This window comes from Gordonia iterans (assembly GCF_002993285.1).
Classification (GTDB): Bacteria; Actinomycetota; Actinomycetes; order Mycobacteriales; family Mycobacteriaceae; genus Gordonia; species Gordonia iterans.
The window spans coordinates 284,457-342,127 of sequence record NZ_CP027433.1 but is presented as its reverse complement, the minus strand read 5'-3'; the positions used below and the strand labels follow the sequence as shown (position 1 = coordinate 342,127).

Sequence of the window (57,671 nt, the reverse complement as noted above, 5' to 3'; positions counted from 1 at the left end):
GACGCTTCGGTCGGGTCCGGCTCGTCGGCGTTGCGGGCGATCGCCAGGAGGCTGTCGCCGTCGCCCAGATTCATCAGGCGCACGCCCTTGGTCTGGCGTCCGGCCTTGCGGACCTGCTTGGCCAGTGTGCGGATCACGCCGCCGCCGGAGGTGATGGCGTACACCTCGCTGTCGAGGTCGACGATGATCGCACCCACCAGCTCCCCGCGCTTGGGGTCGTACTGGATGGTGAGCACGCCCTTTCCGCCGCGGCCCTGCGCGGCGTACTCCTCGATGTCGGTGCGCTTGGCGTAACCGCCCGAGGTGGCCACCAGCAGGAACGTGTCGTCCTGCACGACGTTGAGCGAGAGCAGCTCGTCGTCGCTGTTGAACCGCATGCCTTGCACGCCGGAGGTCTGCCGGCCCATCGGGCGCAGCGTCTCGTCGTCGGCGTGGAAACGGATCGACTGCCCCTTCTTGGAGACCAGGAGCAGATCGTCGTCCGGTCCGCACAGCTGCGCGCCGACCAGTTCGTCGTCGCCGCGCAGGTTGATCGCGGCGATGCCACCGGACCGATTCGAGTCGAACGCGTCCAGGGCCGACTTCTTGACCAGGCCGTTCCGGGTGGCGAGCACCAGGTACGGCGCGTCGTCGTAGCCGCTGATCCGGATCACCTGGGCGATCTTCTCCTCGGGCTGGAAGGCCAGGAGGTTGGCGACGTGCTGTCCGCGCGCGGTGCGGTTGGCTTCGGGCAGCTCGTACGCCTTGGCCCGGTAGACCCGACCCTTGGTGGTGAAGAACAGCAGCCAGTCGTGCGTGCTGGTGACGAAGAAGTGGGCGACGATGTCGTCCTGCTTCAGACCGGCGCCCTGCACACCCTTGCCGCCGCGCTTCTGGCTGCGGTAGAGGTCGGTCTTGGTGCGCTTGGCGTAGCCGGTCTCGGTGATCGTGACGACCACGTCCTCGCGCGCGATGAGATCCTCGTCGTTCACGTCGCCCTCGGCCGCGATGATGCGGGTGCGGCGCTCGTCGCCGTACTTCTCGACGACCTCTTTGAGCTCGTCGCGCACGATCGCGCGCTGGCGCTCGGGCCGCTCGAGGATGTCCTTCAGGTCGGCGATCTCGCGCTCGATCTCGGCGAGCTCGTCGACGATCTTCTGGCGCTCCAGGGCGGCCAGACGACGCAGCTGCATCGCGAGGATGGCGTCGGCCTGGATCTCGTCGACGTCGAGCAGCTCCATCAAGCCGCTGCGGGCGATGTCGACGGTCGCCGACGCGCGGATCAGGGCGATGACCTCGTCGAGAGCATCGAGAGCCTTCACCAGGCCGCGCAAGATGTGGGCGCGTTCCTCCGCCTTGCGCAGGCGGTACCGGGTCCGTCGCACGATCACGTCGATCTGATGCGCGACATAGAAGCGGATCATCTGGTCCAGCCGCAGGGTGCGCGGTACGCCGTCGACGATGGACAGCATGTTGGCGCCGAAGTTGGTCTGCAGCTGCGTGTGCTTGTAGAGGTTGTTCAGAACCACCTTGGCGACCGCATCGCGGCGCAGGGTGATGGCGATCTTCAAGCCGACGCGGTCCGACGAGAGGTCGTCGATCTTGCTGATGCCCTTGAGCTTGCCGTCGTTGAGCTGGTCGCCGATCGACTGGATCAGGTTGTCGACGTTCACCTGGTACGGCAGTTCGGTGACGATCAGCTGTGTGGTGCCCTTGTTCTCCTCGATCTCGACGACCGAGCGCATCCGGATGCTGCCGCGCCCGGTCATGTACGCATCCTTGATCCCCTGACCGCCGACGATCAGGCCCGCCGTCGGGAAGTCCGGTCCCTTGACCGCTTCCATGCAGGCCGCGAGAGTGGTCTCGTCGTCGGCATCCGGATTCTCCAGCGCCCAGAAGACGGCGTCGGCCACCTCGTTCAGGTTGTGCGGCGGGATGTTGGTGGCCATGCCGACCGCGATACCGCCGGAGCCGTTGATCAGCAGATTCGGGATGCGCGACGGCAGCACCGTCGGCTCCTCGGTCTTGCCGTCGTAGTTCGGGACGAAGTCGACGGTCTCCTCGGTGATGTCCCGCAGCATCTCCATCGCCAGCGGGGTGAGCCGCGCCTCGGTGTAGCGCATGGCCGCGGCGCCGTCGTTGCCGCGCGAACCGAAGTTTCCCTGACCGTCGATCAGCGGGTAACGCATCGACCACGGCTGCGCCAGACGCACCAGGGCGTCGTAGATCGAGCTGTCGCCGTGCGGATGATAGTTGCCCATGGTCTCCGAGACCGGGCGCGCAGACTTCACGTAGCTGCGGTCCGGGCGGAAACCGGCGTCATAGGACGCGTACAGCAGCCGGCGATGCACCGGCTTGAGGCCGTCGCGGACCTCCGGCAGGGCGCGGCCCACGATCACGCTCATGGCGTAATCGATGTAGCTGTTCTGCATCTCCTGGCCGAGGTCCACGGGCTCGATGCGGTCACTCGTCGCACCGGAGGAATCGGGACCCTGGGCGGTGGTGTCGTCGGTCATCGGGTTCCTTCTGTCTTTGTTTCGGGTCGCTCTGTAGTGGTTTCGACTCGCTGCGCTCGCTCAACCATCGAGGAGGCCGCACGTTCGACCGCCGAGGAGGCCGGACGCTCGCGCGTCGAGGAGGCCGTACGCTCGCGCGTCGAGGAGGCCGCACGCTCGCGCGTCGATGTCTCGTGCGCTCGGCTCACCATCGATGGCACGGTGGCTTCGACTCGCTCCGCTCGCTCGACCATCGGGCGGGCGGCTCGCTCGACCGTCGAGCAGGTGTCTGCGGACGGACGCATCAGACGTCCAGGAAGCGGACGTCCTTGGCGTTGCGGGCGATGAAACCGCGACGGGCCGCGACGTCCTCCCCCATCAGGATGGAGAACAGCTCGTCCGCGGCGGCGGCGTCGTCCAGGGTCACCTTCTTGAGGATCCGGGTCTCCGGATTCATGGTGGTCTCCCACAGCTCGCTGGCGTTCATCTCGCCGAGACCCTTGTAGCGCTGGATGCCGTCGTCCTTGTTGATCTTCTTGCCGGCGGCCAGACCGGCCTCGAGCATCGCGTCCCGCTCGCGGTCGCTGTAGGCGTACTCCGGCTCGGCGCCCTTCTGCCACTTGAGCTTGTACAGCGGCGGCTGCGCCAGATACACGTGACCGTGCTCGATCAGCGGACGCATGAAGCGGAACAGGAGCGTCAGCAGAAGCGTCGCGATGTGCTGACCGTCGACGTCGGCGTCGGCCATCAGCACGATCTTGTGGTAGCGCAACTTGGCGAGGTCGAACTCGTCGTGGATGCCGGTACCGAACGCGGTGATGATCGACTGCACCTCCGCGTTCTTCAGCACGCGGTCGATCCGGGCCTTCTCGACGTTGATGATCTTGCCGCGGATCGGCAGGATCGCCTGGTACATCGAGTCGCGGCCGGACTTGGCCGAGCCGCCGGCCGAGTCGCCCTCCACGATGTAGACCTCGCACTTGGCCGGATCGTTGCTGCGGCAGTCGGCGAGCTTGCCGGGCAGACCGCCGATGTCGGTGGCGGTCTTGCGGCGGACCAGCTCGCGGGCGCGTCGAGCGGCCATCCGCGCCTGCGCCGAATCGGCGGCCTTGCGGACGATGATCTTGGCCTCGGCCGGGTTGGCCTCGAACCAGTGTCCGAGGTGTTCGTTGCAGGTGCGCTGGACGAAGCCCTTGACCTCGGTGTTGCCGAGCTTGGTCTTGGTCTGGCCCTCGAACTGCGGATCGGCGACCTTCACCGAAATGACGGCGGCGAGTCCCTCGCGGATGTCGTCGCCGGTCAGCTTGCCGTCCTTCTCCTTGATCAGCTTCTTGTCCAGCGCGTACTTGTTGACCGTGCTGGTCAGCGCGGCGCGGAAACCTTCCTCGTGGGTGCCGCCCTCGTGCGTGTTGATGGTGTTGGCGAAGGTGTGCACCGACTCGGAGTAGCCGTTGTTCCACTGCATCGCGATCTCCACCTCGTGTCCCTCGCCCTTGGCGGCGAAGTCGATCACGGTGTTGTGGATCGGATGCTTGGTGCGGTTGAGGTGCCGGACGAAGTCGACCAGGCCCTCCGGGTAGTGGTACACCCGCGAGCGCACCTTGGCCAGCTCGGAGGCCTTCTCCTCTTCCGACTTGAGGCTGGCGTCGCCGCCTTCTCCCTCGACCTCTGCCTCGGCCTCGTTCTCGGTGAGCCGCTCGTCCGTCAGAGTGATGGTCAGGCCCTTGTTGAGGAAGGCCATCTCTTGCAGGCGCCGGGCGATGGTCTCGGCGTTGAAGGTGGTGGTCTCGAAGATCTTGCCGTCCGGCCAGAAGCGCACGGTGGTGCCGGTCGTGGTGCTGTCGCCGATCGTGGTCAGCGTGTTCGGCTTGGCGTAGTCGTACGCTTGGGTCCAGACGTGGCCGTCGCGCTGGATCTCCAGTTCCACCTTGGTCGAGAGCGCGTTGACCACGGAGATGCCGACGCCGTGCAGGCCGCCGGACACCGCATACGAATCGGAGTCGAACTTCCCGCCGGCGTGCAGCTGCGTCATGATCACTTCGACGGCGGGGACGCCGGAGGCGTGCATGCCGACCGGCATGCCGCGCCCGTCGTCGACCACCTGGACACCGCCGTCGGCGAGGATCGTCACGTCGACGCGGGTGGCGTGACCCGCCATCGCCTCGTCGACCGAGTTGTCCACGACTTCCCAGATCAGGTGGTGCAGACCACGCTCACCGGTGGAGCCGATGTACATGCCCGGGCGCTTGCGGACCGCCTCCAGGCCTTCCAGGATGCTGATGGAGTCGGCGCCGTATTCACCCGACGTGGACTTCTTGGGCTTCTTCGACTCGGAACTACTGGTGTCGGCCACGGATGCGTCCGCTCCTTCTCTATAGAGAACAGTTACCCGTCAGTGTACTTCGAAGTCGTTCAGACGTGTGCAGCGCCATGCCCTGAAACGCCCACAGATGGGCGAATCGAGTCCCCCATGGGTCCGGTTGTATCCGACGGGAATTCAGCCGCCCCTCGTGGCTGTCAGACTTCAGCCGTAAGTGTCGCGCGGACCGCGGCCGGAAACATGGAGCGGGCCCTTGCGCCACGACGGCGCCGACGGCCCGGTGATGCGAAGGCTCTTGACCACGCCGTCGCCGACCGCCGCCGCGATCTTCGCGAGGATCTGCGGCTGCATGTAACGGAGCTGGGTGGCCCACGCGGTCGACTCGGCGCGGACGTGCAGCACGCCGTCGTTCAGCGCGGAGGGTTCGGCATGCGCGGCGATCTCCGGGCCGACGATGGCCGGCCACGAACCGAAGACCGCGCCTTCGCTGATCTTCGGCGACCACCCGCGGGTGCGCGCGAGAGAACCGACCAGCCGGCCGAACGGCTGCGGGTCACGGCCGTCCGGCCCGGCGCCGGACCAGGTACGACGCCGACGGTCACCGGTCCGGCGCGGACTGGCGACCGGTCCGGACCGCCCGCGGCCGACCTGCTTGCCGGCCGCCTGCGCCTGCGCGCGCGCCTCCTCGAGGGCGCGCCTGGCGACGTCGTATCCCGGACTGTGCCCGGCGTCGTCGTTCATCACTGCTCTCCCTTCACCGATTGTCGTCAGTCGGGCCGGATCCCTCGGACCCGATCGGTTCGTCGCCGATGATCTGCGATCTCCTGCGACCATCCTCCTGGTCCACTCCGACAGAAACGCGCCGCCCGGCCAGCACGCCCGGAATGTCCTCCCCCACCGCTGCGGTGATGAGGAGTTGTTCGGCGGAGCCGGTGTACGCCGCCAGCTTCTCGCGCCGCGCCGCGTCGAGTTCGGCGAAGACGTCGTCGAGCATGATGACCGGCTCCACCCCGTCCGCACGCAGCAGATCGACGCAGGCCAGGCGCAGCGACAGTGCCATCGACCACGATTCACCGTGGCTCGCGAAGCCCTTGGCCGGCTCGTCGCCCAGGCTGAGCAGCAGATCGTCGCGGTGCGGCCCGATCAGGCACAGACCCCGGTCGATCTCTTTGGAACGAACCTCGCGCAGCCGGGCAGCGAGCACCTCGCGGATCTCGTCGACCGCCGCCGGGCCTCCCCACGACGCGTCCACTTCGGGCCCGGCTGCCGCCCGATAGCTGATCCTCGCCGGACGCGAATGCGGAGCGATCGACGAATAGGCTTGTGTGACAAGCGGATTCAACTCACGAATGACGGCGAGGCGATCCGCGGTGACCTCGGCGCCGAACTGCGCGAGCTGCTCGTCCCACACGTCGAGCGTGCTCATCACGGAGTCGGCCTCCGACGACGAGCGACGCATCGCGGCGCCCGCGGTCTTGAGCAGCGCGGACCGCTGACGCAGCACCCGGTCGTAGTCGGCGCGCGAACCCGCCGCGATCGGACGCAGCTGCACGACGATCTCGTCCAGGAATCGTCGACGCTCGGCGGGGTCGCCGCGGACCAGCGCCAGGTCCTCCGGCGCGAACAGGACGGCCCGCAGAATGCCGAGGATCTCCCGCGGACGCCGCACCGGAGCGGTGTTGACCGTGGCCTTGTTCGACCCCTGCGCGGCGATGGTCAATTCCACAGTGAGCTCACGGCCGTCGTTCTCCACCGTCGACCGGACGGTCGCGGCCCCGGCCCCGGTGCGCACCAGCGGCGCGTCGGCGGACACCCGATGCGAACGGAGAGTCGCGAGGTAGAAAAGCGACTCGAGGAGGTTGGTCTTGCCGAATCCGTTGCGCCCCACAAAGATCGTCGGTTCGGGACGGAGGTCGATCTCCATCCGATCCCACGATCGGTAGTCGCTCAGTGCCAACGCGCGGACGAACACCGGGCAGCGATCATTCCCTGGGTGCGGCGGTCTCGCCGACCGTACGACCCTGCTGGTCGACCATCGCGTGACCGCCGAACTGATTCCGGAGTGCCGACACGGCTTTCAGCGCCGGCGAACTCTCCTGGCGCGACCCGAAGCGGGCGAACAGCGCCGCCGAGATCACATGCAACGGGACCGCATGGCGCACACCCTCTTCGACAGTCCACCGACCCTCACCGGAGTCGGTCGTGTAATCGGAGATCTCGGCCAGCTCGGGATCCTCCTCGAGGGCACGAACGAGCAGATCGAGCAGCCACGAACGCACGACGGTGCCCTGCGTCCACGCCTTGAGCGTGCCGGTCACGTCCTGGATCAACGGTTCCGCCTGCAGCAGTTCGTACCCTTCGGCATAGGCCTGCATGAGCCCGTACTCGATACCGTTGTGCACCATCTTCGCGTAGTGCCCCGCTCCGACCGGACCGACGTGGACGAAGCCGTTCTCCCGCGGCCCCGCCGGGCGCAGCGCATCGAAGACCGGCATCACCTTCGCCACATCGTCGTCGGCACCGCCGACCATCAGGGCGTAGCCGTTCTCCAGGCCCCAGACCCCACCGGACACACCGCAGTCGACATAACCGATTCCTTTGGCGCCCAACAGATCTGCGTTCGGTCGATCATCGGTGAACCGCGAGTTTCCGCCGTCGACCACGACGTCGCCCTTGGCGAGCAGGCCGGCCAGTTCGACGACGCTGTGCCGGGTGGGATCACCGTGCGGAACCATCAGCCACACCACCCGCGGACCCTCGAGCCGCGCGACGAGTTCGGCAAGGCTCGCCACGTCGCTCAGCTCGGAACGCGGGTCGTACCCGACCACCTCGTGACCGGCGGCCGCGATGCGGGTCCGCATGTTGGCGCCCATCTTGCCCAGACCGACAAGTCCCAGTTGCATGTGCCGATTCCTCTCGAAAGACGCCTGCCCGCGCCGGTGCTCAACCCGGCAGTCGCACCGGCATCAGGAGATAGCTGAACTCACTCTGCGGAGCCAGGAAGCTTCCCGACTCGTCGGCGGCCGGTTCGTCCTCGGAAGCCGGTCGCAGCACCGCAGGCCGGATCGCGGCACGGCGCTCGCCCGAGCCGTCCGGTTCTGGATTAGTGAAGCCGAACTGCACGCGCGGTGCGCCGATCGCGGCCAGGCCGTCGAGCAGGTAGGTCGGATTGAAGGCGATGAGGATCGGCTCGCCGTAGAACTGCACATCCAGGGACTCCTCGGCCTTGCCGGCCTCGTCGCCGCCGGCGGTGAGCAGCACCGAGTCGTGTCCGAAGTCCATGCGGATCTGCGCTCCGCGCTCGGCCACCAGCGATACGCGCTTGATCGCCTCGATCAGCGCCGCACTCTCGACGGCCGCAACCGATGTGTGGCTGGCCGGGAAGAGCTGGCGGAACTTCGGGAACTCCGCGTCGAGCAGGCGCGTCGTGGTCTTCTTCGGTCCGGAGGTGATGCCCAGGATGCCGTCGGCGCCGATCGCCTGGCCCGACCCGAAGGCGAGTTCCACCGAACCGGCGTGGTCGGCGCCCGCCGACTTGGCGGCATCCGAGAGCGTCTTGGCCGGTACGAGCGCTGCGCCCGTCGCGGCGCTGTCGCGCGGCATCCAGTCGAGTTCTCGGACAGCGAGCCGGAAACGGTCGGTGGCAGCCAGGACGATGCGATCCCCGTCGATCTCCACCCGGACGCCGGTCAGCATCGGCAGGGTGTCGTCGCGGCCGGCGGCCACGGCGACCTGCGAAACCGCTTCGGCGAACAGACCGCCGGGCACGGTTCCGGTCTCCTCGGGGACGTCGGGCAGATCCGGGTAGTCCTCGACGGGCATCGTCGGCAGCGAGAACTTGGAGCTGCCGCACGCGATCGCCACGCGAGCGCCGTCGATGGTCACGTCGACGGGCTTGTTGGGCAGCGCACGAGTGATGTCGGCCAGCAGTTTGCCCGAGACCAGCACCGTGCCGCCTTCGGCGACCTCGGCCGAGATGGTCTCAGTGGCCGAGACCTCGTAGTCGAAACCGGCCACCTGCAGGCCCTGTTCGGTCGCGGTCAGCACCACGCAGCCGAGGACCGGAACGGGCGGGCGAGACGGCAGGCTGCGGGCGACCCAGGCGACGGCATCGGCGAATTCGTCGCGAACGACACGAAACTTCATCTGCGGTGTTGGCCCTTCTGGAACGTACACACTCCCGGTACGTGGCCACGTACCGGTCCGGCGGCTCTGCGAGAGTCGCCGTGTCCCACTCTAGAGCGCCCGCACCGGCTCCGTGGAAGCAGTGGCTCGATGCGGGCCGGACCGGAGGCCGATGCCTGGCTCGCGCCGCCGGCGACGCGGTTTCCCCAGCCTTACTCTTAAAAGAGTTTCTTCTAGAGAGAAATTCTTCTTAGTAATAAGTCCTGTGGATCCTGGGGAGAACCGGTGTCTGTGCAGGTCTCTCGTGCTCGAGCCCTGTGGAGCGTCGGTGGACTGCAGCGGTGGACAACTCGGCCGGCCTGTGGACACTGGGTCTCGTCCACACCTGTCCCCGCGTCGTCCACACCCGGACCCCCGGTTATCCGCACCTTGTCCACAGGCCCGCGGGGATCGTTCACCTGGCCTTTTCCCCGCCGTCGGCGGCAGGGCACGGATTCTTCGCACCGCCGATGCGACGCCGCAGAACTCTGCCGTAGTACTTGAGAGTCAGCCGTGGACGGTCAGCTGCGCGCGCGCTTTTTGATGCGCTCGGTCAGTTGCGAGACGTCGTTGTAGATGTCAGTACTGGTGCCGATCTTCTCGCTGATCTTCCGGTTGGCGTGGATCACGGTGGTGTGGTCGCGGTTGAACGCTTCGCCGATCTGCGGGAGCGAGAGGTCGGTGAGTTCCCGGCACAGATACATGGCGATCTGCCGGTACGTGACCAGCGGCGACTTGCGCCCGGTGCCGCGCAGATCGTCGACTGAGATGTTGTAGTAGTCGGCGGTGATCGCGATGATCCCGGCGGCGCTGATGTCGGCCGGGCCGGTGTCGGGGATGAGCGCCTTGAGCACCACTTCGGCCAGGGACCGGTCCAACTCGGTGTTCTGCAACGAGGCGAAGGCCGTCACGCGGATCAGGGCCCCCTCGAGCTCGCGGATGTTCCGCTCGATCCGCGAGGCGATCAACTCCAGGACGTCGTCGGGCACCTGGTCGAGCTTGTCCATCTGGGCCTTCTTACGCAGGATCGCGATGCGCGTCTCCAGGTCCGGCGGCTGGACATCGGTGATCAAGCCCCACTCGAACCGGGTCCGCAGACGGTCCTCCAGGGTCGCCAACTTGCTCGGCGGGCGGTCGGAGGAGACCACGATCTGCTTGTTGCTGTTGTGCAGCACGTTGAAGGTGTGGAAGAACTCCTCCTGGATGCCTTCCTTGCCCTCGAGGAACTGGATGTCGTCGACCAGCAGCATGTCGACCTCGCGGTACCGGCTCTTGAACGCCATCTGCCGGTCGTCGCGCAGCGAGTTGATGAAGTCGTTGGTGAACTCCTCGGTGGACACGTACTTCACCCGCATGCCCGGAAACAGCCGCTGTGCGTAGTGGCCGGCAGCATGCAGCAGATGCGTCTTGCCCAGGCCGGACTCGCCCCAGATGAACAGCGGGTTGTAGGCGCGGGCCGGGGCTTCGGCCACGGCGACGGCCGAGGCGTGAGCGAAGCGGTTCGAGGTGCCGATCACGAAGGTGTCGAAGGTGTACTTCGGATGCAGCGTCGTCGTGCTGTCGGCGGCCGGGGTGGCCGTGTGCTTGTCGTCGAAGTACGACGCCCAGTCGCGGGTCCCCTCGCTCCGAGCGGGTATCGCGTGTTCACCGGTGTTCACCCGTTCGACGTTCTGGGGAGGCGGTGCGGCGGTGACCGGGTCGGCGGCCGGTGCGGGCTCCTCCGGCGCCTCGGCGATACGGACGGCGATCTCCACAGGTTCGCCGAGATGCCGGCTGAGGGCGTTGCTGATGGTGTCCCGGAGATTGCGCTCGATCTGCTCCTGCACCAGTGCGGTGGGTGCGGTGAGCAGGGCGAATCCGGAGGTGATGGTCAACGGATGCACCAGCGAGAGCCACGCCTTCTGCTGGCGGGACAGCGGCGGCGAGTCCGGGGGCGCGGCGTCGGAGAGCTCGGCGACCACGCGGCTCCAGATCGCACTGAACGAGTCGTGCTCGTCGGCCACGCTGTCCTCCTTGTCCCCAATGACGTCCACAATGCCCGAACCCCGAGGGTGCCACGAACATGCACCTGACGACGAGCTGTCCACAATGTTATGCACACTTGTGGAAATATCGGCAGCCCGCTTCCAGTGCCGATTCGCCGGGCGAGGCGTGGCCTGGGGAGAAGCCCCGGGGCATGAGACGAAAGTGACTCGTGATCAGTGCTGTGACGACGGCGTCCGATGACGGCCGAAAATCGGCAGAATAGCGGACGACACCCCTGCGTTTGATTTGGACACGCGGGCTGAGTAGTCTCGAGCGGTCGCCCGCGCATGGGCTGAGCCCTGTCGGCATCGTCCGGTCACGGGCCCGAGTGGATCCTCTCCGCCGGCACCGTGCGGGCCTGCCAGACCACCGTTGTTCTCAAGATCGAGGAGTTCCCATGGCTAAGGGGAAGCGTACTTTCCAGCCCAACAACCGTCGTCGTGCTCGTGTGCACGGCTTCCGTCTGCGCATGCGGACCCGTGCCGGCCGCTCGATCGTTACCAGCCGCCGTCGCAAGGGCCGCGCCAAGCTCACCGCTTGAGCCGCTTCGAGTCCAGTCGGCCCGTTCGGTGACCGCTGACTCAACGCGCCTGCATCGCAAGGCCGACTTCACCCGCACGCTCGACAAGGGCGTGCGGGTTTCGGCGCGTGATCTGCAGATCTCGGTGGCGCCGTTACCTTCTCGGTGGCCGGATGCGTCCGGAGTGCGTCCGGACGTCGCATCGTTCGGCGGTCCGCGGCTGGGATTGATCGTCTCCAAGAAGGTCGGCAACGCAGTGGTTCGGCACACCGTCGCACGACGACTCCGGCACGCCTTCGCCGGGGCCGGCGAGGTCCTCGGTTCCGCCGATGTCTATGTGGTGGTCCGGGCCCGACCGGGCGCGGCGCGGTGTTCGGCGGACGACCTCGAGAGTCAGCTCCGTCGCGGCTTCGGGCACCCGAAGGTGACCGCCGCCTGCGCGGCGGCGTTCGACGGCGACCCGCTCCCGGGCCGAGCCGCGCCGGTGAACTGATGACTGCGCTGTACGCCTTTCCACGGCGAGCCCTGATCTTTGTGATCGAGTTGTACCGGACGTGGATATCGCCGACCCGGATGCCGACCTGCCGGTTCGAACCGAGTTGCAGCACCTATGCCGTGGAGGCGCTCGATCGCCACGGCTTCGTGGCGGGGTCGGCGTTGTCAGCCTGGCGCCTCCTGAAATGTGGACCGTGGCACAAGCCCGGTTACGACCCGGTTCCCGAACGGCTCTTCGGCCGCGGCGAATCGGATGACGAGACTTCCGTACCCAATGGCCCGCCCGCCGAGGGCGAGCGAGCAATGTCAGATAGGGGTTTGTGAGCCGTGCTCAACTTCATCTACTACCCGGTGTCCTGGATCATGTGGGTCTGGCACTGGCTGTTCGACAAGATCCTGCCGGACAGTCCGGGTGGTTCCGGCGTCGCGTGGGCGCTCTCCGTCGTCTTCCTGGTCTTCACCCTGCGGGCGATCCTGTACAAGCCCTTCGTCAAGCAGATCCGCACGACGAAGAAGATGCAGGAAATCAACCCGCAGATGCAGGCGATCCGCAAGAAGTACGCCAAGGATCGCGTCAAGATGACCGAGGAGATGCAGAAGCTCCAGAAGGAGCACGGCTTCAATCCGCTGCTCGGCTGCCTGCCGATGCTGCTGCAGATCCCGGTGTTCATCGGTCTCTTCCACGTCTTGCGTTCGTTCAACCGGATGGGCACCGGCATCGGACAGGAGGGCCTGTCGGTCGAGGAGACCCGGTCGCTGGGCAACTACGCGTTCAGTCCGGAGCTGGTTCAGAACTTCCTTGACGCCCGGCTCTTCGGCGTACCGCTGTCGGCATTCATCACGCAGCCCGAGACCGAGTTCTGGGCGTTCATGCAGCCCGGCGCCACGGAGATTGACTTCACTCGTTGGCAGATCGCCGCGCTGGTGGTGCCGCTGATGATCGTGGCCTCGATCGCGACGCACATGAACTCCCGCGCTTCGGTCTCGCGACAGAGTCCGGAGGCGATGGAGAACCCCCAGACCCGCATCATGAACCGGCTGTCGCTGTACATCTTCCCGCTGGGCATCCTGGTGACCGGTCCGTTCTTCCCGGCCGCGATCCTGCTGTACTGGGTCAGCAACAACCTGTGGACCTACGGGCAGCAGCACATCGTGTTCGGGCGCATCGAGCGCGAGGAGGATCACGCGAAGGCCATTCGCGAAGAGAAGCGCAAGGCGGCCGCACCGCAGCCCGGTGAACGTCCGCTCCCGAAGAACTTCGAGCCGGGCAAGGCTATGAACCGCGGTTTCGCGGCTCTTGCCGAGGGACGCAACGGAGAGGCGATCGCGGAGTTCCGCAAGGTTGTCCGCTTCGGTCAGCGCAACTCGGAATGGAAGTACAAGGGTCGCAACGGTCCGGTGCAGGCCGCCGACGAACTGGTCCGGCTGCTCGACGATCCGGAACAGCGCGCCGCTCTCGCCTTCACGTGGACCGACACGGCCCGTGCAGATGCGACGGTGGAGGACGCCGATCCGGCGGCGCTCGATGCATATCTGACGTTGCGGCGACAGCAGCTGCTCGCCTGGCTGAACGACGGGCATGATGGTCGTCTCAACACCGTCATGCGTGAGGACAACCCGATCCTCACCGCCTACGAGACGGCGTGGGAGGCCGACCGCGAGAACGCGCCGGTCCCGGAGTTGGCTCGCGATCGTCGGGCGGACTGGGCACGGATGGTCGCGACGGCGATGTTCCGGAACGGAAAGTACGACGAGGCGCGGATCTACGCCCGTCAGGCCGCCGCGATCTACGAGAAGATCATCGACCAGGCCGAGCGCGCCGACGGCGCCGCGGCCGTCGACGTTCCGGGCTACCAGGCCGAGCTGGCTCACGTGAAGCTGATCGCGGCGGCGCCGTCGGACACCAGTTGGAAACAGCTCACGGTGGCGTCCGCGGAGAAGAGAACGCGTGAACTGGAAGGCCGGGAAGGTCTCGCACTGATCACCGACGGTCCCGACGACGTCGCGGGTGCGGCAGAGGCGTGGTATCAGACCGCCAGCGCGGCGCACGGCAAGAAGGTCCTCTCCCCCGGTGTGCAGAACCAGGTGCGCGAGGCCTCGAAGGCCTTGGCCGACACTGCAGTCGCCACGGCGGCACCGACGACGAGGACCGAAGCCGAGAAGCGTCCCGCCGGAACCGTGACCGAGAGGCCGGCGGTCAAGGATGAGGCCGCTGCGCCGGCGTCCGGCAAGAAGCAGGGCGGCAAGAAGCCCGGTGCCAAGAACCAGGCTCGCTCGAGCAAGAAGCGCCGCGGCGGTCGGTGATGACCGAACCCGGCCCGAACGTTGATGAAGTAAGTGAGGTATCGGAAATGACTGATCAGATCGCAGAATCCGAAGTGGTGGAGAGCGACGTTCTCGCTACCGAGGAAGGGTCCGACGAGGAGGTGCTCGTCGCGGTCGAGGACGAGACCGAGGACGCTCTCGTCGAGGAAGGCGAGATCGCAGGCGACTATTTGGAGCAGCTACTCGACGTCCTGGACTTCGACGGTGACATCGATCTGGATGTCGACGGCGATCGCGCGGTGGTGAGCATCGACGGCGGCGACGATCTGGATCAGCTCGTCGGTCGGCGCGGCGAGGTGCTCGATGCGCTCCAGGAGCTGACTCGGCTGGCGGTTCAACAGGTGACCGGCGAGCGGAGCCGCCTGATGCTCGACGTCGCTCGGTGGCGAGCGGATCGTCGGGAGCGGCTGGCGGCCCTCGGCACCGAGGTCGCTGAGCGCGTACGCGAGAGCGGTGAGCGCGAGTCGCTGGATCCGATGACTCCCTTCGAGCGCAAGATCGTGCACGACGCTGTCGCCGCGGTCGACGGTGTGTACAGCGAGAGCGAGGGCGCCGAGCCGAAGCGTCGTGTGGTGGTCCTCAAGGGCTGATCGCCAGTCGTCATGGAGAGAGTCCCGGCTTCGGCCGGGACTTTCTGCTTTCGCGACCGTGAATCACAAAGCTGTAGTTCGTAGCGCGGGAGCGGCGTCGGACGGTTGGGTTCCACGTGAAACGGAGCCGGACACAGCGGCAGCTGTTTCACGTGGAACACTGCCGGCGGCGCCGTCGGAGGGACATGACAGAGTGGACAAGAACAGAGGAGCGAGGGTGGACGAGACGACTACGCACGACAGCGAAGAGCGGCCCGCAGCTGCCGAACGCGTCTTCGGAGAGCGGCTGGCGCTGGCAGAGGGATATGTCGAGATTCTGAGCGATCAGGGCGTGCTGCGCGGACTCATCGGTCCAGGAGAGCCCAGTCGGCTGTGGTCGCGTCACGTGCTGAACAGTGCGGTCCTGGGTGAGGCGATCGAACAAGGGCAGCGCGTGGTGGACATCGGGAGCGGTGCCGGATTCCCGGGGATTCCTCTGGCCATTGCGCGCCCGGACCTCGAGGTGGTGCTCGTCGAGCCTCTGCTGCGCCGGACCACGTTCCTCGATGAGGTCGTGGACGGACTATCGTTGACTAATGTCTCCGTGGTGCGCGGTCGCGCCGAGGAGAAGTCCATCATCGAGCAGGCGGGGGGTGCCGATGTCGTCACCTCTCGCGCCGTCGCTCCCCTGGATCGGCTCGCCCGGTGGTCGGCTCCGTTGATCCGCGTCGGCGGCAGGCTGGTCGCTCTGAAGGGGCGATCCGCGCCGGACGAGATCGTCGAACACCGTGCGTCCGTCGCCCGTACGGGTCTCACCGATCTGAATGTTCGAGAGATCGGCGCCGGGCTGGTCGATCCACCCTCGATCCTGGTGATCGGAACGCGAGTCGAGACGGACGCGGATCGCCGCGCAGAGGTCCGCAACCGACGGCGACAGAAGAGGAAGAGCTGAACTGTGGTGTCGTTCAGGCGCAAGGCGCAGAATGTAGACGTCGACCAAAGGAGTGCCGGAGTGGCGAAGCATGACATGCCCGATCCGCGAGGTGGAGTTTCACGTGAAACGCCGCCGACCGTGAACCATTCGTTCGCGGACACCCCCATCGCAGCGGCGGCGGAACGAGCGAGTCAGGTCCTCACTCCGGGTGCGACGGGAACGCTCCCCCGTCCGCCGGCTCCGCGCATCATGACTGTGGCAAATCAGAAGGGCGGCGTCGGCAAGACCACCAGTGCGGTCAACCTCGCCGCTGGACTGGCGCTGCACGGATTGGGCGTGCTGGTGGTGGACCTCGATCCACAGGGCAATGCGAGCACCGCGTTGGGCATCGATCATCGCAAGCCCGGAATAGCCTCGGTCTACGAGATGCTCCTCGACGACGTGCCGCTCCGCGAGGCTATCCAGCGATCCCCCGCCAACGAGCGGCTCTACTGTGTGCCCTCGACGCTCGATCTCGCGGGTGCGGAGATCGAACTGGTGTCGGTAGTGGCGCGTGAGAGCCGGTTGCGGAGTGCTCTCGACCCGGCGACACTGGCGGAACTGGGTATCGACTACGTCCTGATCGACTGCCCGCCCTCCCTGGGGCTGCTTACGGTCAATGCGATGGTGGCGGCGAAGGAAGTCCTGATCCCGATTCAATGCGAGTACTACGCCCTTGAAGGCGTGGGCCAGCTGCTCCGCAACATCGACATGGTGAAGGCTCACCTCAACCGCGATCTCGACGTCACGACGATTCTTCTCACGATGTACGACGGCCGAACCAAGCTGGCGGACCAGGTCGCCGCCGAGGTGCGTTCGCACTTCGGCGACAAGGTCCTGTCGACGATCATTCCTCGTAGCGTCAAGGTCTCGGAGGCTCCGGGATACGGGATGACGATCATCGATTATGACCCCGGTTCACGTGGAGCCATGAGCTACATGGACGCCGCGCGTGAACTTGCGCAGCAAGTCGCAGGGCAGGGTGTGAACGGGCCGACTGTGAACGGGCCGACTGTGAACGTGCCGGGTGTGAAGGAGAGCAGCAAGTGAGTCAGCGTGACAACCGACGAGGCGGCCTCGGTCGAGGTCTGGCGGCCCTGATCCCGACCGGGCCGCCCGAGGAGCCGGCCGCGGAGGCTCCCGCCAAGGGCGGCCAGGGTATCAATACCACCCGCATGGGTTCTGCCGCTGCCGACGTCCTGCTCGGCAGCGGATCGCGCGCCGAAGCCCCAGCCACGGACACCACGGCCGCGACTCCCGGTGGCGCCTCCGTCGACGAGGTCGGCGCCGTGTACAGAGAGATCTCCCCCGCTGAGATCGAGCCGAACCCGCAACAGCCGCGCACGGTCTTCGACGAGGAGGCACTCGCTGAACTGGAGCACTCCATCCGGGAGTTCGGCCTCATGCAGCCGATCGTCGTCCGTGAGCTCTCCTCCCCCAAGGCTGACGGGATCCGCTATCAGCTCATCATGGGCGAGCGTCGTTGGCGTGCCAGCACCCGGGTGGGCCTCGAGGCGATTCCGGCGATCGTCCGGCAGACCAACGATGCCGACATGCTCCGGGACGCGCTGCTGGAGAACATCCATCGCGCTCAGCTGAACCCGCTCGAAGAGGCGGCTGCGTATCAGCAGCTCCTCGAGGAGTTCGACGTGACGCACGAGGAGCTGGCGAACCGACTCGGCCGCTCCCGCCCGGTGATCACCAATATGATTCGACTGCTGAAGCTCCCGATTCCGGTTCAGCGCCGGGTCGCAGCCGGTGTGCTGTCGGCAGGTCATGCGCGTGCCCTGCTGGCGCTCGAGGCGGGAAGTGAGGCGCAGGAGGCACTTGCCGCACGCATTGTCGCCGAGGGCATGTCGGTACGCGCGACGGAGGAGGCGGTGACTCTCGCGAACCACGAGGGCGTTCCGGATTCTCCGGCGCCAAGCAAGCGTCGGCCGCCGATGGTGATGCCGGGCCTACAGGACGTCGCGGATCGGCTGTCCGACCGACTCGATACCAAGGTGTCGGTGAGTTTGTCGAAGCGCAAGGGCAAGGTGGTGATCGAGTTCGGCTCCGTGGACGACCTCGAGCGCATCGTCGGGGTGATCGCCGAGAAGTAGCCGTTTTCACGGTGTGGAGACCCCTGACACGGGGTGGACCATGAAACGTCACTGTGACGGTGGGTTCTCGATGGGCGGCCGAGGATCCAGGGAAGGGATGTGAGACGACGATGGGTGTGACCGTGCGGGCATTGGAGCTCGACGGATTCGAGAGCCTCCCCCGGCACACGCGCCGGTGCGTCTTCTGGGAGATGGACCCCGAAACGGCCACGGACACGCTCGATGCCGCCCTGAACGGCTCCCTCGGCGGATTCGAAAGCGAGTTCGACAAAGAGGCGTGGATCTCCGGTCTGCTGTTGGAGTGGGGCAGCTGTTGCCAGATCGCCGTGGAGGCGACCACCGGCCGCGTGGTGGGCTCCGCCTTTTATGCTCCCCCTGGCAGGGTGCCGCGGGCGAAGCGGTTTCCCACCGCACCGGTGAGCGCCGACGCGGTCCTGCTGACGACGATCACGACCGAGCCTGGATTCGACGAAGCCGCTGCACTGCTGCTCGACGCGGTGGTGGCCGATGTGGTGGGGCGCGGCGTCCGCGCGATCGAAGCCTTCGGGTACACGGGCTCGGATTCGGAGCTGGCCGGGGACCTGGTCTCCCTGCTGCTCGGCGGAGGTGTGGCCGGCAACGTGTGCTCGGACTGCATCATGCCGACCGGCTTCCTGGAGCAGTCCAGCTTCGAGGTAGTCGCTCCCGATCAGTACCTCCCCCGGCTGCGCCTGGACCTCCGCGAGGGACTGGGCTGGAAGATTCAGGTGGAGCGGGCGCTCGAAAAGCTGGTCGTCGCGGAGAGCATGGCGCTGCAGAGTAGTTGCTGATGCGGACGAGGCTTGGTTTCACATGAAACCGCGCCCCGCCGTTCGATCTCGACTCCGCTCGATCATCGAGAGGTCGGCTCGATCATCGAGGGTCGGCTCGATCCTCGAGGAGGCCGTCGCTCGGTCGTCGAGGAGTACCCTACGATGATCGAGCGGAGTCGAGATCAGCCGGAGACAGCACTGACGGCCAGGCTCAGTACGGGAGTTCTTCGGCCGCAAGGAGATCGGCGAACGTGTAGGTGCCCGTCGGGCGGTCGTTCTGTCCTTGAAGATAGAGCCGCTTGACGGCCACCAGAATCGCCTCGGCGATGGTGTCGCGATACTCGGCGGTGCTCAGCAACCGCGCGTCGTTGGGATTGGTCAGGTAGCCGACCTCGAGGATCACCGCCGGCATCCTGGTCAACCGGAGGAGTGGCCACGTGCGCTCGTGCGCCCGGCCGTCGAGCAGCGGTGTGCGGGCCACCACCTCGCGCTGGATGTATCCGGCGAGGTGCCGGCCGATGGTCGAATACGACCCGTGATGGTTGCCGAAATAGAAGGTCGCGGTGCCGTTCGCCCGCTGATTCCGGTAGTGCCCGAGACGGAGCGCGATCACCAGATCGGCGTCGATGGTGTTGGCGACGGTGGCCTTCTCGTCGTCGGAAGGAGTCGCCGTCAGGTCGTGCGACAGGGTGGTGTTCATCCCGGCGGCCGCCATCCGGCCCTCGAGCCGGGCCGCGAGATCCCACAGGATGGTCTTCTCGGTCTCCGGGGCGTCCTCACCGAACGGATCGATGACGATGCGCTTGCCGGCCAACTGGGGCCCGGAACGACGCACGTGCTCCTCTTCGCGGATGGCGTGCGGCGAGCCGCCCGTGACGCGCGACCCGAGGCGGTTGAGCGAGAGCAGCGTCGCCGGTCCGCAGATGCCGTCGGAGGCCAGACCGTACTCGGCCTGATACAGGCACACCGCGCGATGAGTGTCCTCGCCGAAAGTGCCGTCGACCAGACCGTGGTAGTAGCCGAGATTCTGCAGTCTCCCCTGCAGGGTGGCCACGTCGTCACCGGTCATGGGCGCGGACAGACGGTAGGTGAGCACCCGGCTGCCGAGTCGGTACGACGCTTCGCGGAGCGCGGCGTACGTCGAACGACCGCAGACACCGTCGACGATCAGTCCGCGCTGCTGCTGGAATGCCCGAACAGCCGTGGTACAGGCTTCGTCATAGGCGTCCTCGCCTCCCGCGGTCGACTCGGGAAGCAACCCGAGTCCGCTGAGAATGGTCCGGACTTCGGCGACGCCGGACCCACGATCTCCCGGACGCAACGTTGCCATGTAGTACCCGCTTTCCTGATCGCTTCCGCCCCGCACGACTCCCCGACGGACAGCCCCGCACTGCGGCCCCATTGTCTCAGTTCCGCGCCGGGTGCGACAAATGATCCGGGCCTTCTGTCACTTCCGGTCAGCGTACCGATCGGGTGAGACCGAAGGTCCGTCGAACGGCCCTTCCGTGCGCGTGATCAGGTGCGACGGTCAAGCGTCGGCGCCGAGAACCGGGGCCAGCTCGCGCAGGATGAAGCTCTTCGACTTGGCACCGCGGATGGTGGCGACCACCTCGCCGCCGGAGAACACCATCATCGTGGGGATCGACATGATCTGGTACTGGCCGGCGACACCGGGATTCTGGTCGATGTCGACCTTGGCGACGGTCAGCGCGTCGGCGTTGTCCCGGGCGATCTCGTCGAGGACGGGCGCAACCATCTTGCAGGGGCCGCACCACGGCGCCCAGAAGTCCACCAGGACCGGCTTCTCGGATTCGAGAACCTCGGACTGGAAGGTCGTGTCGGTGATGTCGACGGTGTGTGCACCCATGGGTTGCTCCTTGTGGTCGAAGGTGTCGTCAGGATTCTTGTGCGGCGAGCCAGCGCTCGGCGTCGATCGCTGCGCTGCAACCGCTGCCGGCGGCGGTGATGGCCTGCCGGTACGTGTGGTCGACGAGGTCGCCGCACGCGAAGACGCCGGGCAGATCGGTCTGGGTGGACCGGCCGTGGACCAGCACGTAGCCCTCGTCGTCGACGGCGACCTGATCGCGCACCAGTTCACTGCGCGGGTCGTGACCGATCGCCACGAACATGCCGGTGGCCTCGAGCGGGCGCTGCTCGCCGGTTCGGGTGTCTTCGATGATGAGCTCGGTGACACCGTCCCCGCCCTTGACCCCGGCGACCGTGGCGTTGGTGAGGAACTCGATCTTCTCGTTGTCGCGCGCGCGCTCGAGCATGATCTTGGAGGCCCGGAACTCGTCGCGACGATGGATCAGCGTCACCTTGCGCGCGAACTTGGTGAGGAAGGTGGCCTCCTCCATCGCCGAGTCGCCGCCGCCGACCACCACGATGTCCTGGTCCTTGAAGAAGAAGCCGTCGCAGGTGGCGCAGGCGGAGACGCCGCGGCCGAGGTAGTCCTGCTCGCCGGGGACGTCCAGGTAGCGGGCCGCCGCACCCATCGCGAGGATCACCGCCCGGGCGCGGAACACCTCGCCGGCCACCTCGACCTCTTTGATCTCACCGGTGAGGCGGAGGGCGTCGACCTCCTCGGTGCGCAGGTCCGCACCGAAGCGCAGCGCCTGTTCGCGCATCTCGTCCATGAGATCCGGTCCCTGGATGCCGGCCCGGAAACCCGGGAAGTTCTCCACCTCGGTGGTGGTCATCAGGGCACCGCCGAAAGCCATTCCCTCGAAGACCAGGGGCTTGAGTTCGGCGCGGGCGGCGTAGATCGCCGCGGTGTAGCCCGCCGGGCCGGAGCCCACGATGATCAGGTCGTGGATCGTCGTGTCGGTCTCGGTCATCAATCCTCCGTGGAGCGGTGTCGTCGTGCGGGCCAGCAGGCTCAGGCAGCGTGCGGCCTGGCTCGTCTGCGTTCAACACCAGCCTAGGGGCTGATGTTCCCGAGGTCGCCAAGCAGGGCCTGCAGGCGCTCGTCGACGGCCGGCGGCAGGTCGGCGACGGTCGTGCCGGCCGCCCGCAGCTGTGCGCGGGTGGCAGCCAGTGCGTCGAGGATCCGCTGTGCGCGCGGATCGTGCGGAAGGCACCGGGTGATGTGGTCGGCGACGGCGGCCGGCAGCGCCTGCGCGTCGTATGCGGCCAGCAGTTCGGGAGCGAACGGGGGCTCGGGCAGTGTGCCGCCCAGCGAGTTCGGAGAGTTCATTTCGCCTACCGCAACTTCCGCATCCTCCGGCCGTTTCCCCCACCCTAGTCGGATGCACCGGGCCCCGGTAGGTTCCTTCGGGAACGGCCGATCCTCACGGGCGGCGGCGAGAGAGGACGACGATGAACGACGACGACGCACCGCAGCAGACCTGGCGAGCCCGCCGGCCGGTCGGACGCGGCCTCGCGGCGGGCGAGCTTCAGCTCACGCGGACACACGTGGTCTTCGAGCCGAAGGGCCTTGCCGCGCGCGTCGACGGACTTCGCTTCTCCGTGGCGGTGAAGCACCTCGTCGCGGCCGGAACGGTTCCGGGCTCAGGCGGCTGGTTCGCGCGCAAGATCGATCGGCTGTGCTTGACCCTCGGCGACGGCTCCCAGTGGGAGTTCGTCGTCGACGACCTCCCCGGCGCGGTGGAAGCGATCCAGGGTCGACTCGCCCAGCCGGGGCGGTAGTGCTGCGGCCGGTCAGTTCTGGAAGAGCGGCCGGTCAGTTCTGGAAGAGATGCTCGTAGGTTCCGACGAGCATCTCGGTGATGACGTCGTGGATGGCGTCGACGGTGAACATGTCGGGACCCGCGTCCGGGCTGATCGGAGTGGCGGCGGCCATCTGCCAGTCGACCAGCAGTTGGGTGATGGCCCCGACCAGACCGATGGCGGCGAGCTTCTGGCGTGCGGTGTCACCGTCTCGGGTCCCGGCGAATCCGAGGATCAGGTCCGCCCACTGGTGAATGGCGCCGATCCGGAGCCGTTCGAGGGCCGGGCTCACGCCGACCACCTCGATGAGGATCACCCTCGCCCGCCGCGGATCGACGGTGAGGGTCCGCAGGAAGGCCCCGAAGGCGGTGCGGGCCAGACCGGGGACCCGCTCCGGGTCAATCGCTCCCCCGTCGGCGGCGTCCGGGAACTGGTCCAGGTACTCGACCGCGGCGGCGGTCGTCGCGGTCTGCAGGTCCTCGAAGCAGTACCGGTAGACCGCGTGCAGCAGCGCCTCGCGGTCGGAGAACGATTCGTAGAAGTACCGCTGAGTGAGACCGGCCTGATCGCAGATCCGCTTCACCGGCACGTTCGGGTAGCCCTCGGTGCCGAAGAGTTCGAGGCCGGCTTCGATCAGTGCGGCGCGGCGGTGCTCTCGCCGCTCCTGGGCACTCACACCTCCGTAAACGCGTTCGGTCTCCTGTGTCACCGGTTCAGTCTATGTGGGCGAACTTCCGGCGCCGCTCTAGACCGGCGTCAATGTGACACGCTATAGTGTCAGAACTGACCGCGACGATCGTCCCCGAGGTGCCCATGCTCGACGTCCTCGACTTCCTGCCCGCCGCCATGCGCGAACCCACCGTGCTCGCCGTCCCCTTCTTCGCCCTCATGCTCGGCCTGGAGTTCTTCGCCGCGGCCCGCCTCGAGGACGTCGACGACGACGGCCGCGCCCCGCAAGGCGCGTACCACAAGCGCGATACCAAGGCCTCCCTCTGGATGGGCGTCGTCTCCATCGGCACCTCGGCGCTGAGCAAGTTCGTCGCGCTGTTCGCCTACGTCGCGATCTTCACCTACCTCGCCCCGTGGCAACTCCCGATCTCCGCCTGGTACACCTGGGTGATCGGCTTCGTCGGGCTCGACTTCCTCTTCTACTGGGAGCACCGGATCGCCCACCGCGTCCGGCTGGTCTGGGCGACCCACCAGGCGCACCATTCGAGTGAGTACTTCAACTTCGCGACCGCCCTGCGGCAGAAGTGGAACAACTCGATGAGCATGATCATGTGGACCCCCCTCGTCTGTCTGGGGGTGCCGCCGGCCGTCGTCTTCGCCTGCTACTCGCTCAACCTGATCTACCAGTTCTGGATCCACACCGAGCGCATCGGAACGATGTGGCGACCGTTCGAATTCGTCATGAACACGCCTTCCCACCACCGCGTGCACCACGGCAGTGATCCGGAGTACCTGGACAAGAACTACGCCGGCACCTTCATCGTCTGGGATCGGATGTTCGGGAGCTTCCAGAAGGAGCTCTTCCGTCCCCACTACGGACTCACCAAGCCCGTCGGCACGTACAACATCTGGAAGCTGCAGACGCACGAGTACGTGAGCCTCGGGCGCGACGTCGCGTCCGCTCCGCGTTTCCGCGACAAGCTCGGCTACATCTTCGGGCCGCCCGGGTGGGCGCCCGCGGCGGTCCGGGCCGAGCGGCACGCCGAGCAGGCCCGGGAGCAGTCCGCCGCCTAGCGCCATACCGCCACGCTCTGGAACAGGTTTGGCGAGCGCCCTCTGGCCAGGAGTGCGGGTGCGCGGGTGATTTCGAGTCGCAGCGCCCCTCCGCACGACACGCGTCCTGTTGCCAGACAGGCGGGCATTCTCGCGAGATGTCGCGTGGCGAGGACTAGTAAGACCGAAGATCACCCGCGCGCCCGCCCACGCACGGACAGGCGCTAGCGTCCACGGAACGACACCTGGTCGATCACGGCCTGGTAGTACCCCTGGTCGTTCTCCGGGAGCTCGGTGATCCAGACGACGAGGTACGGCGAGTCCGCCGGACTCTCCAGGGTCAGCGTCGTGGTGCGGCGGCTCACCGTCCCACTGCCGACGACCGACGTCGCATCGATGTTGGTGACCGCCCGCTGCGCGGTGCGCAGCTCTACGTCGATCCCGGGTGTCTGGGTTCTGATCTGCACGGTGGACACCGTGGCTCCGGCCGGGAGCCGGAACACCAGGCCGAGGCCTTCCCGGAGACCGCCGAATCGACCAGTCCCCCGGTAGTCCGAAGTGCGCCAAGCGGGTTCGCGCCCACTGATCAGGTTCGGCAGGTTCTCAGCGGCCGTGGTGTCTTTGTCCGCGATCGGATCGAAGAGCGAAACACTGCGCGGCACAACGCGTTCGGCCTCGTTCTGGGGTGCCGTGGCCGGGGCCGACTCGGAGGTTCCCGGATCTCCGACGAAGGACTCCAGGTCGTTGGCTTGGTCGTCGGCGAAGGGATTCACCAGCCAGAGGATCAACGCCATCAGCAGGAAAACGAGGAACACTCCGGTGCCGATCAGCAAGGCGCCGTTGCGTTTTCCGGCCTCGCCTTCGCCGAGAAGGCGCTGTTTGCGGGTGCGGCTGATCGGGGCCACGGAGATCGGCGGGTCGTCGGCGACACGAGGAATCACATCGGTGGCCAGATCGACCACAGTGGCCTGGTCGAGGATGTGCTGAACGGTGCCCGCGGTGCGGATTCCGGCGCCGCCCTCGAGGGCCCGGGTGGCGACGGCGGAGATCTCGAACGGGATCTCCTGCTTCACCTTGATCGGTGGAACGGGCTGGCCCTTGCGTTCGACGTCGGGGGCGGCCGGCGGGAGCCCGCCGACGGGGCCCTGCCGGTCCTGCGCGGTGGTCACCTCGCGGCCGGTGGCTCCGTCGAGCGCCCACGTACCGAGCAGCAGCGCGTACAGGACGGCGCCGAGGCCGCGGACGTCTGAGGCACGGTCGTCGCCGGAGAACACGGCCGGGAAGGCCAGCACCGCGTCGCCGTCGCGGCTGACACGGATCCGGTCCGGGTGATCGATGGACAGCGCCGCACCCGCGCGATGCGCGGCCTCGGCACCTGCGGCGAGGGCACGGACCGCACGTGCCGCACCGGCTGCCGACGGGGACGCCTCGGCCACCTCGGCGAGCGAGGAGCCCGGTACCCACTCGGTCACCACGATTCCGCCCGAGGCCGCGCGCACCACGTCGAGCACTCGTGCGACACCCGCGGTGTGCAACTGCCCCAAGCGGCGCGTCCGGTTGAGGATGGCCTGCGGCCCGTCCGGATCGGCGTCGTGGTCTTCGGGCCGGTACGGCGGTGCCGTCTGTTCCGGGTCGACGAAGGTGAGTCCGACCTCGCGGTTCAGCTGCGAGTCTTGCGCCTTCCAGAACTGCAGGCCGCGGGTGCCGCCGCACGCTTCGAGCAAGCGGTAGCGACCGCCGGCGACGACGGCGCCCGGTGCCAGGCGGGGTCCGCGCGGCCGGTGCGGCGGCTCCGCGTTCGCCGGGGGCGTCTGGCTCATCGGATCTGATCCTGTCGGTACGGTTGCTGGCTGGGCTGGTCGGGCGGACGGGGCTGCTTCGGCGGGCGGCCTGCTGTCGGAGGCGGCTCCGGGGCGTGACCGGTGCGGTGTCCGGTGCACGCGCGTGGGCAGCTGAGACGGGAGGTAGTCCGGATCGGCTCCGATCCGCGGGAGGACCATGGTCTCGCCGGCTGCGCCGCCACTGGTGACAGCGTACGACTGCCAGGTGGCCGAGCCGCGGTCGAAGCGTCGTCGCACCTCGACTTGACCCGAGTACGGGACCGCCTCGTCGTGCCCGATACGCGGGAACTGCACGGTCATGGTGGTCGAGTCCGGTACCGGCCGCGCGGCCTCCTTCGGGGCCAGGCGCGGCACGAAGCGGCCCACCAGGCGCAGCACCGAGTTGCTGATGGTCACCATGTCCGGGATCCGGAACGCGATGAGCAACAGATAGATCACCGACAACACGACCACAGCGGTGATCGCGAGGTACAGCAGCGAGACGATCTTGCCGCCGTGGGTGGCCATCCGGTCGACATGCGTGAAGCGGGCGACGGCCCAGACGGCGCCGGCCACGGCGATCGAGACCGCGAGGGTGAGGGCGGAGGGGTTGAGCACGTCGCGCATCCGCCCTCGGTCCAGCGCCCGGTACAGCAGATACTGACCGACCAGCGCGCCGACCAGGTAGCCCAGGCCGTTGGTCAGGAAGAGCCAGCGAACCACCAGGTCGGGGTCGTCGAACAGGACCGGGCCGAGGTACGAGGTACCCACCTTCACGATGGTGATGCCGAGCACCATGAGCGTCGGTGTCCAGGCGTCCTCGCGGGCGTAGAACACGCGGAGCTGGACGAGGGTCATCGCGTACGGGATCAGCGTGAATGCGCCCCACGCGAGCACCGAGCCGAGCTGGGACGCGTCGCCGGTGCTGTAGTCCCCGAAGTGGAAGACCGCGACGCCGATGGCCGGCCCGAAGAAGGTCATGAAGGCGACGGTCGGCACCAGCGCGAGCATCGTCAGCCGCGTGGCCAGTGACATGTCGTCGATCACCGCGTCACGGTTTTGCGAAGCCGCACTGCGAGACAGCCGGGGCATGATCGCGGTGAGGATGGTGACGCCGAGGACCCCGTACGGGAGCTGGAGCAGCTGCCAGGCTGTCGCGTACGCGGCGATGCCCCCTTCGGTCGCGGCAGCGGCGATGCGGTAGGTGATGACCAGGCCGACCTGCAGGATCAGGACGTACATGATGATCGCCACCGCCATGTTGCCGAAGCGGCGCAACCGGGCGTCGATGCCCCACTTGAGGCGGAGCCGGACACCGGCTTTGCGCAGGTACGGCAGCAGGATCGCGGCCTGCACGATCACGCCGAGCGTGGTGCCGACGCCCAAGACGAGGAGCTTCGGATCGCTCATCCGCACCGGATTGAGGGTGATCTCGCCGGGCATCGCCGCGAACAGGACCAGGGTGGCGATCTGGATGATGTTGTTCAGCACCGGCGCCCAGGCACCCGGTTTGAAGACGTTCTTGACGTTCAGGATCGCCATGAACAGCGCCGACAACCCGTAGAACAGGATCTCCGGGAGCAGCAGGTAGGCCAGCGCGGTGACCAGCGGTTTATCCACCTTGCCGTCGCCGACGTTCATCGCTGTCAGCAACGGTGCGGCGATCACCGCGAGGACGGTGGCCGCGCCGAGGATGAGGACGGTGATCGTGAATATGCGGTTGATGAAGTCCTGGCCGCCGTCGGGGTCCTCGGCCTCGGCCCGCACCAGCACCGGAATCACGATCGCGGTGAGCACCGCGCCCAGGACCACTTCGGCGATCATGTTCGGCAGCACATAGGCCGCCTGGAACGCCGACGCCAGTCCGGCGCCGAGCATGCCCAGCACCAGGACGGTCCGGATGAAGCCGGTGATCCGGCTGATCAGGGTGGCGATCGCGATGGACCCGCTGGTCCGCATCACCGAGGAGTCCGAATCGTCGGGGCCGTCGCCGGCCCGCTGGGCCCGGGTCCTCGTCTCGGCTCGGACGAGCTCGTTCTCGGCGGCGATCTGCGTGGTCTCGAGCATCGCGGGCGTCGCCGCCTCCGACAGCGATCCCCCAGGCCGGTGTGCGGTCCCTCTGAGCCGCGGCGGGATCCGCTGCGGTCCGGCACGTTTGGCCAGGTCGCCGGCGGTCAGGCGCTGTCGGCCCGGGTGCTCCGGGTCCTCGTTCGTCTGACTCTCGTTCGTCTGACTCTCGTTCGCCTGACTCTCGTGGCGGCCCGGTGCGGGCGGCTGATGTCTCGGCGGGTGCGGCTGTGCGGGATCCGGCCGTTCGCGTCGGTCGCTCATGAGTCCTCCCGATCGCCGGTCTGTTCCCGGGCCAGATCGACACGGCGTGAGTACGGGGTCGACGCTGCCAGACGGATCTCCTCCGCGCCGGGTTCCGGACGATCCTCGTCCGCCGGATCCGGCTCGCCCCGGAAGCGGTGCCACAGGCGCCGCCCGGTCAGCAGCACCAGCGCGACCGCCGCGGCGATGGTGATCCAGAACAGGGGCTTGCCGTACGCGTTCGAGTAGATCTCCAGGGACACCGGCTCGCTCAGCGGCACACCGGTCGAGGTGAACATGCCGATCTGGACCGTCGCACGTTCCGACGACGACGCGTGGGTCGGGATCTGGATCTGCCGGGTACCCATCGGCGGGATCTCCTGGACGCCGACGTCGCCGACGTTGAGCGCGTCGGGCGCATCGATCTCCAGTCGCACCCGTACCGGAAGGGCCAGGTCGTTGCGGACGATCAGCAGCAGCGGACTCCGCTCGGAGGCGAGGGTGTAGCGGCCACCGGGATCGAGCAGTGAGACGGCCTTCTTCATTCGCCCGAGCGTCGATTCGACCGCGCCGATCCGTTCCTCGCGCAGCCGCCGCGTGCGTTCGAAGTCCTGTCCTTCGGGGGTGCTCATCGCGCGGAGCGCGTCCTCGTTGAGCGGAGCCAGGTAGGCCTGCGGTGTGGTCACCATGTCGCGCGCCCCGACCAGTGAGGTCTGCCATTGCGCGGTGAGCGCCAGGTTCGCGCGGATGCGTGCGGCGTCCGACGACGTGAGCGGAAGTCCCTGTGCCATCGGGCCCTGTACGTCTCCGGGCGTCGCCAGCGGAGCGGTCTGTTCGGTGTGCGGCAGCGCCGAGGACAGTTCGCCCAGCGGCAACTCGCGGGCGGTCCCGGATGCCAGCAGCAGCGCGGCGGTGTCGATCAACGACTGTGCATCCTCGACGGTCGGCGACCAGTACGTCGGCGGCATGATGAACGCGCTGCGGCCGGTCACCGGGCTGCCGATCTCGCCGGCGGAAACCGACGGCACGGTCAGCATCGGATACGCCAATGCAGCGATCGCGGCTTGTCGCCGGCTCACCGGCGACTCGCGGTTCAGTTCGGGCTGCTGCCAACCGGGGATGATCGAGGGCACCACCGGCCGGGCCCCGGCGGCGCCGAGCGCGGCGGTGACGGGGGCGTCGTAGGTCTGGATCGCGACGGGACCGGAGCGGTACCGGCCGCTGGCGGTGGTCACCGTGGGCTCCACGGACGACGACGCGATCGCCGCGGTGGTGCGGTCGGCGGCGGCGAGCACCGAGCGGCCGCGCGCGGTGAGGGTGCCGATCGCGGGCAGTGTCGGGCCGCGCAGGGATTCGACGCCGAGGAGGCGGTCGACCAGGTCGGCGGCGCCGTCGAGGGCCGCCGTCGTGGTCGGCGCGTCGTCCAGGACGCCCAGCGAGTCCAGTCCGGCTTGTGCGAAAGGCAGCGCGATGACGCACAGCCTGCCCGCGAGGGCCCGGAGGTCGGCCATCCAGGTGCGGGCCGCCTGCTGCCCGGTGCCCGGCGCGGTCGGCGCGCGAGGATCGGCGGCATCCTCGCTGACCACGTAACCCTGCGTCATGGCGTTGACGGTCACCAGCAGGTCCGGATCGACGGCGACGCACAGGCTCTGTCGTACGCGCTGGTCGGCGTCCTCGCCGGTCAGTCGCTGCAAGACGGTCAGCTGCCGGCCGAGGCGGCCTTCGGGCTTGAGCGATTCGGCGAGCTGGTCGCTGATCAGGCGCACCGGCTCGGTCTCGCCCCCGAGGATGCCGGGAGCCAGCTGCGGGGACGCCGACAGCGGCCAGATCATCGTCAGCGCAGCCGGCGAGGAGTCGTCGGGGGCGAGCGAGCCGTCGCGGCCGATGCGCGCGTCGCCGGTCCCCCAAGCCGGGTCGACGAAGCCGGTGGCGCGCTGGGCGTCGGCCGGAAGGGAGAGCACGGGGAGCAGGGTGCGGGACTCCGCCACCTGGATGGTCCCGACCGCTTCGGGCGCACCGAGGGCGGCGACCTTCAGCGGATAGACGCCGGTCTGGCCGATGCGCAGGCCGTCGGGCCCACTGACCGGCGTGTCGACCGAGAACTCGGCGGTCGCGCCGGGCGGCAGCCGGTCACTGACCCGCTGGGGCGACGTCCGGATCGGGAAGGCCGAGTCGGGCGCCATCAGCGAGGTGCGCAGGCCGACCGCGGTGCGTATCCGATCGCCGATCTGCAGGCGGATCCGGAGATCGCTCATCGGCCGGTCCGAGGTGTTCTCGATGCGCCCGCTCACCCGGACCACGTCGCCGTCGGCACTGGTCACCGTCGACGGCGTCAACTCGGTGATCGTCAGTCCGGCGTACTCGGTGTCCTCTGCGTGCGCCGGCCCGGACGTCTGCGGAGCCGCCCCGAGCCCCAGGACCAGAAGCACGATGGCGACCACGGCGCCGAGGACGGCGGCGATCCGCCGCACCGGATCAGTTCGCACCGTCGGTACGGGTCGCCGTGCCGCCGCGCCGCGGTCGTCGGCGCCGCCGTCGAGGCTTCGCGGGCGTCGGCTCGTTTCGACGCTGGTTGCGGGCGGCTGCGGCTTTCTCATAGTCGTTCGGCTCGGTCCGGTTGGCCTCGGCTTCGGACTGCGCCAGCCGAGCGGGGTCGCTGCGGAGCTCGGCGATCACCGCCTCCGCGGTGCGGGCGAGCCGTCGCTCGTCAGAGTACGTGAGCCGGCGCGGCAACTCCGGTAACGGCACCCACGCCACCGCGCTGACTTCGTAATCGGCATCGGAGAGTTCGCCTCCGGTGCAGCGGAGCAGGAAATGGTGCACGGTCTTGTGGATGCGCCGGCCCTCGCTGACGAACCAGTAGTCGATCTTGCCCAGCGGCGCGACGACGCTGCCCGTGATGCCGGTCTCCTCCGAGATCTCCCGGATCGCCGTCTGCTCGGCGGTCTCGCCGGTCTCGATGTGCCCCTTCGGCAGCGACCACATCATGCGGCCCCGGCGGTCGATCCGTCCGATCAGCACCGCCTTGAGCTGGTCGTACGGCTCGTCGAGATTGGTGAGCACCAGGCCGCCCGCCGAGGTCTCGCGCACCGTGCGCAGGCGCGGGCCGGAACCCGGACTCGGCGCCGCGGCGGAGCCGGACGAACGGCGCCGGGTCTGCGGCATCGCCGCCGGGGTCCCCGCCTGTTGCTTGCGGCGCGGTTTCACCAGGTCTGACGGTTTCGGGCCGGCCGCCGGCTGGCCTTCGCGGGGTCGATCGGCGCCGGGCGCACCGTCCTTCCCGGCGGCCGCCGCCTGGGGATTCTGCTGTTGACCGCCGTTCTTGCCGCGGCGACGGCCACGTCGTCGGCCGCGGCGGCGCCGGGGGCGCGGGCTTTGCGGGTCGCCGGAGGCCGGACCGTCGTTGGCGACGTCCGGTCGGCTCACTGGCGACTCAGCAGACACACCACGACTCTATCCGCTTGTTACCCGCTGTTAGCTCAGGCAGTCGGTCGGCGCACCCCGCGGCCTCGGTAGGCTGGTTTCTCATGACCGATCGTCTCGGGGCGTACCGCGCCGGCGCCGACAACACCGATGTCGCTTCGACCGCGCAGGCCCGGGCCGAACGGCGGGTGCGGCTCCTCGCCGCCGCGGCCGTCGGCCTCCGCGATCTGGGTGACGTCCTGACGCCGGTCGCACAGCGTTTCGCCGAGCGGGGCCACGAGTTGTACCTGGTCGGCGGCAGCGTGCGCGACGCTGTGCTCGGCCGCCTCGGCAACGACCTCGACTTCACCACCGACGCGCGGCCGGAGGTGATCGCCGAAATCCTGCGGGAGTGGGCCGGCACGGTGTGGGACACCGGCATCGAGTTCGGCACCGTCAGCGCGGCGAAGAGCGGCCACACGGTGGAAGTCACCACCTTCCGCGCCGATGTCTACGACCGCGTCTCGCGGAATCCGCAGGTCACCTTCGGCGACACCCTCGAAGACGACCTGATCCGCCGGGACTTCCGCATCAACGCCATGGCGGTGAAGCTGGCCGCCGACGGCTCGCAGGAGTTCTGCGATCCCCTCGACGGCATGGACGACCTGCTGGCCGGGGTCATCGACACTCCGGCGGCGCCGGAGGACTCCTTCGGGGACGATCCGTTGCGCATGCTGCGCGGCATCCGGTTCGTCTCCCAGCTCGGATTCGAGCTGTCGCCGCGCACCGTCGCCGCGATCACCGCGATGGCCGGTGAGATCGAGCGGATCACCGCCGAACGCATCCAGGTGGAGCTGGACAAACTGATCTGCGGCGAGCACCCGATCGAGGCGGTCGACCTGCTGGTGGAGACGGGTCTGGCCGATCGGATCATCCCCGAGATCCCGGGGATGAAGCTCACGATCGACGAGCACCATCAGCACAAGGACGTGTACCAGCATTCCCTGACTGTGCTGCGCCAGGCGATCGACCTGGAGACCGACGGCCCCGACCCGGTGCTGCGCTGGGCGGCACTTCTGCACGACATCGGGAAGCCCGCCACCCGTAGGTTCGAGGAGGGCGGCGGCGTCAGCTTTCACCACCACGAGGTGGTCGGCGCCAAGATGACCCGCAAGCGACTGCGCGCGCTCAAGTTCTCCAAGGCGCGCGTGGAGGACGTCGCGCAGCTGGTCTTTCTGCACCTGCGGTTCCACGGATACGGCGAGGGCCGGTGGAGCGACTCGGCGGTGCGGAGGTACGTCACCGACGCCGGGCCGCTGCTCGACCGGCTGCACAAGTTGGTGCGCGCCGACTGCACGACGCGGAACCGTCGTCGTGCCCGGAAGCTGCAGGAGACCTACGACGACCTGGAGAAGCGCATCGCCGCGCTGCAGGAGGCAGAGGACCTCGACCGGATCCGCCCCGACCTGGACGGCAACGCGATCATGGAGCTGCTCGGGCTGTCGCCGGGTCCGGAGGTCGGGCAGGCGTGGAAGTACCTCAAGGAACTGCGTCTGGATTCGGGGCCGCTGAGCCGCGAGGAGGCCGAAGCGGCCCTCCTGCAGTGGTGGGCGCAGCGCACATCCGGCCCGAGCCGACGTCGACTAGATTGACCGGTATGTACTGCAGCGATCTGGGGGAACAGTGGCATGCGGTTCGCATCGAGCCGACGATCGCGCACCTGGACGCGGCCTCGGCAGGCCGCGCTTCCCGGGCGACCATCGACACCCTCACCGCGCACCTATGGCGCGAAGCCGAGCGGGGCTCGTACGTGGCCGTGCGGGAGCAGAAGGAGGTCTTCGCGAGGGACCGCCGCGCCCTCGCGTCCCTCATCGGGCACACCCCGGACGAGCTCAGCTACCGCGACAGCGCCCGGGCCTGCCTGCGTGCGCTGCTGAACAGCTGGAACCTGCCGGTCGCCTCGACGGTGTGGGTCGCCACCAACGAGTTCGGCCCGAACCTCGACGAGTTCGAGCGCCGCGGACTTGCGGTGCGCACGATGCCGGCGGCGGACGTCTACGGGCACGTCGACGTCGATGCGCTGGAGAACATGCTGCAGTTCGAGCAGCCCGACTTCATCCACGTCTGCCAGATCGGCTCGGGCGGCGGAGTGGTGCAGCCGGTCCCGGAGATCGTGGAGGTGGCGCACTACGCCGGCGTCCCGGTGGTGGTCGACATGGCGCAGGCCGTCGGACACGTCCCGACCGTGACCGGCGCGGACATCGTGTACGGCACCTCCCGTAAGTGGCTGACCGGACCGCGCGGGGTGGGTTTCATCGCGGTCCGGGCCGACGCGATCCGCACGGTCGAGATCGAGTCGTCGGAGGCGTTCCCCGCCGGGGGCCTGGGGCTGGGGCAGGCCGTGGCCGAGCTGCTCGAGATCGGGCAGCAGCGCGTGTTCCGCGAGTTGGCGAGGATCGGGCAGATCACCCGGGAGCGCCTGGACGGCATCGGGTCGTGGGAGGTGGTGGAGCCGATCGAGGAGCCGTCGGCCCTGGTCACCCTCGCGCCGCCGCCGGGCTGGCAGCCCAGCGACGTGCGCGCCGCGCAGCGCAAGCTGCGTGAGCTCGGCATCCTGGTGACGTGTGCGGACTCCTGGCGCGCTCCCCTGATGAACGAGCAGTCGGTCCTGCGGATCTCCCCGCATCTGGACGTGCGCCGATCGGAGCTCGACGCCCTCGCGTCCGCCATCCGCACGATGGGCTACTAGCCTCTGCGGCAGCCGCAGTTCGCTGGTCGAGCGCCGGCTCGCGTGGCTCGACCGGCGTGTCGCGGAACCGGGCGCCCTCGGGCTGCGTCGAACCTGTATGGACCTCGAATATTTCTTCGGCACCGGCGACGGCGAGCTGTCGACCTGGCACTCTCCCGCCGGTCTGGACCTGGACGGCGACGGGACGCTCGACGCGGTGGCCCTGGACTTCGACGGCGACGGCCGCACCGACGATGCGATGTGGGACAGCGACGGCGACGGCGTCGCCGACCGCGCGGTGCTGGACCTGGACGACGACGGCGTTCCCGAGACCGCCTTCGCCGACGGCGGGGCGGGGGTCTGGGAGATCCGGCTCGTCGGCAGCCCTCGCGACGATGCCGGCCCGGCCGGTCTCGGCAGACTGGAGATCGACGTCGACGGGGACGGGAAGACCGATCAGGTCCTGGAGGACACCGACGGCGACGGGCACGCCGACCGAGTGGTCGAGTGACGAGCGGACCGGATGCCGAACGGCCCGTGATGACGAGGCGTCGGCACCGGACGACGCCGTCCTTCTGACCGCCGCCGAGGGAACATTGCCGGCGGCGCCCCGTATACGTCCGGTGTCGTCCGGTGCTCAGCGGTGCCGACCTGCCCGGTCGGCGCGTTCGGCTGCGGCCACCGACACGATCGTGTCGGACGACGCCATCGGCGCGGAGACGGCGACGCCGCGCGGGTGCCGGTGCCAGACCGCGACGGCGGCAACCAGGTACAGCGCGGCCCCGACCAGAACCAGGCCCGGCGAGACGCCGTCGAGGGGCAGTACGGCTGCGGCCATGACCATCGCCCCCACGAACGCCGTGTTGAACAACGCGTCCTGCACTGCGAACACCTGACCGCGGTAGGTGTCGGAGATGTCGGCCTGCATCGCGAGGTCGCCGCAGAGTTTGACGGTCTGCCCGGCCAGGCCGAGAGCGACGGCGCTCACGCAGATGTTCACCCAGCCGATGTCGAGCAGCACCAGTTGGGCGGCCAGCGCCAAGACCATCGCACCGACGATGGTCCAGCGCCGACCCATCCGGTGCACCAGTAGCGGTGTGGTGAAGGCGGCCGTCAGTGCGCCGAGGGCGACGCCGGCACCGATCACGGCGAGCGCGCCGACGTCGTGCCCGCGGATGGGTCCCAGGTCCGTGGCACGGACGATCAGCAGGAGCATGAGGGTGTTGATGCCGAACACGAATCGGTGCACGCCGATCGCGGCGAGCACGGTGGCGACTGTGCGGGTGGACGCGGCCGCCCGCAGTCCGTGACCGAAACCGTGCGCGACGGCGTACAGCGCATTGTGGCCGAGGTCGTCGGGGACGTCGGGGCCGAGGAAGCGGCGGGAGAATCCGGCCGCGAGCGCCGCCGAGAGCAGCGCGATCGCCGACCCCGCCAGCAGGGTGGCCGCCGAGCCGGCGTCACCGGAACCGAAGATCGAGCGGAGCCCCACCGAGATCAGCGTGCCGACCGCGAGCAGGCCCGCTCCGAGCGTCGTGAAGAAGGCGTTCATCTCGATCAGCACCTCCCGCGGAGCGACGTGCGGCAGCGATGCCGACAGGCCTGATGCGACGAAGCGGCTGCACCCGGTCACCATCAGCGCCGCCACCAGGACGACGGCCTCGGGGGCGCCGCTGCCCATCGCCAGCGCGACCAGGGCGATGGCGAGGGCCCGCAGTACGTTGACCCAGACCAGGACGCGCCGGCGGTCCCAGTGGTCGAGCAGGGCGCCGGCGAACGGGCCGATCACCGAGTACGGAAGGAGCAGGACCGCGAAGCCGGCGGCTACGGCCATCGGATCGGTGTGCCGATCGGGATTGAACAGGATCGAAAAGGCCAGCGCGGCCTGGAAGGCGCCGTCGCTGAGCTGGCTGGTCAGGCGCACGAAGAGCAGACGCCAGAGTCCTGGCGAATGACTCAGCGACCGAACGAACCTCACCTGTCGACATTACCGCCGGTCCGCTGGTCGGCGCGCTGAGACGATCGGTGCAGCCTGTGCCATGATTGAGCGGTGGCCGACCATGACTTCCGCGACCCGGCGAGGGTCGGGCCCGGATCACTGTTGATCGCATCGACGTCGCTGACCGGCCCGACCTTCGCACGGGCGGTGATCTACGTGATCGAGCACGATCAGAACGGGACATTGGGGGTGGTCCTGAACCGGATGAGCCAGGCCGCCGTCTTCAACATCCTCCCCCAGTGGGCCGACCTGGCCGCCTCCCCGCGCGCGGTGTTCATCGGCGGGCCGGTGTCCACCGAATCCGCGGTCTGCCTGGGTGTGGCCAAGACCGGTGTCGACGTCAGCACCGAGCCGAAGCTCCACCAGGTGACCGGCCGAGTGTGCATGGTCGACCTCGACGCCGACCCCGAGGAGCTCGAGCCGGTCCTGTCCGGGGTGCGGATCTTCGCCGGTTACGCGGGGTGGGATGCCGGTCAGCTCGACGACGAACTGGCCGACGGCAGCTGGCTGATCGCGAGCGGTCTGCCCTCCGACCTGCTCGCGCCCGCCACCGTCGACGTCTGGCACGAGGTGCTTCGCCGCCAGCAGTGGCCGCTTCCGCTGCTCGCGACGTACCCCGCCGATCCCCTCACCAACTGACCATGACGGAGATCTCGCACTGGCTGACAGGCGTCATCGACCTCGCGCCCCCGTGGGCGGTGTACCTGACGGTCATCATCGTCGTCTACCTGGAAGTCGCCGTTCTGGTGTGCGGCCTGATCCTGCCGAGCGAGGCGACGCTGATCGCCGCGGGAGTCGCGGCGGCGATCGGACAGCCGAACATCGTGGTGCTGGCCGTCTGCGCCTCGCTGGCGGCGTTGAGCGGCGACCTCACCGGCTACTACCTGGGAGAACGCACGGGTCCCCGCATCATGCAGTCGTGGGCGGGCCGCAAGTTCGGCGAGGATCACTGGCTCAAGGCCGAGGATCGCGTCCGGGAGAACGTCTGGGTGGCGGTCCCGATCGGCCGCTGGATCGGCTACGTGCGGACCCTGGTCCCGGTGGCTGCCGGACTCTCGCGCGTCGAGCTTCGCACCTACGCGCTCGCGACGTTCGTCGGCGGCACCACCTGGTCGGCCTCGGTGCTGGTGCTGGCGTACGTCCTCGGTGCGACGGCCGGGGTCGAGTTGATCGGCATCCTGGTGATCGTGCTGGTGGCCGTCGGCGTCGGTACCGTCGTGCTGCGCGCCCTCGGGCGCTGGCGGCTGCACCGGCAGGAGGAGAAGGCGTCCGCCCAGAGCGATTCGGCGGCCTGAGGAGGTCTCAGTCCAGCGCGCGCTTCTCGTAGTCGCTGCGATCCGCTTTCGCCGAAGCCGCCACCTGATCGGGGACGGCGCGGCGCAGCACCGCGTCGCGAAGTCGCTGCGGGAGCAGGCCGCCCACCGCCACCAGCGGACCGATATACGAGGGGATCGTGGTGATGAAGCGCGGTTTCCCGATCACTCCGACCACGGCGGCGGCCACCTCGTCCGGGCTCAGGAGCCGGGCCGCACCGGTGTCGGTCCCCCTGGCCAGGGCGGTGTCGACCACGCCGGGCAGGATCACCGACACGTCTACCCCGCTCCCCCGGAGTTCTTCGCGTACCCCGGTCAGGTAACCGAGCACGGCGTGTTTGCTCGCCGCATAGGTCGATTCCCCGGGAGGCGCCAGCTTGGACGCGGCGGAGGCGATGGTGACGATGTGTCCGCCGCCGCGGGCGCGCATGGCGGGCGCGATCAAACGGACACCGCGGATCACGCCGAGGACGTTCACCGCGAACATGGCCTCCGAGGCCTTCGGCGGCTCGGTGTCGAACGGGCCGACCCACATCACACCGGCATTGTTCACCAGCACGTCGATCGGCCCGAGGTCGTGCGTCACCGCGTCGACGAAGGACGTGTACGATGATTCGTCGGTCACGTCGAGCGGGTAGGCGCGCACCGTCTCGCCGAGCTCGTCGGCGGTGGCCGCGGCGGCCTGCGCGTCACGGTCGCCGATCGCCACGTGCGCACCCGCCCACGCGCAGCGGGCCGCGATCTGCCTGCCGATTCCGGCGGCGCCGCCGGTGACCACGACGACGACGTCGTCGAGCCGCTGTGTCCCCATGGATCCAGGGTGGCACAGGCCACGCCTGCGCGACAGGGTCTCAGGCCCCTTCTTCTGCGCTCTGCCGCGCATATCGTGTCGCCAGCCACGAACAGAGGATCAGTTGCACCTGGTGGAAGATCATCAGCGGCAGCACGATCAGGCCGACCGACGGCCCGGCGAACAGCACCGTCGCCATCGGGAGTCCGGTGGCCAGCGACTTCTTGGTGCCGCAGAACTGGATCGCGATGCTGTCCGCCCGGTCGAATCCCAGGCGCCGGGGAAGCCAGCCGGACAGCAGCAGCATAGCGATCACCAGCGCGGTCGCGATGGCCGTCATGATGATCACCTGCCACACGTCGACCTGCGACCAGAGACCCTGACGAACGCCCTCGCTGAAGGCGACGTAGACCACCAGCACGATGGCGCCGCGGTCGACGTACTTGGTCGGCTCGGCGTAGCGCGCCAGCAGCGGAGCGATCCACGGGCGCGCGAGCTGTCCGAGGATGAACGGCAGCAGGATCTGCAGCATGATCTTGGTGATCGACGAGGCGTCGAACTGGGCGCCGCTGTCGGTCGACATCAGCCAGACCACCAGTAGCGGGGTCAGGAAGACACCGAGCAGGTTCGACGTCGACGCGCTCACGATGGCTCCGGGCACGTTGCCGCGGGCGATCGAGGTGAAGGCGATCGACGACTGCACGGTCGACGGCACCAGCGTCAGGTACAGCATGCCCGCCGACAGATCGTCACCGATGATCCGGCTGAGCAGCGGCGCCAAGAGCACACCGACGATCGGGAACAGCACGAACGTGAACGCGAGGATGGTCAGGTGCAGTCGCCAGTGCGTCAGACCCTCGAGGGCTTCGCGGGGGTGCAGGCGGGTTCCGTACAGAAAGAACAGCACCGCGATCAGGGCGATGACGAGGTAGTCGAGCACTTCGGCGAAGGCGCCGCGCGCGGGCAGGAAGGCGGCGACCACCACCGCGAGCATGATGGAGAGGACGAAGCCGTCGATCGGCGACTTCGCGAGGAGGCGGCCGAACATCAGCGACCGGTTCCGCCCCCGGCGGGCGACGTCGCGGAGTCGGGCACAGCGGAGTCGGGCACAGCGGAGTCGGTTGCCGCAGCATCGCCGGGCAGGCACATTCCGCTGAGCTTGCACGAGCCGCAGCTGGACTCACCGCAGTCGGCGGCGGCAGCGTGGGCGTCTCCGCTGCCGGTCGCGTCGCCTGGCCCGGTGGACTCCCCCGTGCCGCCCGCCCGGTCTTCCGCGGTCGCGGCGTCGCCGCCGGAGCAGCAGCCGCCGGTGCATCCGGCGCCCTGCTCGGCCGACGGTGCGACGGCCTGCGCCGCGCGCACTGCGACGCCGCTGAGCACCGACAGCGCCAGGAGGCCGACGACGAAGCCGGCGAGGGCGTAGAGGAATCCCCATCGGGAGGTGAAAGCGGCCAGTCCGCCGAACGCGCAGGCGACGGCGCCACCCAGGAAACCGGGCGCCGCGATGCGCTGAGCAAGGTTCCAGGCCTCTTCGGAGCGGCGGGTCTCCGCGGTGCGGACCCCCACCCAGCGATTGCCGGGGAGTCGGCCGAGCAGCCCGGCGACGCCGGCGACAGCCCACAGCGCAGCGATCGCGAAGACCACGATCGCGGCGATCAGGGAAAGCACGTACACGTCCCACATCGTACGACCGAGGCGCATTATGGCCCGCATCGGCGAGGATTTACGCTGGTCGGGTGAGCATCGCCGAACCCGCCCCCGGCCACCGATACACCGCGCAGACCGCCGGTGAGATCGAAGCCGCCTGGCAGCAGTACTGGACCGAGAACCAGACCTTCGCCGCACCGAATCCGGTCGGCCCGCTCGCCGGCGACTTCAGCGACTTCTCCGGCTCCGGTCCGCAGGCCCCGGACAAGCTCTTCGTGCAGGACATGTTCCCGTACCCGTCGGGGTCGGGCCTGCACGTCGGGCATCCGCTCGGATTCATCGCGACGGACGTCTATGCGCGCTTCCAGCGGATGACCGGTAAGAACGTCCTGCACACGATGGGTTTCGACTCGTTCGGTCTGCCCGCCGAGCAGTACGCCGTGCAGACCGGCACGCATCCGCGCACCACGACCGAGGCCAACATCGAGCGTTATCTGGCGCAGATCCGCCGGCTCGGTCTGGCGCACGACGAACGACGCCGGGTCGCCACCACGGACGTCGACTTCTACCGCTGGACGCAGTGGATCTTTCTGCAGATCTACAACGCGTGGTTCGACGAGGAGAAGAACAAGGCGCGCCCGATCTCGGAGCTGATCGACGAGTTCGAGTCCGGCGCCAGGACCCTGGACGACGGGCGCGCGTGGTCGGAGCTGGACGCGGCGGCCCGCCGCGAGGTCCTCGACTCCTACCGCCTGGTGTACCTGAGCGATTCGCTGGTCAACTGGTGCCCCGGCCTGGGCACCGTGCTGGCGAACGAGGAGGTGACCGCGGACGGCCGGAGCGAGCGCGGCAACTTCCCGGTCTTCCGCAAGAACCTGCGCCAGTGGATGATGCGGATCACCGCGTACGCCGACCGTCTGATCGACGACCTGGACCTGCTCGACTGGTCGGACAAGGTCAAGACCATGCAGCGCAACTGGATCGGCCGTTCGCGCGGCGCGCGGGTGCGATTCCCGGTGTCTCCGGTCGACACTGTCGAGGTCTTCACCACCCGCCCGGACACGCTGTTCGGAGCGAGCTACATGGTGCTGGCGCCCGAGCACGAGCTGGTCGATCGGATCGTCGCCGAGGCGTGGCCGCCCGGCGTCGACGGACGCTGGACGGGCGGCGCCCCCGACCCGAAGGCCGCCGTCGCCGCGTACCGCGCGTCGATCGCGGCCAAGAGCGACCTCGAGCGCCAGGAGAACAAGGAGAAGACCGGCGTCTTCACCGGTGCGTTCGCCGTGAACCCGCTCAACGGCGAGCAGCTGCCGGTGTTCATCGCCGACTACGTGCTGATCGGCTACGGCACCGGCGCGATCATGGCCGTTCCCGCGCACGACGAGCGCGACTACGAGTTCGCCACCGCCTTCGGTCTGCCGATCCGCGAGGTGATCGGCAGCGACGCCGGCGTCGCCGAGAAGGCCTTCACCGGTGACGGTCCGCTGGTCAACAGCGGTTTCCTGGACGGTATGGGCGTCGACGAGGCCAAGGCCGCCGTCGTCGCGCATCTCGAGGCGCAGGGCGCGGGCGTCGGCACCATCCAGTACAAACTGCGTGACTGGCTGTTCGCCCGGCAGCGGTACTGGGGCGAGCCGTTCCCCATCGTGTACGACGATCAGGGTGCCCCGCACGCGCTGCCGGACAGCATGCTGCCGATCGAGCTGCCCGAGGTGGCCGACTACGCACCGGTGGCCTTCGATCCCGACGACGCCGACAGCTGGCCCTCTCCCCCGCTGGCGAAGGCCTCCGAGTGGGTCGCCGTCGACCTGGACCTGGGCGACGGACTGAAGAGCTACACCCGCGACACCAACGTGATGCCGCAGTGGGCCGGCAGCTCGTGGTATCAGCTGCGCTATATCGACCCGACCAACGAAGAGACGTTGTGCGCCAAGGAGAACGAGGCCTACTGGATGGGCCCGCGTCCGGAGCTGCACGGCCCGGACGACCCGGGCGGTCTGGATCTCTACGTCGGCGGGATGGAGCACGCGGTGCTGCACCTGCTGTACTCGCGCTTCTGGCACAAGGTGCTGTACGACCTGGGCTACGTGACCAGTTCCGAGCCGTACCGGAAGCTGTTCAACCAGGGCATGATCCAGGCGTACGCCTACACCGATTCGCGCGGTGTCTACGTGCCGGCCGAAGAGGTCGTCGAGCGCCCCGCGGAAGGCGCCGGGCAGGCGCCGAGGTACTTCTACGGTGACGAGGAAGTGACCCAGGAGTACGGGAAGATGGGCAAGTCGCTCAAGAATTCCGTTGCGCCCGATGACATCTGCCGTGACTACGGCGCCGACACTCTGCGGGTCTACGAGATGGCGATGGGTCCGCTGGACCAGTCGCGCCCGTGGGCGACGAAGGACGTCGTCGGGGCGCAGCGCTTTTTGCAGCGCGTGTGGCGCCTGGTGGTCGACGAGGAGTCCGGCGGCGTCCGGGTGTCCGGCGACCCGGCCCCGGAGGAGACCCTGAAGGTGCTCCACAAGACCATCGCCGGGGTCCGCGACGACTACGACGGTCTGCGGATGAACACCGCGGGCGCCAAGCTCATCGAGCTGACGAATCACCTGACCAAGTCCTATCCGGGCGGGGCCCCGCGTGACGCTGTCGAACCGCTGGTGCTGATGCTCGCTCCCCTGGCGCCGCATCTGGCCGAGGAGCTCTGGAATCGGTTGGGGCACAACGTTTCTCTCGCGCACGGACCGTTCCCCGAGCCCGATCCGGACTTGCTGGTCGAGGACACTCTCGAACTACCGGTCCAGGTCAAGGGCAAGGTGCGCAGCCGCATCGTCGTCGCTGCCGACGCCGACGAGGCGACGGTGGTCGCCGCGGCCCTGGCCGACGAGAAGGTCCAGGGATTTCTGGACGGCGAGCCCCGCAAGGTGATCTACGTGCCGGGCCGCACGGTCAACGTGGTTCCGTGACGGGAACGTCTCGCGGCACGGTGAAACGCACGCTGGACGCGCTTGTCGACGACGGCGAGCTGGTCGGGCTGGGGTCAGGAAGATCCAGCAGGTACGAGAGGCCGTAATCTCACAGCAGATCCGCCGTTGCGCGAATCGTTGTGAGATTGGCGTTGCTCTAATCTCACAATCAGCTGGTCACAACGTGATGCGCTTCTGCTCGCCCACGCCGAACATGCCGTCGACGTTCAGGGAGACGCCGTCGGCGTGGAGGTCGCCCTCGTACCAGCCGTAGGGCGCGTAGTACTCGGCGAGGACCTTGCGCGGGCCGACGTGCATCGTCGACTTCACGGTCGGGGTGAAGGTGACGTCCACGGCGCCGGCGACGTCGCGGATGTGCCACGTGCCCCACGGCCCGTCGGGGCGCTCCACGGTCACCGGTGGGAGCCGCCAGAGCCGGTTCCCGATCCAGATCGCGTTCTCGTTGAACTCCGCCGGGTCGAGCACCTGGTTGTCGGTGAGGTTGAAGCCCGCGATCACCCCGTCGTCGTTCCGGCGGATGCCGGTGACCCAGTCGTAGCGCATCGGTCGCGGGTAGTCGCCGTGATGGTCGTCGAGAATCAGGTACCCGCGCTCGGGTGCGAATCCGACCTGCTCGCCGCCGATCACCAGGCTCCCGTCCATCGGCATCATCGCCTTGTGCGAGTAGAGGGCCCGGTCGGCGCTGAACGGATGCACGACGACGAGGTGTGCTGCGTCGTCGGGTCCGCACGAGCCGGTCACGTGCAGGCCCATCGATGGATGGTCGCTCCGGCCGGGGTGGTGGGCGTCGACGGTCACCCGACCGCGCTCGAGGTGATTGCCGATCTCCACCCGGAAGTCCGCGACGCGGCCCCGCGACGACGACCCGAGCAGCCCCCGGGCCACCGACAGCGTGGGCGCCGGCATCTTGGTCTCCCAGCGCGTGATGGAGGCATCGTGCTTGTTCACCGCCAGCACCTGGATCAACCCGACAGTCTTCGCGTTGTACACCGCGCCGAGGACGAACCAATCGTCGTCACCCAGCTGGAAGGCCTCCCACTCCTTGAGGCGCAGGTTCCGGTTGGCACGGCGCACGCCGTCGAACCGCTTGCGTCGCGTGTCGTCGAAGCTGCGCCGGCTGCCGGCATCGAGCGGGTTGACGATCGGGATGGGGCCGTCGTAGGTGCCGAAGCGGTAGTGCCCGTCCTCGACGAGGGCGGGCGGCGGGCTCACGGGTGCCGGGGGATACACGGGAGTACTCATCGGTAAGAACGTAGCGCGACCGGTCAGGAGGCGCGCACCTGCACGGAGCGCAGCAGAATCCAGTTCAGCCGGGACAACGTCCGGACCACCTCGTACTGGGGCGACAGGGGATCGCCGGGGAGCCTGCCGAAGCAGTCGATGACGGCGGTTTCGTCGGGGTCGACCGATGAGGTGTGACCGTCGACAAGCGCCGCCCGGGCCGTCGCCGAGGAGGCGAGGACGTGGGCGAGTGCGTGGTCGAATCGAGGCGCGAGATCATCGCCGGAGCCGGAGCCGGAGCCGGAGCTCGTCGACGCGTCTCCGGTCCCGGACGAGAAGGCCATGGTGGACTGGCCCAGTCGGGTAGCGATGTGTGAGTTGAGGTCGAGCAGCCGCAGCAGATGGGCGGTCTCGGCTCGGTGGCCGACCGCCAGGCTCAGCGACATGCCGTCGACGGTGGTGTGCAGATCGGCCTGTGCCGCGTCCATCGACCGGATGGACGCCACGAGCTCGCCGGTGCCGGCGTGTCCGGCCAGGGTGCGCCGCACAGCGTTCAGCAGCCGGTCCAGGGTGTCGAAGTACGCGTCGATCCGTGCGGTCAGCGCCGGGTGTGAACTCGTGGAGAAGATCAGGTACGCGCAGACCACGCCGAGGGCCGCCCCGGCGAGCGTCTCGATCAGCCGCAACTCGAGGATGTGGCGATTGAGCACGCCCAGCAGTCCGTAGAGCCCGGCCAGCAGGATGGTGATGAACAAGGACATCACCGTGTACTGCAAGGGACCGAGGTACAGCGCGAAGAAGACGGCGAGCACGCAGATCACGATCAGTGCCGGAATGTTGCCGTCGACGAGCACGACGAGAGCGAGCCCGACGATCACGCCCGCGACGGTGCCGGTGATCCGCCGCGTGGCCCGGGTGAGGATCGCGCCCCGCGTGGTGGTGCCGGCGAAGACCAGGAAGGCGGTGAGGACGGCCCAGTACCAGCGGCTCGCGGAGATCGAATAGCCGACGACGCTGGCCAGACTGGCGGCGATCACGACCTGAACGGCCATCCGAGTGGTCACCCTCCAGCGCAGCCACGGCTTCCAGCGGGATGATGCGGCCGGACTCGGGGCGGTGCGGCGTTGCGGCTCCGGGTGACGACGGCGAATCTCCGCAGACGTCGCCGTCGCGTCGAGTCCGTGGTGGAGATCGAGGTCGCGCAGACGGGCGAAGGCCAGCGTCGCCCGGTCGGCGGCCCCGGCCGTCACCTCGTCGGGCGTGTCCGCCCCCGGCGAAGTGAGCCGCGTGTGCGCCCGCTCGGCGGCCTCCCGCACGTCGGCGGGGGAGGTGGCGCTGGAAAGGACGGCCGAGAGATCGGTGACCGCCGGTGCGGTCAGCCGGCCGGATTCGACTCGATCGCCGCCGGCGCGGAACTCGGCGATCTTCCGGCACGCGTGGTCCATGTCGATGCGGGCGTCGAGCACCAGCCGGGCGAAGGTCTGCGCATCGCACCGGACATACCGCGCGGTGCTGTAACGGGTCTGCCAGTCGTCGATCGTGCGGGCGACCTGATCGACGCGCTGTACTCGCGATGCCTGTGTCAAAGCGGTGGCGGGCGGTGCGTTCACGGCTTCGGTCAAGGCAGTGCTTCCGGCGCCGCGAAGCTCGGTGAGGAGCAGCGCGAGCTGATGCCGCGGACGGCCCCAGATGCCGAACAGACGGATGACGAGCATGCAGGTCACCGCGCAGCCGGTCACCAGGAACAGCAAGGGGAGTTCGTCCGCCTTCGGCTGCAGCAGCAGCGCGAAGAAGTAGGCGAAGAAGGTCACGGTTCCGATGGCCGTGGCCCGCGGGCCGAACCCGCGCAGGTAGGTCACCACACCGGTCAGCGCGATGAAGACGACGATCTCGACCGGTCGCCGGCTCGACAGCAGGACGGCGGCGGTGAGCGCCGCGAATGCCGGGGGCACCAGTAGAACCGTCGTCAGCAGACGGCCTCGTGCGGTCGGATCTTTGACGTTGAGGGCCGCCTGCAGGGTCATGATCACGCCCATGGCGAGCACTCCGTGGTCTGCCTCGGCGAACACCACGAGCGACCAGGCGACGAGGGAGGTGACCAGCACGCTGATCGCGGTGGCGGTCGCGGTCGTCACCCGGACCCGGCCGGGGTCGGTCGCGACCAGGAGCCGGCGCCAGTACGGAGTGTGAAGCTGCACCGATTCAGTCTCTCCCGCCTGCTGTCCCTCGAGCCCTGCGGGTGCGCCGATCAGGCACCTTTTGAACGAATCTGGCAGGCGGAGACCAGCGCCCAGTCCACGCGCGTCAGCAGCAGGAGGGCGTGGCTAGGTGTCGCCTCCGCAGCCGAGCGGAGCTGCGCGCACGCGTCGGCCACCGAGGTGTCCTCGGGGTCCGCGGTGGATGCGGCGCCGTCGACGAGGACCGCGCGCGCCCGGGCAGCGTTCTCGACGACGTGTGCCACGGCGCCCTCGAAGACGTCGGCGCCCGCTCCGCCGAGCTGCTCGCCCGGTGCGCGGTCGGTCACATGGATCGCGGACTGGGCGGCGTGCTCGGCCGACCGGCTCGCCACCCGCATCAGGTGTGTGAGCGTGGTGACGCGTGAGCGGCGCCCGTTGACGAACGACAGTGACATCGACCCGACGATCGCGTCGAGCTTCTCCTGTGCCCGGTCGAGCGCGGCGGCGGCGGCGAGCAGCGCTCCCGTCTGACCGGGTCGGGTCATCGCGGCGCCGATCCCGCGCACCAGCGTGGTCAGCGCGTCCAGATAGGCCGTGACGGCGGCTGCGAGTGCGTGCTTGGAGTCGGTGGAGAACACCAGGAAGGCGCAGAGCACGCCGACTGCCATGCCGGCGACGGTCTCTTCCAGCCGAAGTGTCATCAGCCGCGGGTCCAGTACCCCCAGTAGGCCGTATTGGGAGACCACCAGGAGAGTGAGGAAGAAGGCCGAATAGATCTGGTTCAGCGGGCCGAGGTAGAACGCCCCGATCACTCCGGCGAGGCCGATGAGCAGGTGCCAGTACGACGGCCCGTCGAGCACCACGGCGACGACGATTCCGAGAGCGACGGCCGCGCCGGTGCCGATCACGCGGCGGGACGCGCGGGTCAGGACCGAGCTGCGAGTGGTGCCGACGAAGATCATGAACGACGCCATCACGGCCCAGTACCAGCGGCTGGCGTCGATGGCCTCGCCCACCACGGTCGCCAGGCCCGCGGCCACCATGGCCTGGACCGCCATCCGGGTCGACGGCGCCCAGGTGCGCCAGAAGGCCCGGCTCGGACCGGCGGCGCCGGTGGGTGCGGCGGAGCGCGGGGTGACGGGCGGCCCGGCTGTTGGAGAACTGTCCGAAACGGTTGCCACGTCGACGCCGGACGAGTCGTCCCGGTAGGGCGCGTTCAGGTCGATGGTGCGCAGGGCCCAGTGCGCCAGCGTGCTGCGCGCAGTCAGGTAGGTCGCCAGACCCGCGGGGAGGTCGTCGGCAGCCGCGGTCCGCTGCCGCCGCGCGCGGTCGGCGGCATCCTTCCAGGCGCTCGAGGGCGCGTCGTCGAGCATCAGAGCGAGGTCGTCGAGGGCGTGGTGCAGCGGCCCGGTCAGGACGCCCGGGCCGCGCGAGTGGACCAGGGCGGAGACCTCCAGGGCGGCGTGCTCGACGTCGATCCGGGCGTCGAGGGTCCGATTGCGGAGGGTGCGATCGGTGCAATCGACCACGTCTGCGGTGGGGAAGCGGCTCTGCCAGCCGGCGATCGCCCAGGCGACCGAGTCGACTGCCCGCAGCCGGCCCTTGAGCAGTCGGAAGCGATCGGTGCCGGGCACGGCGCCGGTGGCCGCGGTGAGGGCGGCGGCCGAGGCCGCGCGTAGTTCGGAGAGCAGGATCGCGAGCTGACGTCCAGGCCGCTCGTGCAGGAGCAGCAGCCGCACCAGGACCACGCCGCCGGTGACGCAGGCCATCAGCAGCAGGTAGCCGGGCAGCTGCGACGGCGGAGGGCGCAGGACGAGTGCATAGAAGTAGGCGAAGAAGGCGACCATGCCGAGCGTGCCGCTGCGGGATCCGAAGCGCCGCAGCCAGATCGCCAGGCCGGCGAGCGCGATGAAGAACGCGATCTCGATGCCCCGCCACTGATCCAGGAGTGCGGCGGCAGCCGGTGCGGCGACCATCGGGACCAGTGCGGCGGCGCTGGTGGCGAGGCGCCCGCGCGGCGTGTCGTCGTCGACGGTCATCGCCAGCTGGACGGTCAGCAGGATCGCGGAGGCGAAGAAGCCGCGGTCTGCGAGCTCGTGCCGGACGATGAGCCAGGAAGCACCGGTGCTCACCAGGACCGCGGCGGTCACCGCGAGCGTGTTGGTGAGGCGCGCGTGTCCTGGGTCGGATGCGGAGAGGCGCCGGCGCCACTGAGTCGTCGCGTGCTGCACGGCTCCAAGTCTGGCCGAGTCGGCGCGTCGTGACTGGGAGGTCGGCGGGAACTCGCCCTTGGCTTCTAACTTACCCAGTAGTAAGGTAGCCGCCATGGCGATCAACCTCGAGCTTCCGGAGAAGCTGAACTCCACCGTCGAACGTGCCCGGCTGGCGGCCGAGCACCTCTTCCGGCCGATCAGCCGCAAGTACGACGCGGCCGAGCACGAGTACCCGACCGAGCTCGACGAGCTGGGCAAGCTCGCCAAGCAGGCCCGGGCGCAGGAGCGATCGGCCGAATCCGGCACGAGCGATGCCGGTTCCGAAGACACCGTCAACGGCGCCAACCTGCGTTCGGTGCTCAGTGCCCGCGAGCTCGGCTGGGGAGACGTCGGCCTGATGCTCTCGATCCCCGGTCAGGGTCTGGGCAACGCCGCGATCGCGGCGGTCGCCGACGAGGAGCAGCTCGAGCGCTTCGGTGACGTCTGGGCAGCGATGGCCATCACCGAACCCGGCTTCGGCAGCGACTCGGCGGCCGTCACCACCACCGCGGTGCTCGACGGCGACGAGTACGTGATCAACGGCGAGAAGATCTTCGTGACCTGCGGTTCGCGCGCGGACCACGTCGTGGTGTGGGCGACCCTGGACAAGTCGCTCGGCCGCGCCGCGATCAAGAGCTTCGTCGTACCGCTGGATGCGAAAGGCGTGGAGGTCGCCCGCCTGGAGGAGAAGCTCGGCATCAAGGCCTCCGACACCGCCGTCGTCGTGTTCACCGACGTGCGGGTGCCGAAGGAGAACCTGCTCGGCAGCCCGGAGATCGACGTCAAGAAGGCGTTCGGCGGGGTGATGCAGACGTTCGACAACACCCGTCCGGTCGTCGCCGCGATGGCCGTCGGTGTCGGTCGGGCGGCGCTGGAAGAGCTGCGCCGCATGCTCGAGGAGTCCGGCAACCCGGTCGACTACGACCGGCCCGCCGCGTCCCAGCACGCGTCCGTCGCCGAGTTCATCCGGCTCGAATCCGACTGGGAGGCGTCCTGGCTGCACACGCTCCGGGCGGCCTGGATGGCCGACAACTCCGAACCGAACTCGCTCGAGGCGTCGATGAGCAAGGCCAAGGCCGGCCGCACCGTCACCGACGTGACCAACAAGGCCGTCGAGATCGGGGCGACGCAGGCCTACGGTGAGACCGAGCTGCTGGAGAAGTGGGCTCGGGACTCGAAGATCCTGGACATCTTCGAGGGCACCCAGCAGATCCAGCAGCTGATCATCGCTCGACGCGTGCTGGGCAAGTCGAGCACTGACTTGAAGTGACGTCTTCTGCACGCTGATCCCCGGGCGGCAGTCGGGGCTGGTGCGGCGGTGATACCGTTCCTGCAGACTCAGATGCAGGAATGGAAAGACGCAGGTCGTGAAGACTTTTCAACTCCGGAACCGCCGCTACCTGGGGTCCAAGCGCGCGGTACTGCCGGTGATCGGTGAGGTGATCGCCGCGCTGCCCGAACCGCCGCAGACCGCCGCGGATCTGTTCGCCGGAACCGGGGTGGTCGGGGAGTCGCTCGCCCGGGCGGGGCTGGCCGTCACGTTCAACGATCTGCTCTCGTCCAACACCACCGTCTATCGCGCGTTCTTCGGACCGGGGGAGCTGCGGGGCGACCGGCTCGCCGAGTTCGTCGGCCGGATCAACGACGTCGACCCCGCGTCGCTGCCCGCCGACTACTTCTCACAGACCTTCGGCGGAACGTACTTCAGTGACGCCAACTCGCGGCTGATCGGTCACTACCGGGAGCGGATCGAGCGCTGGCACGCCGACGGCGCGATCAACGAGCGCGAACGCGCTGCCCTGATCGCGAGCCTGCTGTACGGAATGGACCGTGCGGCGGCGACGGTCGGGCACTACGACGCGTTCCGCGAGGGTGCCGCGACCGACGCGCGTCTGGTGTTCGGGCTGCCGGAGACCGAGGTCTTCAAGCAGACGCACCGGATCACCCGCGCGGATGCGAACAACCTGGTCCGGCAGCATCGGTGGGATCTGGTCTACATCGATCCTCCCTACAACTCCCGTCAGTACGGGGATCTGTATCACGTGCTCGACAACGTCACCGACTGGAAGCAGGGGCCGGTGCGGTTCAAGGCGCGCAAGATGGATCGGCGCCACCTCAAGAGCGACTACTGCACAGTGCAGGCGGTGGCGGCGTTCAGCGATCTGATCGCCGCGCTGGACACGTCGACGATCGTCATGTCGTACAACGACACCGGTGCGCGCGGCAACGCGCGCTCGGCAGCACGTCTCACCGACGACGACATCCTGTCGGCCATGCGCCGCCGCGGCCGGGTGGAGGTGGTCGATGTCCCGCATCGAGAGTTCACCACGGGCAAGTCGGGGATCGGCGACATCGTCGAGCGGCTCTTCGTCTGTCACGTCGGCGACGGCGCGGTCGTTTCGTTCAACGATGCCGGGTTGGTTTCGTCACGGGCTCGTACCTCGCCCGGCTCAACCAGCGATCTGAACTCCACCGGCGGGTCTAGTTCGCTGGTTGAGCCCGGCGCGAACGGAGTGAGTGCCGGTGTCGAAACCATCACGCCCCCGCTCGTCCGCAGCCCGCTGAATTACACGGGTAACAAGAAGCGCCTGGTGGGGGACATCGTCCCGCTGCTGCCGGTGCAGAGTGAGCGGCACCGGCGCTTCGTCGACGTCTTCGGCGGCTCGATGACGGTGGGCATGAACGCCGGCTACGGGGATGTGGTGTTCAACGACGTTCAGGTCGACGTCGTCGGTCTGGGGGAGATGTTTCGGGACACGGCCTACGCGGACGTCGTCGCCGGGGTCGAGTCCGTCGTCGCCGAGTACGGTCTCTCGGACAGCCGTGCGCACGGGTACGGCGTCTACGGCACGAACTCGTCGAGCGGACTCGGTCAGGTGAACAAGGAGTCATATCTGCGCCTGCGTGCGGACTTCAACCGGATGGACCCGGCCGACCCGAGGCGCCCGGCGGTGTTCTTCACCTTGGTGGTGTTCGGGTTCAACAACCAGATCCGCTACAACCGCAGCGGCGAGTTCAACATGCCGGTCGGCAAGCGCGACTTCAACAGCCGGGTCCGAAAGAACCTGTACGACACCGTGACTCGGATGCACCGGCTGCACCCGGAACTGTGGACCCTCGATTTCCGGGACGTCTTCGGCAAGCTGGAGACCACGGACTTGGCCTACTGCGATCCGCCGTACCTCCTGGGCACCGCGCCGTACAACGAGCAGAACGCGTGGACGTCCGACGATGAGACGGCCCTGCTCGACGAGCTGGCCGGTTTCGCCGACCGCGGCGGCACCTTCGGACTGTCGAATGTGTTGTCCCACAAGGGTTCCGAGCACGGTCAACTCGCCCAGTGGGCGGCAGAGCACGGGTTCGTGGTGCATCCACTGGACTACAGCTATGCCAACGCGTCGTATCAGCGGAAGCGCCGAGACGCCTCCCGCGAGGTGCTGATCACCAACTGGAAAGCGGACTGACCCTCCGGCCGGTGCTGCTATCGTCGAAGAACTAGAACGTGTTCTAATGCGATCAGGAGTGCTCATGGGTGCACAACAGCAAGTGGAAGCCGTCGACGCCTACATCGACCTGCTCTCGAACGGGACCGCCGAGCAGATCGTCGGCCTCTACGCCGACGGCGCCACGGTGGAGGATCCGATCGGCGCGCCGATCCGCCGGACCCGTGAGGAACTGATTGAGTTCTACTCGATCATCACCAACCTCGACTCGCGCGAGGCCACGCTCAAGTGGGCCAAGGTCGCCGGCGACACGGCGGTCTTCGAGTTCACGCTCGTCACCGGCACCGCGGGCATGTCGTTCGAGATCACCCCCATCGACATCATGGTGTTCGACGACGCCGGCAAGATCGTGTCCATGCGTGCGGTCTGGGAGCAGTCGGACCTGAAGCAGCTCTGAGACGCGCGTCCTGGGACACTGGCGGGCGTGGAATACGACGCCTACATCTTCGACGTCCAGGGCACGATTCTCGACTTCTACGGACCGGTCGCCCGTGCGCTCGACGCCGAGTTCACCGCCCGCGGTGTCGTCGTGCCGGTCGGCGACGTCGTACGGGCGTGGCGTCAGGACTACTTCGAGCGGGTCGCGGCGCTCGACCAGACCGTCGACCGTTGGCACCCGGTGCAGCGCGTCTACCAGGACGGCCTGTCCGATGTGTCTGAGACGTACGACGTCGAGATCGAACCGGCTCGCCGCGCCGGGCTCGCCGCCAGTTGGCAGCAACTGGAGCCGTGGCCGGACGTGCGCGATGGTCTGCGCCGCCTTCGTGAGCGAGCGCTGACCGCGACGCTCTCGAACACCGACATGGCCACCATGGTGCGGCTCTTCAAGGAGCTGCGGATCGACTGGGACGCGGTGCTCACGGCGGAGGTGTTCGGCGCCTTCAAACCCGCGCCTGCCCTCTACGAGCGAACGTGCCGGTACCTCGGGGTGGAACCCGGACGAGCCGCGATGGTGGCCTCCCATCCGTACGATCTGCGCGCGGCCAAGGCCGTCGGTCTGAACACGATCTTCGTGTACCGGCCGTTCGAGTTCGGCAGCGTGGAGTTCGCCGTCGACGATGTCGACGGCGAGTTCGATCATCGGATCACCGACCTCCGCCAGATTCCGTGACCCGCGGCATCGAGCACCGCTGCCCCTGCCGGTACGCGTGAGAGGTGTGAGGCGCGTTCGGATCTTGTACGACACCGGTTCCTACGACACCGGTGGGGGAGTATTGCCCTCGGCGGACGCCAGGAGGCCGGTGTCGTCGCCGGACGTGGGCCGTCAGCCGCGCGGACGGAGGGTGAGGTCGGTGGGATGCGCATCGGAGGGGGCAGCGATCGCCTGCGCGACGGCGAGAGCGACGGTCTCCGGCCGGAGGAAGCGGGAGGCGTCGTAGTCGCGGCCTTCGATCGCGACGATGCCGCGCTGCATGTCCGTGTCGACCCGTCCCGGGTAGACGGAGGTGACCCGTAGTTCCGGCTCCTCGGCGCGCAGGCCGTCGGCGAGCGCCCGGAGCGCGAACTTGCTTGCGGCATAAGGAGTCCAAGAGGCCCGAACGTTCTGCCCGGCACCGGAGTTCAGGAACACGACGTGCCCGCCCCGCGCGCGCAGGGCGGGTAGCAGGAGCCGGGTGAGCTCGGCTGCGGCGATCACGTTGACGTCCATCAGACGTCTCCACTCGGCCGGCGTGGTCTCGGCGACCGGGTGTAGAGAACTTGCGATTCCGGCGCAGTGCACCAGGGCGTCGAGTTCGATGATCTCTCCTACCGCTGTGGCCAGTGTGCCGCCGCTGTCGGTGAGATCGACGGTCACGGTTCGTGCGCCGCCGAGTTCGGCGGCCACGACCTCGAGCCGGGCGGCGTCACGTCCGGCGAGGATCAGGTCGTGCGTCGGTGCGAGCGCTCGTGCTACCTGTGCGCCGATCCCGCGACTGGCCCCGGTGATGAGCGCGGTGGGCATCGCTCAGCGCCGCCCGCCGGTGCCGATACGACCGGACGTGTCCGAGCCGCCGAAGGACCCGGGCGTCCGGCCGCCGCTGCTGTAGCCGCCGTTGCCGAGATCGACGGGGACGTCGGCGGTGGTGGGCACGACGGCGTCGACCAGGACCCCGGTCAAGACAGGAGTACCGTCGTCGCCGCTGCTCTCCAGCCACGCGGCGACGTCTCGCCGGCCGAGCAAGAGCGCTTCGTCGGCGAGCGCGGCGGACAGTTCCGCGGCGCCCGCACCCCTCCCGCCGCGATCTGGATGGGCCTCGTGAAGCAGGCGTTCGGCCTCGGACAGGAAGGTTCGTGCGCGGGTGCCGACGGCGCCGCGCCGGGTGTCGATGAAACTCTCCGCCGCGGCCACCTCGGCGGTGGCCCGCGCGAGCGGATCCGGGTCTTGAGCCAGGAGCACCAGGTTCTGCGAGGCGTCGGTCAGCGCGTCCAGCAGTTTGGCCGCGGTGTCCAGCGCAGACTCGGCCGAGCGGATCGCCGCGACCGTCGGCAGTCGCTTGTCGGCCTGGTCGGCGACGGCTTCGCGGCCCTGCGCGATGCTGTCGTCGGCGAAGCTGATCAGGTCGCTGGCCAGGGTGAGGTTGCCGCCGACCGATTCGACGATGGGGCCGCCGAAGTTCTCGGCCAGATAGGCCTCCTGACCGGAACTCTCGGTGCGGCGCTCGGCAAGGGCGGCGGAGCGCTCGGCGAGCCGGTCGAGACGAGCGGCGGCGTCGGGGACCAGATCGCGCAGGGCGTCGAAGGCGGCGGTCTGCGCGTCGAGCGCGCGGTCGGCGTCCGAGCAGATGCTGATGATCTGCACCAGCCGATCCCGCTGCTCCTCGTGTCCTGCGCCGCCCCGATCGACGTCGTGCCGCAGCGCGAAGGCGGTGGCCACGGCGCTCTCGGCGGTGGTGAGGGCCGCGCGGAAGGCGGCGACGCGGTCGGCGCCGAACTCCTCTTCGGCGAGGATCAGCTCGTCGGCGCTGACCGAGACCGCGTTGTCGGTGCTGGTCAGCCGTTCGGTCGCCCACGGATCGAGGGCCGTGATCGGGAGCTGCGTCAGTTGGTCCACGGTGAGCGGGTCGTCGCCGTTGGGACTGTCGTCGGTGACGTCGGCGTTGGTGCTCCGGCGAGAGAAGAAGACGATCAGACCGGCGATCGTCGCGATGACGACGAGGCCGCCGACGATCGCGTACAGCGCTCGCCGGGATTCGACCCCGGCGAGCCGGTTCGAGGCGTCCAGGGCGGCGTCGGACCACTCGCCGTCACGGACGGCGGGTTCGACGGTCGCACGGGCGATCTCGTTGAGCCGGCTCTCGGGGAGGTCGTCGATGGTGTCCGCGCTGCCGAAGTAGTAGGCGCGGTCCGTCACCGAGACCGCGAGCAGCACGTCCCGGTAACTCAGTTCGCTCAACTGCTGGGTCTGCCGGCCCCATTCCTCGGGCGTCATGCCGTCGAAATCGCGGACGTAGATCACCCAGAGCTGGAGGTTCTCGCGCGCGGCGAGGTCGTCGACCGCGTCCACGATCTCGGACTCCTGCGCGGCGGTCAGGACGTCGGCGACGTCGACGACCTGGGCGGGCATCTGCGCGGGCGCCTCCGCCCGGGCGGAGGCGGGAAGCAGGAGGCAGGCCAGCAGGGCGAACACGAGACTCAGAGCAGGCAGCGCGATCACGCGTCGTCGAGCACGGGGCATGAGTCCAATCTAGCCGTTCGGCAGGACACCCGGCGGCGCGATCTGTGCGACATTGGACCCACGATGAGGTACGACGATGTGGTGATCGGTGCCGGTCCCAACGGCTTGACGGCGGCGGCGCTGCTCGCTCGCGCGGGACGGCGCGTACTGGTGCTCGAGTCCGGGCCGACGGTCGGCGGCGGTGCGCGCACCGACGAGGCGTTCGGTACGGGGATCCGGCGGGACGTGTGCTCGGCGGTGCACCCGACCGGGCTGGCGTCGCCGGCGTTCGCCGATCTCGCGCTCTCCGGACACGGGCTGGAGTGGGTGGTGCCTCGGTACTCGCTGATGCACGGCTTCGCGCCGGACCGGGCGCTCGGATTGGCACGGGATCGGCGAGAGCGCGAGGCCGAACTCGGGCGCTCGTGGGAGCGCGCCGTCGGATGGGCGGGCCGAGCTCCGGGTCTGGTCGCCGACGTCTTCGAGTTGCCGCGCCCTCCGCGGCGTCCACTCTCGACGGCACGGTTCGCCGCGTCGGCCGGTCTACCGGTCGCCGCTTTCACTCGCGCAGCGTTCCGGGACGACGTCGTCCGAACCGTGTTCGCCGCGATCGCCGCTCATGGCGCGAGGCCGTCGTCGGCTCCGGCGTCGACGGCGGCCGGGCTGTTGCTCGCCGCGCTGGGCGAGCCGGGCTGGCCGGTGGCTCGAGGCGGGTCGCAGTCGATCAGCGATGCGCTCGCCGCAGTGGTCGTCGGGCACGGCGGCACAATCGAGACCGGTTGTGCGATCACCGATTCCGCGCAACTGCCCGCGCCGGCGCGGTGGTTCTTCGACACTTCGCCCCGAACGTTCGTCGAGATCATGGGGGAGCGGCTGCCGGCCCGCTATCGGCGAAGACTGGAACGATTCCGGTACGGACCCGGTACCTGCAAGGTCGACTTTCGGCTCAGCGAGCCGATTCCGTGGGCGGATCCGCGTTTCTCGGAGACTGCGACGTTTCATCTGGCCGCGGATTCGCGCCAGGTGGCCGTCGCCGAGTCGGATGCCTCTGCCGGGCGAATCCCGTTGCGGCCGTGGGTGCTCGGTGGTGAGCCGACCAGGATCGATTCTTCTCGCGCGCCCTCCGGGACGCACCTGGCGTGGGCGTACTGCCATGTCCCGGCGCGGTGCGACGTGGACGTCTCCGAGTCGATCATCGCCGAGATTGAGCGGTGCGCACCGGGCTTCCGGGACGTGATCGTCGGCCGGATCGTCACCACGGGCGCGGCTCAGGAGCGCTACAACGCGAACTTCGTCGGAGGCGACATCGGTTGTGGTGCAACCACTTTACGGCAGCTGCTGGCTCGTCCGGTGCCGTCGCCGAATCCCCAGGTCACCCCGGTGCCGGGGGTCTACCTCTGCTCGGCGGCGACTGCACCGGGTGGGGGAGTGCACGGCATGAGCGGCTATCGCGCGGCCCGGCACGCGCTGGCCGCTCCAGCAGCTCCTTGAGCTTGTCGCTCAGCCCCTTGAGCTTGTCGCTCAGCCCCTTGAGCTTGTCGCTCAGCCCCTTGAGCCTGTCGAAAGGCTGCTCGAGTGGTTCGTTTCGACACGCCGGGCCCTGGCGGGCCCGTCGGCTCAACGAGCGAGGGGACGCCCAGCTCCTTGAGCTTGTCGCTCAGCCCCTTGAGCTTGTCGAAAGGCTGTGTGGGTGGTGCGTTTCGACACGCCGGGCCCTGGCGGGCCTGTCGGCTCAACGAGCGAGGGGA

45 protein-coding genes and 2 pseudogenes (1 of these 47 only partly in view) are annotated in these 57,671 nt (G+C 68.6%); 23 read left to right on the top strand and 24 right to left on the bottom strand.

The window, feature by feature from the left end:
* The 7 genes and pseudogenes from gyrA to dnaA all read right to left on the bottom strand — a co-directional run.
* On the bottom strand, window positions 1–2,495 hold the 5' portion of the coding sequence (gene gyrA, locus C6V83_RS01530) for a DNA gyrase subunit A (RefSeq protein WP_105940907.1). The gene continues 10 nt to the left of window position 1, outside the view; the window shows 2,495 of its 2,505 coding nt (coding positions 1–2,495); it begins with the start codon at window positions 2,493–2,495; the stop codon falls past the left edge of the window.
* A 283-nt stretch (window positions 2,496–2,778) separates the two neighbouring features.
* Window positions 2,779–4,827 carry a DNA topoisomerase (ATP-hydrolyzing) subunit B gene (gene gyrB / locus C6V83_RS01525; protein ID WP_105940906.1) on the bottom strand — a complete coding sequence of 683 codons (2,049 nt, stop codon included), beginning with the start codon at window positions 4,825–4,827 and terminating at the stop codon, window positions 2,779–2,781.
* Between the two features lie 171 nt (window positions 4,828–4,998).
* Entirely contained in the window at window positions 4,999–5,535 is a 537-nt protein-coding gene (locus C6V83_RS01520) for a DUF721 family protein (protein WP_105940905.1), read from the bottom strand.
* Between the two features lie 13 nt (window positions 5,536–5,548).
* The gene (gene recF, locus C6V83_RS01515) at window positions 5,549–6,766 is read right to left on the bottom strand and encodes a DNA replication/repair protein RecF (RefSeq protein ID WP_105940904.1); all 1,218 of its coding nucleotides are present in this window, start codon (window positions 6,764–6,766) and stop codon (window positions 5,549–5,551) included.
* Window positions 6,767–6,776: 10 nt separating this feature from the next.
* Window positions 6,777–7,712: pseudogene (gene gnd / locus C6V83_RS01510) on the bottom strand (phosphogluconate dehydrogenase (NAD(+)-dependent, decarboxylating)); the annotation flags it as partial.
* Between the two features lie 25 nt (window positions 7,713–7,737).
* Window positions 7,738–8,940, bottom strand: coding sequence for a DNA polymerase III subunit beta (gene dnaN, locus C6V83_RS01505; RefSeq protein WP_105940902.1), 1,203 nt, complete (start codon window positions 8,938–8,940; stop codon window positions 7,738–7,740).
* A gap of 539 nt (window positions 8,941–9,479) precedes the next feature.
* A complete protein-coding gene (gene dnaA, locus C6V83_RS01500) occupies window positions 9,480–10,961 on the bottom strand; it encodes a chromosomal replication initiator protein DnaA (protein ID WP_105940901.1) in 1,482 nt (493 codons plus the stop codon).
* Window positions 10,962–11,380: 419 nt separating this feature from the next.
* Here dnaA and rpmH point away from each other — a divergent pair, with 419 nt between their 5' ends.
* From rpmH to C6V83_RS01455, 9 genes and pseudogenes are all read left to right on the top strand, one after another.
* Window positions 11,381–11,524: a 50S ribosomal protein L34 gene (rpmH, locus tag C6V83_RS01495; protein WP_005940460.1), complete on the top strand. Its 144-nt coding sequence runs from the start codon at window positions 11,381–11,383 to the stop codon at window positions 11,522–11,524.
* 28 nt (window positions 11,525–11,552) lie between these two features.
* Complete coding sequence (rnpA, locus tag C6V83_RS01490; RefSeq protein WP_105940900.1) at window positions 11,553–11,996, top strand: ribonuclease P protein component; 444 nt, start codon at window positions 11,553–11,555, stop codon at window positions 11,994–11,996.
* The gene (gene yidD / locus C6V83_RS01485) at window positions 11,996–12,322 is read left to right on the top strand and encodes a membrane protein insertion efficiency factor YidD (RefSeq protein ID WP_105940899.1); all 327 of its coding nucleotides are present in this window, start codon (window positions 11,996–11,998) and stop codon (window positions 12,320–12,322) included. Before rnpA ends, yidD begins: the two co-directional genes overlap by 1 nt.
* A gap of 3 nt (window positions 12,323–12,325) precedes the next feature.
* A pseudogene (gene yidC / locus C6V83_RS01480) lies at window positions 12,326–13,243 on the top strand (membrane protein insertase YidC); the annotation flags it as partial.
* Window positions 13,244–14,349: 1,106 nt separating this feature from the next.
* The gene (locus C6V83_RS01475; protein WP_234354024.1) at window positions 14,350–14,913 is read left to right on the top strand and encodes a Jag family protein; all 564 of its coding nucleotides are present in this window, start codon (window positions 14,350–14,352) and stop codon (window positions 14,911–14,913) included.
* Window positions 14,914–15,130: 217 nt separating this feature from the next.
* Window positions 15,131–15,844 (top strand): 16S rRNA (guanine(527)-N(7))-methyltransferase RsmG, encoded by a 714-nt coding sequence (gene rsmG / locus C6V83_RS01470; protein ID WP_105940897.1) that lies wholly within the window; start codon window positions 15,131–15,133, stop codon window positions 15,842–15,844.
* Between the two features lie 75 nt (window positions 15,845–15,919).
* A complete protein-coding gene (locus tag C6V83_RS01465; protein ID WP_234354023.1) occupies window positions 15,920–16,915 on the top strand; it encodes a ParA family protein in 996 nt (331 codons plus the stop codon).
* Window positions 16,912–17,967 carry a ParB/RepB/Spo0J family partition protein gene (locus C6V83_RS01460; RefSeq protein WP_105940896.1) on the top strand — a complete coding sequence of 352 codons (1,056 nt, stop codon included), beginning with the start codon at window positions 16,912–16,914 and terminating at the stop codon, window positions 17,965–17,967. The genes C6V83_RS01465 and C6V83_RS01460 overlap by 4 nt, the downstream gene beginning before the upstream one ends.
* A 110-nt stretch (window positions 17,968–18,077) precedes the next feature.
* Window positions 18,078–18,776 carry a hypothetical protein gene (locus C6V83_RS01455; RefSeq protein WP_105940895.1) on the top strand — a complete coding sequence of 233 codons (699 nt, stop codon included), beginning with the start codon at window positions 18,078–18,080 and terminating at the stop codon, window positions 18,774–18,776.
* A 193-nt stretch (window positions 18,777–18,969) separates the two neighbouring features.
* On the opposite strand, the gene C6V83_RS01450 is transcribed toward C6V83_RS01455, so the two are convergent.
* The 4 genes from C6V83_RS01450 to C6V83_RS01435 all read right to left on the bottom strand — a co-directional run bounded on the left by C6V83_RS01450 (window position 18,970) and on the right by C6V83_RS01435 (window position 21,954).
* Window positions 18,970–20,088, bottom strand: a complete 1,119-nt coding sequence (locus C6V83_RS01450; protein WP_105940894.1) for an N-acetylmuramoyl-L-alanine amidase — start codon at window positions 20,086–20,088, stop codon at window positions 18,970–18,972.
* Between the two features lie 198 nt (window positions 20,089–20,286).
* Window positions 20,287–20,625 carry a thioredoxin gene (gene trxA, locus C6V83_RS01445; protein ID WP_105940893.1) on the bottom strand — a complete coding sequence of 113 codons (339 nt, stop codon included), beginning with the start codon at window positions 20,623–20,625 and terminating at the stop codon, window positions 20,287–20,289.
* A gap of 28 nt (window positions 20,626–20,653) precedes the next feature.
* Window positions 20,654–21,595, bottom strand: coding sequence for a thioredoxin-disulfide reductase (gene trxB, locus C6V83_RS01440; RefSeq protein WP_105940892.1), 942 nt, complete (start codon window positions 21,593–21,595; stop codon window positions 20,654–20,656).
* An 83-nt stretch (window positions 21,596–21,678) separates the two neighbouring features.
* A complete protein-coding gene (locus tag C6V83_RS01435; RefSeq protein WP_105940891.1) occupies window positions 21,679–21,954 on the bottom strand; it encodes an anti-sigma factor in 276 nt (91 codons plus the stop codon).
* A gap of 122 nt (window positions 21,955–22,076) precedes the next feature.
* Here C6V83_RS01435 and C6V83_RS01430 point away from each other — a divergent pair, with 122 nt between their 5' ends.
* A complete protein-coding gene (locus tag C6V83_RS01430; protein ID WP_105940890.1) occupies window positions 22,077–22,406 on the top strand; it encodes a hypothetical protein in 330 nt (109 codons plus the stop codon).
* Between the two features lie 34 nt (window positions 22,407–22,440).
* Here C6V83_RS01430 and C6V83_RS01425 read toward each other — a convergent pair whose 3' ends face one another.
* Window positions 22,441–23,136 (bottom strand): TetR/AcrR family transcriptional regulator, encoded by a 696-nt coding sequence (locus C6V83_RS01425; RefSeq protein ID WP_105940889.1) that lies wholly within the window; start codon window positions 23,134–23,136, stop codon window positions 22,441–22,443.
* A 104-nt stretch (window positions 23,137–23,240) separates the two neighbouring features.
* Here C6V83_RS01425 and C6V83_RS01420 point away from each other — a divergent pair, with 104 nt between their 5' ends.
* Window positions 23,241–24,170 carry a sterol desaturase family protein gene (locus C6V83_RS01420; protein WP_105943633.1) on the top strand — a complete coding sequence of 310 codons (930 nt, stop codon included), beginning with the start codon at window positions 23,241–23,243 and terminating at the stop codon, window positions 24,168–24,170.
* A 203-nt stretch (window positions 24,171–24,373) separates the two neighbouring features.
* On the opposite strand, the gene murJ is transcribed toward C6V83_RS01420, so the two are convergent.
* From murJ to C6V83_RS01405, 3 genes are read right to left on the bottom strand one after another with little or no spacing between them, the layout of a single operon-like run.
* On the bottom strand, window positions 24,374–28,300 hold the full coding sequence (murJ, locus tag C6V83_RS01415) for a murein biosynthesis integral membrane protein MurJ (protein WP_407646221.1): 3,927 nt from the start codon (window positions 28,298–28,300) through the stop codon (window positions 24,374–24,376).
* Window positions 28,297–30,765: a DUF6049 family protein gene (locus C6V83_RS18470; RefSeq protein WP_105940888.1), complete on the bottom strand. Its 2,469-nt coding sequence runs from the start codon at window positions 30,763–30,765 to the stop codon at window positions 28,297–28,299. Before C6V83_RS18470 ends, murJ begins: the two co-directional genes overlap by 4 nt.
* Window positions 30,755–31,723, bottom strand: a complete 969-nt coding sequence (locus tag C6V83_RS01405; protein WP_105940887.1) for an NUDIX hydrolase — start codon at window positions 31,721–31,723, stop codon at window positions 30,755–30,757. Before C6V83_RS01405 ends, C6V83_RS18470 begins: the two co-directional genes overlap by 11 nt.
* Before the next feature lie 83 nt (window positions 31,724–31,806).
* Here C6V83_RS01405 and C6V83_RS01400 point away from each other — a divergent pair, with 83 nt between their 5' ends.
* From C6V83_RS01400 to C6V83_RS01390, 3 genes are all read left to right on the top strand, one after another.
* Window positions 31,807–33,333 (top strand): CCA tRNA nucleotidyltransferase, encoded by a 1,527-nt coding sequence (locus tag C6V83_RS01400; RefSeq protein ID WP_105940886.1) that lies wholly within the window; start codon window positions 31,807–31,809, stop codon window positions 33,331–33,333.
* 5 nt (window positions 33,334–33,338) lie between these two features.
* Window positions 33,339–34,430, top strand: a complete 1,092-nt coding sequence (locus C6V83_RS01395) for an aminotransferase class V-fold PLP-dependent enzyme (protein ID WP_105940885.1) — start codon at window positions 33,339–33,341, stop codon at window positions 34,428–34,430.
* Window positions 34,431–34,527: 97 nt separating this feature from the next.
* Window positions 34,528–34,920 (top strand): hypothetical protein, encoded by a 393-nt coding sequence (locus tag C6V83_RS01390; RefSeq protein ID WP_199832565.1) that lies wholly within the window; start codon window positions 34,528–34,530, stop codon window positions 34,918–34,920.
* Between the two features lie 126 nt (window positions 34,921–35,046).
* Here the strand turns inward: C6V83_RS01390 and C6V83_RS01385 are convergent, their stop codons facing one another.
* A complete protein-coding gene (locus C6V83_RS01385; protein ID WP_234353811.1) occupies window positions 35,047–36,387 on the bottom strand; it encodes an MFS transporter in 1,341 nt (446 codons plus the stop codon).
* A gap of 72 nt (window positions 36,388–36,459) precedes the next feature.
* Here C6V83_RS01385 and C6V83_RS01380 point away from each other — a divergent pair, with 72 nt between their 5' ends.
* On the top strand, window positions 36,460–37,047 hold the full coding sequence (locus C6V83_RS01380) for a YqgE/AlgH family protein (protein WP_105940883.1): 588 nt from the start codon (window positions 36,460–36,462) through the stop codon (window positions 37,045–37,047).
* Window positions 37,048–37,049: 2 nt separating this feature from the next.
* Window positions 37,050–37,703, top strand: a complete 654-nt coding sequence (locus C6V83_RS01375; protein WP_105940882.1) for a DedA family protein — start codon at window positions 37,050–37,052, stop codon at window positions 37,701–37,703.
* A 7-nt stretch (window positions 37,704–37,710) separates the two neighbouring features.
* Here C6V83_RS01375 and C6V83_RS01370 read toward each other — a convergent pair whose 3' ends face one another.
* Genes C6V83_RS01370 through C6V83_RS01360 form a run of 3 tightly spaced genes read right to left on the bottom strand, consistent with a single transcriptional unit; the run spans window position 37,711 to window position 40,194 of the window.
* Window positions 37,711–38,532, bottom strand: coding sequence for an SDR family oxidoreductase (locus C6V83_RS01370; RefSeq protein ID WP_105940881.1), 822 nt, complete (start codon window positions 38,530–38,532; stop codon window positions 37,711–37,713).
* Window positions 38,533–38,572: 40 nt separating this feature from the next.
* On the bottom strand, window positions 38,573–39,559 hold the full coding sequence (locus C6V83_RS01365) for a bile acid:sodium symporter family protein (RefSeq protein WP_105940880.1): 987 nt from the start codon (window positions 39,557–39,559) through the stop codon (window positions 38,573–38,575).
* On the bottom strand, window positions 39,559–40,194 hold the full coding sequence (locus tag C6V83_RS01360) for an SdpI family protein (protein ID WP_105940879.1): 636 nt from the start codon (window positions 40,192–40,194) through the stop codon (window positions 39,559–39,561). Before C6V83_RS01360 ends, C6V83_RS01365 begins: the two co-directional genes overlap by 1 nt.
* Window positions 40,195–40,247: 53 nt before the next feature.
* Between C6V83_RS01360 and leuS the strand changes: the two genes are divergently transcribed.
* Window positions 40,248–43,115 (top strand): leucine--tRNA ligase, encoded by a 2,868-nt coding sequence (leuS, locus tag C6V83_RS01355; protein ID WP_199832564.1) that lies wholly within the window; start codon window positions 40,248–40,250, stop codon window positions 43,113–43,115.
* On the top strand, window positions 43,112–43,222 hold the full coding sequence (locus C6V83_RS19050) for a hypothetical protein (protein WP_407646219.1): 111 nt from the start codon (window positions 43,112–43,114) through the stop codon (window positions 43,220–43,222). Before leuS ends, C6V83_RS19050 begins: the two co-directional genes overlap by 4 nt.
* A 70-nt stretch (window positions 43,223–43,292) precedes the next feature.
* On the opposite strand, the gene C6V83_RS01350 is transcribed toward C6V83_RS19050, so the two are convergent.
* Genes C6V83_RS01350 through C6V83_RS01340 form a run of 3 tightly spaced genes read right to left on the bottom strand, consistent with a single transcriptional unit; the run spans window position 43,293 to window position 48,765 of the window.
* Window positions 43,293–44,378 (bottom strand): DUF2804 family protein, encoded by a 1,086-nt coding sequence (locus C6V83_RS01350; RefSeq protein WP_105940877.1) that lies wholly within the window; start codon window positions 44,376–44,378, stop codon window positions 43,293–43,295.
* Window positions 44,379–44,401: 23 nt separating this feature from the next.
* Window positions 44,402–46,555 carry an FUSC family protein gene (locus C6V83_RS01345; protein WP_105940876.1) on the bottom strand — a complete coding sequence of 718 codons (2,154 nt, stop codon included), beginning with the start codon at window positions 46,553–46,555 and terminating at the stop codon, window positions 44,402–44,404.
* Window positions 46,556–46,605: 50 nt separating this feature from the next.
* Window positions 46,606–48,765 (bottom strand): FUSC family protein, encoded by a 2,160-nt coding sequence (locus C6V83_RS01340; protein ID WP_159067415.1) that lies wholly within the window; start codon window positions 48,763–48,765, stop codon window positions 46,606–46,608.
* A gap of 94 nt (window positions 48,766–48,859) precedes the next feature.
* Between C6V83_RS01340 and C6V83_RS01335 the strand changes: the two genes are divergently transcribed.
* The 4 genes from C6V83_RS01335 to C6V83_RS01320 all read left to right on the top strand — a co-directional run bounded on the left by C6V83_RS01335 (window position 48,860) and on the right by C6V83_RS01320 (window position 53,400).
* A complete protein-coding gene (locus tag C6V83_RS01335; protein ID WP_105940874.1) occupies window positions 48,860–50,056 on the top strand; it encodes an acyl-CoA dehydrogenase family protein in 1,197 nt (398 codons plus the stop codon).
* A 97-nt stretch (window positions 50,057–50,153) separates the two neighbouring features.
* On the top strand, window positions 50,154–52,250 hold the full coding sequence (locus tag C6V83_RS01330; protein WP_105940873.1) for a DNA adenine methylase: 2,097 nt from the start codon (window positions 50,154–50,156) through the stop codon (window positions 52,248–52,250).
* A 64-nt stretch (window positions 52,251–52,314) separates the two neighbouring features.
* A complete protein-coding gene (locus C6V83_RS01325; RefSeq protein WP_199832563.1) occupies window positions 52,315–52,686 on the top strand; it encodes a nuclear transport factor 2 family protein in 372 nt (123 codons plus the stop codon).
* 27 nt (window positions 52,687–52,713) lie between these two features.
* Window positions 52,714–53,400, top strand: coding sequence for a haloacid dehalogenase type II (locus C6V83_RS01320; protein WP_105940871.1), 687 nt, complete (start codon window positions 52,714–52,716; stop codon window positions 53,398–53,400).
* A 153-nt stretch (window positions 53,401–53,553) separates the two neighbouring features.
* On the opposite strand, the gene C6V83_RS01315 is transcribed toward C6V83_RS01320, so the two are convergent.
* Both C6V83_RS01315 and C6V83_RS01310 read right to left on the bottom strand, forming a co-directional pair.
* Window positions 53,554–54,231 (bottom strand): SDR family oxidoreductase, encoded by a 678-nt coding sequence (locus C6V83_RS01315; protein ID WP_105940870.1) that lies wholly within the window; start codon window positions 54,229–54,231, stop codon window positions 53,554–53,556.
* Between the two features lie 3 nt (window positions 54,232–54,234).
* On the bottom strand, window positions 54,235–55,944 hold the full coding sequence (locus C6V83_RS01310; RefSeq protein ID WP_105940869.1) for a TPM domain-containing protein: 1,710 nt from the start codon (window positions 55,942–55,944) through the stop codon (window positions 54,235–54,237).
* 63 nt (window positions 55,945–56,007) lie between these two features.
* Between C6V83_RS01310 and C6V83_RS01305 the strand changes: the two genes are divergently transcribed.
* Complete coding sequence (locus tag C6V83_RS01305; RefSeq protein WP_105940868.1) at window positions 56,008–57,414, top strand: phytoene desaturase family protein; 1,407 nt, start codon at window positions 56,008–56,010, stop codon at window positions 57,412–57,414.
* The last annotated feature ends 257 nt before the right edge of the window (window positions 57,415–57,671 follow it).

What these genes read in the sequence shown, in the direction of transcription:
- C6V83_RS01520 (WP_105940905.1), bottom strand. Translation starts at nt 5,535, where the DNA reads ATGAACGACGACGCCGGGCACAGTCCGGGATACGACGTCGCCAGGCGC.
- C6V83_RS01420 (WP_105943633.1), top strand. Translation starts at nt 23,241, where the DNA reads ATGCTCGACGTCCTCGACTTCCTGCCCGCCGCCATGCGCGAACCCACC.
- C6V83_RS01390 (WP_199832565.1), top strand. Translation starts at nt 34,528, where the DNA reads ATGGACCTCGAATATTTCTTCGGCACCGGCGACGGCGAGCTGTCGACC.
- C6V83_RS01370 (WP_105940881.1), bottom strand. Translation starts at nt 38,532, where the DNA reads ATGGGGACACAGCGGCTCGACGACGTCGTCGTCGTGGTCACCGGCGGC.
- trxA (WP_105940893.1), bottom strand. Translation starts at nt 20,625, where the DNA reads ATGGGTGCACACACCGTCGACATCACCGACACGACCTTCCAGTCCGAG.
- C6V83_RS01360 (WP_105940879.1), bottom strand. Translation starts at nt 40,194, where the DNA reads ATGTGGGACGTGTACGTGCTTTCCCTGATCGCCGCGATCGTGGTCTTC.
- C6V83_RS01435 (WP_105940891.1), bottom strand. Translation starts at nt 21,954, where the DNA reads ATGAACTCTCCGAACTCGCTGGGCGGCACACTGCCCGAGCCCCCGTTC.
- murJ (WP_407646221.1), bottom strand. Translation starts at nt 28,300, where the DNA reads ATGAGCGACCGACGCGAACGGCCGGATCCCGCACAGCCGCACCCGCCG.
- C6V83_RS01475 (WP_234354024.1), top strand. Translation starts at nt 14,350, where the DNA reads ATGACTGATCAGATCGCAGAATCCGAAGTGGTGGAGAGCGACGTTCTC.
- dnaN (WP_105940902.1), bottom strand. Translation starts at nt 8,940, where the DNA reads ATGAAGTTTCGTGTCGTTCGCGACGAATTCGCCGATGCCGTCGCCTGG.
- C6V83_RS01450 (WP_105940894.1), bottom strand. Translation starts at nt 20,088, where the DNA reads ATGGCAACGTTGCGTCCGGGAGATCGTGGGTCCGGCGTCGCCGAAGTC.
- C6V83_RS01465 (WP_234354023.1), top strand. Translation starts at nt 15,920, where the DNA reads ATGCCCGATCCGCGAGGTGGAGTTTCACGTGAAACGCCGCCGACCGTG.
- rpmH (WP_005940460.1), top strand. Translation starts at nt 11,381, where the DNA reads ATGGCTAAGGGGAAGCGTACTTTCCAGCCCAACAACCGTCGTCGTGCT.
- C6V83_RS01455 (WP_105940895.1), top strand. Translation starts at nt 18,078, where the DNA reads ATGGGTGTGACCGTGCGGGCATTGGAGCTCGACGGATTCGAGAGCCTC.
- trxB (WP_105940892.1), bottom strand. Translation starts at nt 21,595, where the DNA reads ATGACCGAGACCGACACGACGATCCACGACCTGATCATCGTGGGCTCC.
- C6V83_RS01325 (WP_199832563.1), top strand. Translation starts at nt 52,315, where the DNA reads ATGGGTGCACAACAGCAAGTGGAAGCCGTCGACGCCTACATCGACCTG.
- C6V83_RS01430 (WP_105940890.1), top strand. Translation starts at nt 22,077, where the DNA reads ATGAACGACGACGACGCACCGCAGCAGACCTGGCGAGCCCGCCGGCCG.
- yidD (WP_105940899.1), top strand. Translation starts at nt 11,996, where the DNA reads ATGACTGCGCTGTACGCCTTTCCACGGCGAGCCCTGATCTTTGTGATC.
- C6V83_RS01335 (WP_105940874.1), top strand. Translation starts at nt 48,860, where the DNA reads ATGGCGATCAACCTCGAGCTTCCGGAGAAGCTGAACTCCACCGTCGAA.
- C6V83_RS01395 (WP_105940885.1), top strand. Translation starts at nt 33,339, where the DNA reads ATGTACTGCAGCGATCTGGGGGAACAGTGGCATGCGGTTCGCATCGAG.
- C6V83_RS01350 (WP_105940877.1), bottom strand. Translation starts at nt 44,378, where the DNA reads ATGAGTACTCCCGTGTATCCCCCGGCACCCGTGAGCCCGCCGCCCGCC.
- C6V83_RS01375 (WP_105940882.1), top strand. Translation starts at nt 37,050, where the DNA reads ATGACGGAGATCTCGCACTGGCTGACAGGCGTCATCGACCTCGCGCCC.
- C6V83_RS01310 (WP_105940869.1), bottom strand. Translation starts at nt 55,944, where the DNA reads ATGCCCCGTGCTCGACGACGCGTGATCGCGCTGCCTGCTCTGAGTCTC.
- C6V83_RS01400 (WP_105940886.1), top strand. Translation starts at nt 31,807, where the DNA reads ATGACCGATCGTCTCGGGGCGTACCGCGCCGGCGCCGACAACACCGAT.
- C6V83_RS01305 (WP_105940868.1), top strand. Translation starts at nt 56,008, where the DNA reads ATGAGGTACGACGATGTGGTGATCGGTGCCGGTCCCAACGGCTTGACG.
- C6V83_RS01315 (WP_105940870.1), bottom strand. Translation starts at nt 54,231, where the DNA reads ATGCCCACCGCGCTCATCACCGGGGCCAGTCGCGGGATCGGCGCACAG.
- C6V83_RS01365 (WP_105940880.1), bottom strand. Translation starts at nt 39,559, where the DNA reads ATGTTCGGCCGCCTCCTCGCGAAGTCGCCGATCGACGGCTTCGTCCTC.